The sequence below is a fragment of the Andreprevotia lacus DSM 23236 genome, assembly GCF_900176275.1.
Lineage (GTDB): Bacteria > Pseudomonadota > Gammaproteobacteria > Burkholderiales > Chitinibacteraceae > Andreprevotia > Andreprevotia lacus.
Window position 1 is genome coordinate 55,445 of the sequence record NZ_FWXD01000013.1, and the last position, 57,004, is coordinate 112,448.

A 57,004-nucleotide genomic window follows, 5' to 3' on the forward strand; every position below is an offset into this window, starting at 1 on the left:
GAAGGCGGACACATTGCCTCGCTGTTCCAGCTGACCGCCTTCATCATCGTGATGGGCGGCACCATCGGCGCGGTCATGCTGCAAAGCCGGCTGGATGACTTCATGGCCGGCGTGAAGATGGCCAAGTGGATTTTCGTCCCGCCCACGCATGATTTCCGCCGCGTGCTCACCACGCTGGTGAACTGGGCCCAGCACGCCCGCCGTGGCGGTCTGCTGTCGCTGGAAGCCTATGTCGGCAGCGAAAAGGATGTCTTCGTCAAACGTGGCCTGACCATGCTGGTGGACGGTGCCGAGCCGGAAACCATACGCCGTGCGCTGGAGCTGGATGTGGATGCCTTCGAGGCCCGCGCCCGCGCTGCGGCCAAAATCTGGGAATCGGCCGGCGGCTATGCCCCCACCATCGGCATTCTGGGCGCGGTGATGGGGCTGATCCACGTGATGGAAAACCTCACCGACCCGTCCAAGCTGGGCGCCGGCATTGCCGTGGCCTTTGTCGCCACCATTTATGGCGTGGGCTCGGCCAACCTGATTTTCCTGCCTATCTCCAACAAGCTGCGCCACCACATCAACATCGAAATCCGCCGCCGCGAAATGATGCTGGAAGGGCTGGTCACCATCGCCAATGGTGAAAATCCACGTTTGCTGGAAAACAAGCTGGCCGGGTTTATCCTGTAAGTATTCCTTCCGCCCGGAGATTGCATGCTCTGGCTGCTGGCACGACTCAAGCAACTGGCCGCATGGCTGGACCTGGTGCTGTTCACGCTGCTGATGATGCTGCTGGCACGGCTGCCGCTGCGCTGGCTTGCCGGCTTCTACCCCGCGCTGTTCCACGCGTGGTGCCGCTGCTTTGTGCGCGCACTGGGGGTCGAGCTGCGGCTGCACCAACATCAAAGCAAACCGCTGCCCGAGCATTTCATCCTGATTGCCAACCACCCGTCTGCCTTCGAGGATGTCGGCATTCCCGCGCTGTTTCCGGTGGTCAGCCTGGCCAAAGAGGAAGTGCGCGACTGGTGGTTCGTCGGCCGCATTGCCGAGGCTGCCGGCACACTGTTCGTGCAGCGCGAGAGCAAGGATTCGCGCCAGGCCGCGCTGCAGGCGATGATAGAGGGCGTCAAGGGCGGCCGGAACATCGCACTCTACCCCGAGGGCGGCTGCAAGGGCCGCCGGCTGTGGGAGAAATTCCTCTACGGCGCCTTCACCGTGTCACTGGAAACCGGCGTACCCATCGTGCCGGTATTCCTGCACTACGAGGCACAAGAGGCCTTCGAGTGGGCGCCGGGCGAGACCCTGCTGCAGAAAATCCGCGCCATCATCACCGCGCCCAATCACACCGCCAACTACCACGTATTCGACCCGCTCTACCCGGCCGATTTTGCCGACCGGGAAAGCTACTCGGCGCACGCCTACCAGCAGTTCCTCAACTGGCAGGCGCGTTTTCTGGACTAGCTCGGCCTCACAGCACTTCCGTGAGCAAGGGCGCACCATCCGCCCACGCACGCAGATTGGCAAAGGTCAGCTCGCCCATCGCGTTGCGGGTTTCCTCGGTAGCGCTGCCGATATGTGGCAGCAACACCACATTGTCCATGCCGAGCAAGGCGGCCGGCACGTCCGGTTCATCCTCGAACACGTCCAGCCCGGCGCCGGCAATCATGCCATCCTGCAGCGCCTGCACTAGCGCGACTTCATCCACCACCGAGCCACGCGCCACGTTGATCAGCACGCCTTGCGGCCCCAACGCGGCCAGCACCGCCGCATTCACGGTGTGCACGGTATCGGCGCCGCCCGGCAATGCCAGCACCAGATAATCGGACACCGCAGCCAGCGCGACCAGATCGGCGTAATAGGGATAGGCCACATCATCCTTGCGGCGCGGCCCGTGATACGCAATGCGCATACCGAAGGCCTCGGCACGCTTGGCCACCGCGCGGCCGATGCCGCCCATGCCGACGATGCCACAGGTCTTGCCGGCCGGAGAGCGCCCGAGGCCGAAAGTGCCCTGCGGCCAGCGGCCGGCGCGCACAAAGCGGTCGGCCTCGCAGATACGGTGCGACACGGCCAGCAGCAAGGCCAGCGCACAGTCGGCCACGCCTTCGCACAACACCCCCGGCGTATTGGTCACCCGCACGCCGCGGGCTTTTGCGGCGGCGATATCGATCGAGTCATAACCCACGCCAAAACTGGTGATGATTTCCAGATTCGGCAGCGCGGCAATCAGATTGGCATCGGCACCGACAAAACTGGTCGTGACGATGGCGCGCACGTCGGATGCATGCAGGGCCAGCACGGCGGCGCGGTCAGCCGCCTGCCACAGCGGCACGGTGGTGAAATCACGTTCAACGGCAACCTGCAGCGACGGCAACAAGGGGGTGGTCAGCAAGACTACGGGGCGGGAAGTATTCATGGGGGCGGGATCGACAGCAAAACAACATGCTGCCAAAGCCGGGCGGGTGTGCGCAACCGGATGACGGTTGACCTCAACTCGCAACGCTGCGGCAGGCGTGGTGTGGCTATAATCGCTCATCAACGAAACAAGCTGTCCGCCAATGGCCGTATTCCGCAAGAAGAACGTCGCGAACGCCTCCACCCGCACGGCGCTGCCCGCGCCGCTGGCCAATCTGCTGCGCGAATCGTGGTGGCTGCTGCTGGTGGCCGTGGTGCTGTATCTGGTGCTGGCACTGGCCACCTATCACCCGTCCGACCCTGGCTGGTCGCACAGCGCCACGCAGGCCGAGATCAGGAACCGTGGTGGCTGGCTGGGCGCACGCGTGGCGGATATTTTCCTGTCACTGTTCGGCCTGTCTGCCTGGTGGTGGGTGCCGTTCTGCCTGGCTGCCATCCTGTGGGGCTATCGCCGCATAGACCGCGTGAATACCGAATCATCGCGCCCGGTCATTTTCTTTGCCTGCACCGGCTTTGCCTTCATGCTGCTGGCCAGTTGCAGTCTGGAAACACTGCGCCTGCACTCGCTGAAAATCCCCCTGCCCGATGCGCCGGGCGGCATTCTTGGCTACGCGCTGGGCGGCTGGTTGCTGCACGGCATGGGCTTTGCTGGCGCCACGCTGACCCTGGTGGCGGTCTTCGGCATCGGCTTCTCGCTGTTCACCGGTGTGTCGTGGCTGGATGTAATGGAACGCACCGGCAGCGTGCTGGAGTGGATGTACGCCAGCGTGCGTGACCGCTGGGCCGCCGCGCAGGATCGCAAGATCGGCCGCCAAGCCGCCGAGGACCGCAAGATCAAGGTCACCGAAGAGAAAAAGCGCCAGGAAGAACACGCACCGATCAAGATTGAAGCCGCGCAGCTCGAAGTACCAGTGGCGCCCGCCGCCGAGCGCAAGCTGGAAAAGGAGAAGAAGGCGCAGGAAAAACAGCAGATCGAAGCCGAACGGCAAGCCGCACAACCCAGCCTGTTCGAGCTGGACGAGTTGCCCGCTGCCCGCCCGGCCCCCAAGCAGGGCAACGATGCCCTGCCGCCGCTGTCGCTGCTGGCCCCCGCGCCGGTGGCGCAGGAAACCATCAGCACCGAAACGCTGGAGTTCACCTCCAACCTGATCGAGCGCAAGCTGGCCGACTTCAACGTACAGGTGAAAGTGATCGCGGCCTACCCCGGCCCGGTGATCACCCGCTACGAGATCGAGCCCGCCGTTGGCGTGAAGGGCGCGCAGATCGTCAACCTGATGAAGGATCTGGCGCGCGCGCTGGGGCTGGTATCGATCCGCGTGGTGGAAACCATCCCCGGCAAGACCTGCATGGGGCTGGAGCTGCCCAATCCGTCGCGCCAGACCATACGCCTGTCCGAAATCATCGCATCCGAGCCCTATCACCATATGAGCTCCAGGCTCACCATGGCGCTGGGCAAGGACATTACCGGCAAACCCATCGTCACCGATCTGGGCAAGGCACCGCATTTGCTGGTGGCCGGCACCACCGGCTCGGGCAAGTCGGTGGGGGTGAATGCGATGATCCTCAGCCTGCTGTACAAGGCCACGCCGGAGGAAGTTCGCTTCATCATGGTTGACCCGAAGATGCTGGAACTGTCGGTGTACGACGGCATCCCGCATCTGCTGGCCCCGGTGGTCACCGACATGAAGCTGGCCGCCAATGCGCTCAACTGGTGCGTGGCCGAGATGGAAAAACGCTACCGGCTGATGAGCAGCCTGGGCGTGCGCAACCTGGCTGGCTACAACCAGAAGATCAAGGATGCCGAAAAAGCCGGCCAGAGGCTGACCAACCCGTTCACCCTCACGCCGGACAACCCCGAGCCGCTGGAACACCTACCCTTCATCGTGGTGGTGGTGGATGAATTTGCCGACCTGATGATGGTGGCCGGCAAGAAGATTGAAGAACTGATCGCGCGGCTGGCACAGAAGGCGCGCGCCGCCGGCATCCACTTGATCCTCGCCACGCAACGCCCGTCGGTGGACGTGATTACCGGCCTGATCAAGGCCAATATCCCGACGCGCATTGCCTTCCAGGTCTCGAGCAAGGTCGATTCGCGCACCATCCTCGACCAGATGGGCGCCGAGGCGCTGCTGGGCCAGGGCGACATGCTCTACCTGCCGCCGGGCACCGGCTATCCGCAGCGCGTGCATGGCGCCTTCTGCGCCGATGATGAAGTACACGCCGTGGTCGAGCACCTCAAGCAGACCGGCGAGCCGGATTACATCGACGGCATCCTCAACGGCGGCTTTGAAGCCGAGGCTGCAGGCGGCGGCGCGCCATGGGAAAGCGGCGGCACCGAAGGGACCGAAGGCGACGCCTTGTACGATGAAGCCGTGGCATTTGTGCTGAAAAGCCGCAAGGCATCGATTTCTTCCGTGCAGAGGCAGCTGCGAATCGGCTACAATCGCGCCGCACGCCTCATCGAACAGATGGAGCAGGCCGGCCTGGTCAGCCCGATGGAAACCAACGGCAACCGTACTGTGCTGGCCCCCGCACACGAATGAACACCCCGCCCGATGCAGTGCATTGTTGCGTCGGTGTCACCTTCGCCCACAATTGGGCTTGAACCCGAACAGCGGATCATGTTATAAATCCGCTTTTTCCGAAGTCAGGAATTTTTATCATGGCACGAGTATGTAAGGTCACCGGCAAGCGTCCGATGTCCGGGAACAATGTTTCCCACGCCAACAACAAGACCAAGCGTCGTTTCCTCCCGAACCTGCAATCCCGCCGTTTCTGGGTTGAAAGCGAAAACCGTTGGGTGCGCCTGCGCGTTTCCAACGCTGCCCTGCGCACCATCGACAAGAACGGCATCGACGTCGTTCTGGCCGACCTGCGCGCCCGCGGCGAACTGTAAGGTAGGAAAGAATCATGCGTGAAAAGATCAAGCTCGAGTCGTCCGCTGGTACTGGTCACTTCTACACCACGACCAAGAACAAGCGCACCATGCCGGAAAAGCTGGAGATCAAGAAGTTCGATCCGGTTGCCCGCAAGCATGTGCTGTACAAGGAAACCAAGCTTAAATAAGCTTGTTGCTCCGGTGCCGCATACTCGAAAACCCCGCTTCGGCGGGGTTTTTATTTAGTACGCTGTGGCATCGCCACTCAGGAAAACCACCATGCCGATCAACCATTTTGACCTGCAGCGCCTTGCCGCCGTGCGCATCAAGGAAAACATCCGCAAGAAAGGCTCGCCCGACCGCTTTGGCAAGGATTCGTCCGACCTGAAGGGTGACGAGGGCGCCACCAGCAAATCGCTGGTAGGCCGGCTGATCAAGCAGCACGTCGATACCAAGAAATAGGCCGCCTGGCGCACCAGCGCCATGTGGTCGCAGCAGCCTTGGTGATCAAGCCGCATGCCAGCGGCCGCCGATGCGCCATTGCGCAAGCAAGCGCCGCGCTTATTCGCCGCTGGGCTGCCAGACCTCCAGCAGTGTTTCGCGCAGCATGGCCAGCAGCGGGTCTTCCTCGCGCTCGGCCGAGTAGATGAACTGCAGCGGCGCGGAGATCACCGTCTCGCCGCCGCGCCACAGCGCAATCGAACCATCCGCCGCAAAGCGGTGCGCGGTGCGCTCGGCCAGTAGCGCCACACCCAGGCCGGATTTCACCAGCTCGACCAGTACGGCCTCTTCATCCGATTCGCCCACCTTGCGCGGGGCGATGTTCTGCATGCGCCATACTTCCTGCGTGATGGCGGATATGCTGGAAAACTGCGACACCCCCAGCCATGGCGCCCGGCCCAGCTCGCGCCAATCCGCATTCTCCAGCTCCTCGCGCCGCTGTGGCGGCAAGGCCACACAGAAGCGGATTTCGGTCAGCGGCAGCGTGTTCACGTTCTGGTAGGGGTTGCGGCCCAGATAAAAACCGCCATCCAGCGTTTTCTTGCGCACCTCGTTCAGCACGCTGCCCGAGATGCCGTGCGCAGTCTGCACCGTCAGCAGCGGATAGCGTGTTTTCAGGCAGGCCAGCCATGGCCCGAGCTTGAGCCGTGCCGGTACGCCTATGGTGCCGATGCGCACCTTGCCCTTGGGCTCGGCCACCAGCGACTTGGCGCGATTGAGCATGCTGCGCGACAACGCCAGCATTTGCTCCGCATCGGGCAGCAGGGTCTTGCCGGCCTCGGTGAGCTGCACCCCCCCCGGATAGCGCTCGAACAGCGACACGCCCAGCTCTTCCTCCAGCGCCTTGATCTGCGCCGTAACAGCCGGTTGCGACAGGTGCAGCAGCTCGGCAGCCTGGGTCAGGTGTCCCTGCTGCGCGACCGCAACAAAGGTGCGTAGTTGGTAAAGTTCCATCGGCCTCGGTCTTCAAAATCCCGCTTTCTGACTAGGGATTATCCCCTAAAGCACGCAAGCGGTGCATCCGCACCCGAATGGTATATGTAGTCGTAAAATGAGGATTACACACAGTTTGGTAAGGATGGGGCAACGCAACATCAAAAATCCTGATTTCTGCTATCAATAATTCCAATTGGATGGGAGAAAGCCCCCACTCCTAAAGTAAGGCAGCAATCCTGCCCGCACGGCGGATTTCGCTCACCGGTATTGCGCTGTCGCGACACCGGCATCGCAAGCACCAAAACCGGGCAGCTGCGGACGCAGCCTTCCGGCCATACATTGAGGAGCAGGGCATGGATGAAGCATTGATCCAGCGGATACAGAACAATCCCAAATTCGCGGAACTGGTACACAAGAAAGGCAGGCTGTCGTGGTGCCTGTCGGTGGTGATGCTCGTGATTTATTACGGGTTCATCCTGACCATCGCATTCTCGCCCGAGACACTGGGCAAGCCACTGTCGGCAGGTGGCGTCACCACTGTCGGCATCCCGGTCGGTCTGTTCGTCATCGTGTCAGCCTTCGTGCTGACCGGCATCTATGTGCGCCGCGCCAACACCGAATTCGACCAACTGACCAAGGAACTGGTCGAGGAGTCCCGCCAATGATGCGTTCATTGCAAACCCGCCTTGGTCTGCTGGCCACCGGCCTGCTGGTCAACGCCTCCGTCTGGGCATCAGGCAGCATCGATGGCCCGGTGGAAAAACAAGGCGTGAACCTTCATGCCATCGCCATGTTCATCGTGTTCGTGGCGCTGACCTTGGGCATCACCTACTGGGCTGCCCAGCGCACCCGTTCTGCCAAGGATTTCTATGCCGCCGGGGGCGGCATCAGCGGCTTCCAGAACGGTCTGGCGATTGCCGGCGACTATATGTCGGCAGCCTCCTTTCTCGGCATTTCCGCACTGGTGTTCGACAAGGGCTATGACGGCCTGATCTACTCGATCGGTTTCCTGGTCGGCTGGCCGCTGATCACCTTCCTGGTCGCCGAACGCCTGCGCAACCTCGGCAAGTTCACCTTTGCCGACGTCGCCTCGTATCGCCTGGCACAAACCCCGCTGCGCACCTTTGCTGCCACCGGCACGCTGTTCACCGTCGCGCTCTACCTGATCGCGCAAATGGTGGGCGCCGGCAAGCTGATCCAGTTGCTGTTCGGCTTGAACTACACCTTGGCCGTGGTGCTGGTGGGTGTGCTGATGGTGATTTATGTGACCTTCGGCGGCATGCTGGCCACCACTTGGGTGCAGATCATCAAGGCCGTACTGCTGCTGTCCGGCGCCACCTTCATGGCGCTGATGGTGCTGAGTCATGTCGGCTTCAGCGTGGAAAGCATGTTTGCCACGGCAGTCGAAGTGAAGCACGCCGCAGCGCAGGCATTGTCGGCCAAGGCTGGCGCCGCATCGGAAGCCGCCGCCAAGGCACTGGCCACGCACGCGGCCGACGCATCCGAAGTGGCCGCCAAGGCCAAGACGCTGACTGCCGATGCCGCAAAGGCCGCCAAGGCCAACGTGATGGCGCCGGGGGGACTGGTATCGAATCCGATTGATGCCATTTCGCTGGGCCTGGCACTGATGTTCGGTACCGCCGGCCTGCCGCACATCCTGATGCGTTTCTTCACCGTGAAGGACGCCAAGGAAGCGCGCAAATCGGTGTTCGTAGCCACTGGCTTCATCGGCTACTTCTACATCCTGACCTTCATCATCGGTTTCGGCGCCATCATGCTGGTTTCGACCAATCCGGCCTTCAAGGATGCCGCCGGCAAGCTGGTGGGTGGTTCCAACATGGCGGCGGTGCATCTGGCGCATGCCGTGGGTGGTGAATACTTCTTCGGCTTCATCTCGGCCGTGGCCTTTGCCACCATCCTGGCGGTGGTATCGGGCCTGACGCTGTCGGGCGCCTCGGCGGTATCGCACGATCTGTACGCCAACGTGATCGCCCGTGGCCGCACCAACGAAGCACAGGAAATCCGCGTCTCGAAGTACGCCACCGTGGGTCTGGGCATCGTCGCCATCCTGCTCGGCATCCTGTTCGAGAAGCAGAACATCGCCTTCATGGTGGGCCTGGCGTTCTCGATTGCCGCTTCGGCCAACTTCCCGGTGCTGTTCCTGTCGATGTTCTGGCGCGGGCTGACCACCCGTGGTGCGGTGATTGGCGGCGCCATCGGGCTGATCTCGGCCGTGGTGCTCATCATTCTCGGCCCACCGGTATGGGAAGCCACGTTGGGCAACCCGGCCAAGAGCGCGCCGTTCCCGTACAGCAACCCGGCCATCTTCTCGATGACCCTGGCCTTCTTCTTCACCTGGCTGTTCTCGGTGACGGACAAGAGCCCGCGCGCCGAGAGCGAACAGGCGGCCTTCCTGCCGCAGTTCATCCGTTCGATGACCGGCATCGGGGCCGAAGGCGCCAGCAAGCATTAAGATCCATGGCGCAATGCAACGCCCCGCCCTGCGGGGCGTTGTCATTTGCAAGCACAGGGAATGCCATATGGCCCAGCTATTCGACTTTCGCCACCCGCCCTTCGACAGCCTGAGCGATGTGGACCACCGCCGCGTCGAATCTGCCGCCGACCTGGCCTACTTCCCCGCTGGTAGCACCGTCATGGCGGCCGGCAGCCCGGTGGACAGCCTGTTCGTGATCGCCAAGGGGCAGATGGCGGAATTCGAGGGCAGCGAATGCCGCACGGTATACGGCGCGCAGGACAGCGTAGACCCGCGCGCACTGATCAGCGGCAGCACCGGGCTTGATTATCGTGCGCTGGACGACACGCTGGCCTGGCAGATACCACGGTCACTGCTGCTGGAGCTGACCCAGCGCAACGTGCAGTTTGCCGCCTATTTTTACCAGAGCGTGGCGCAGAAACTGGCTGCCCTGGCCGACCGCCCCATGCAGCGCGAGCTGCGCCCGGCACTGGTGGCCAAGGTGCAGCAAACCTATATCACCCCGCCGATCTGGCTGACCGATGACGACACGGTGCTGATCGCCGCCGAGCAGATGCGCGCCCGGCACTGCAGCACGGTGCTGGTACGTGGCCCGCTGGGGCCGGGCGTTTTCACGCTGAGCGACCTGCGCAACGTGGTCATCGATGGGCGCAACCCGGCCGAAACGCCACTGGGCGATTATGCGCAGCGCACGCTGCACACCGTGGACGAAGACGCCCATGTATTCGAGGCCATGCTGACCATGGCCCGCCACACCGTACAACGCGTGCTGGTGACGCGCGCAGGCGCCATCGTCGGCGTGCTGGAGCAGGTCAACCTGCTGTCCTATCTGAGCAATAACTCGCAGATCGTCGCCACGCAGATCGAGCGCGCCGGCAGCGTAGCCGAGCTGAAAAGTGCCGCCGACAGCATGACGCGGCTGGTCGAGCTGTTGCACGGCAGCGGCGTCAAGGTCACGCTGATTGCCGGCCTGGTCAGCGAGCTGCACCGGAAAATGCTGGCGCGGCTGTTTGCCCTGCTGGCCCCGGCAGACATGCTTGATCACGTCTGCCTGCTGATGCTCGGCTCCGAAGGGCGCGGCGAGCAGATCCTGCCCACCGATCAGGACAACGCGCTGATCATTGCCGACGGCTATGACCACCCGCAACTGGCCGAGGTATGCGAGCAGTTCAACGCTGCGCTGATCACGCTGGGCTATCCGCCCTGCCCCGGCGACATCATGGCGCGCAACCCGTTCTGGCGGCGCAGCGTGCACGGTTTCCGTCACGCGCTCGACGAATGGGTGGACAGCGCCAGCGGGGAAAACGTCATGCACCTGGCCATCTGGAGCGACGCGGTCGCGGTAGCCGGCCAGGTGCAGCTGCTGACCACACTGCAGCAGCACCTGGGCCGCCGCGTGCAGGGCAACGATGCGTATCTGGGCCGCTTTGCCTTCGTGATCGAGCAGTTCGATCAGCAACCCGGCCTGCTCAGTCAGTGGCTGGGACACCACGACACCGATATCGACCTGAAGAAAGCCGGCATTTTCCCCATCGTGCATGGGGTGCGCACCCTTGCCCTGGCACACGGTGTGCCAGCCAGCAATAGTTACCAGCGGCTGGATCAGCTGGCCAGCCAGGGTCATCTGTCCACCACGCTGGCGCAAGACCTGGCCGAATCGCTGGCCTTGCTGCAGGGCCTGTACCTGAAAACCGGCCTGCAGCGCCGCCAGCGGGGCGAAGCGGTCAGCTACCGGATCAGCCCGGCCCAGCTGGGCACGCTGGAGCGCGACCTGCTCAAGGATGCGCTCAAGGTGGTGCGGCAATTCCGCGCGCTGCTGCGGCAGCGTTATCACCTGCAGGCCCTCTGATCATGTGGACGGCCCTGCTCGAACGCTGGCGGCTGCGCCGCCTGCAGCGCAAGCTGCGCAACCCGGCCTACGCGCACCTGCTTGCCCCATACGCCGGGGACGAAGCAGTCTGCATCGATTGCGAAACATCGAGCCTCGACCCCTCGCGGGCGGAAATCCTCTCCATCGCGGCAGTGCGCATCAAGGGCAACCGGCTGTGCGTCAGCGACCATCTGCTGCTGACGGTGCGGCCACAGCGGCGCATCGACCCCGCCACGGTGCCCATCCACGGCCTGCGCGAGCAGGATGTCGCCGATGGCCTGCCGGTGGCCGATGCACTGGCGAAATTGCTGGCCTATATCGGCAATCGCCCGCTGGTGGGCTATTACCTGGAGTTTGATGTCGCCATCATCAACCGCCATTTGCGGCCGCTGATCGGCATCGGCCTGCCCAACCGGCGCATCGAGGTGTCCGCGTTGTACTACGACCGCCATGTTTCGGCCTACCGACCCGAGGTGGACCTGTCGCTGGACGCAATCAGCCATACGCTGCAACTGCCCGCGCTGCCGCGCCATGACCCGCTGTGCGACGCGCTGATGGCCGGTCTGATCTATCTCAAGCTGCAAACGCGGACGCCAAATCCGTAAGTGGGTGCCAGCCGGTTCGTCACATCAGCGTAACTGATCCCCGACATCAAAATTCGCAATTGGATTTCGCTCTGGCGCGGCGATAGATTGACGCTCGAATTCTGCCCGGCATGGCTTGCCGCCGCAGTAGAGCTTTCTGCATTCCCCATCCCCTCCAGGAGCCACCATGAGCGCTATCGATTCCGTCCTCAAGGAAACCCGTCTGTTTCCGCCTTCCGATGAATTCCGCACCAAGGCCAATGTCTCGGGCATGGAGGGCTACAACGCCCTGTGCGAGAAGGCCAACAACGACTATGAAGGCTTCTGGGCTGAACTCGCTCGCGAACTGGTGACCTGGAAGAAGCCGTTCACCAAGACCCTCAACGACAGCAATGCCCCGGCCTACAAGTGGTTTGAAGACGGCGAGCTGAACGTGTCGTACAACTGTATTGACCGTCACCTTGAAGCACGCGGCAACAAGACCGCCATCATTTTCGAAGCCGACGACGGCTCGGTGACCAAGGTCACCTACCGCGAGCTGTACGAGCGCGTCTGTGCCTTCGCCAACGGCCTGAAGAGCCTGGGCGTGAGCAAGGGCGACCGCGTGGTCATCTACATGCCGCATGGCATCGAAGCCGTGGTCGCCATGCAGGCCAGCGCCCGTATCGGCGCCATCCACTCGGTGGTATTCGGTGGTTTCTCGGCCGGCGCACTGCGCGACCGCATTGCCGATGCCCAAGCCAAGGTCGTGATTACCGCCAACCAATCCGTGCGTGGCGGCAAAGCCGTTCCGCTCAAGGCCACCACTGACGAAGCCGTCGCGCTCGGCGGTTGCGAGTCGGTCAGCAAGATCGTGGTTTACCAGCGTACCGATGCAGCGCCGGAACAATGGTCCGACCTCAACATCTGGTGGCACGATCTGGTGGCCGGCCAGCCGGCCGATTGCGAGCCGGAATGGGTTGACGCGGAACACCCGCTGTTCATCCTGTACACCTCCGGCTCCACTGGCAAGCCCAAGGGCATCCAGCACTCCACCGGCGGCTATCTGCTGGGCTCGCAAGTGACCATGCAATGGGTGTTCGACTACAAGGAAAACGACGTTTTCTGGTGCACGGCCGATGTGGGCTGGATTACCGGCCACAGCTACGTCGCCTACGGCCCGCTGGGTATCGGTGCTACGCAAATCGTGTTCGAAGGCGTGCCGACCTTCCCGGATGCCGGCCGTTTCTGGCAGATGATCGAAAAGCACAAGGTCACCACCTTCTATACCGCGCCGACCGCCATCCGCTCGCTGATCAAGCTGGGCGGCGATCTGCCCAAGCAGTACGATCTGTCCAGCCTGCGCGTGCTGGGCACCGTGGGTGAGCCGATCAACCCCGAAGCGTGGATCTGGTATCACGAAGTCGTTGGTGGCGGCCGCTGCCCGATCGTCGATACCTGGTGGCAGACCGAAACCGGCGCCAACATGATCGCCCCGCTGCCGGGTGCCGTGGCGACCAAGCCGGGTTCGTGCACGCTGCCGCTGCCGGGCATTATCGTCGATATCGTTGATGAATCGGGTGCACCGGTCGAGCCGGGCAAGGGTGGTTTCCTCGTCATCAAGAAACCGTGGCCGTCGATGGTTCGCACCATCTGGAATGACCCGGACCGCTTCAAGAAGACCTATTTCCCGGAAGAGTACAACAGCAAGCTGTACCTGGCGGGTGACTCGGCAAACCGTGACGAGAATGGTTACATCTGGATCATGGGCCGTATCGACGACGTGCTGAACGTCTCGGGCCACCGTCTGGGCACGATGGAAATCGAATCGGCGCTGGTGGCCAACCCGCTGGTGGCCGAAGCAGCTGTTGTTGGCAAGCCACACGAGATCAAGGGCGAAGCCGTGGTCGCATTCGTGGTGCTCAAGGGCGAGCGCCCGGAAGGCGAAGACGCGAAAAAGATCGCCAAAGAGCTGCGCGAGTGGGTTGCACACGAAATCGGCAAGATTGCCCAGCCGGACGAAATCCGTTTTGGCGACAACCTGCCCAAGACCCGTTCGGGCAAGATCATGCGCCGTCTGTTGCGTGATATTGCCAAGGGCCAGTCGATCACGCAGGATACGTCGACGCTGGAAAACCCGGCCATTCTCGATCAGCTCGCCAAGAGCGCCATCTGACCGACGGCCCGGCCCGCAAAGATCAACTTTACTGCTTCACGGCAGCACTTTCGCCCCACCGTTCGCGGTGGGGCTTTTTTTTGTCCCGCGCATTTCTGCCTGCGCGTCACACGGGGCTGGCTGCAGCCACCTTCGTCGTCCCTGGCAACAAGATCTCGCCTGCACCAAAGCATTGCGCCTGCCAGGCCAGCAAACGCTTCAGATCGCCATCCGCCTCTGCGACGATGTTGCGCATCACGTCGCTCAACATGTCGTCATGCAAGCGCTGGCGCATGCGCTGCAAGACCGCCGTGGCATCCAGCTCGCGCGCATAGGGTTCCAGCTGTTTAAGCAATGCTTCGGCGGCATCGACAAACGATTGCCGTTCGCCGGTATACGGGTTGACCATCTCACCCGCCAGGCCATAGCGGCAGGCCTGGAAACGGTTATAGGGATAGCTATCGTGCAGCGCGGTCAAGGGCTGGCTATCCAGCATTGCGGCGCACAGCACCTGCACCAGCCCGGCCATGTCGGCCGCCAGATCGACCGACAACGGTGTATCGAAAATGCGGAACTCGATGGTGCCGAACTCGGGTTTGGGGCGTACGTCCCAATAGAAATCCTTGATGCTGCCGACGATGCCCAGCTCGATCAGCCCGTTGATATAGCGCTCGCACTCGCCCCAGTCGGCAAAGTCCGGCATGGCCCCGGCGTAGGGAAACGGCGTGAGGCTGTGCAGGCGCGAGCAGGCAAAGCCGGTATCCACGCCCTCCTGATACGGCGAAGCAGCCGACAGCGCGATCAGCAACGGCACCCACGGCGTCACGGCACGGATCAGCGCGATGGCGGTTTCGGCATCGCCCGCGCCGATATGCACATGCATGCCGAAGATGGTGAACTTCTTGCTCAGATAGCCGAACTTCTCGCCCAGCCATTCGTAGCGCTCGGCGGGGAAAACCTCGCGGTCTTTCCAGTCCTGCAGTGCATGCGTGCCGCCGCCGGCAATCAAAATGCCGCATTCGGCCGCCAGCGCGCCCAGAAAGCCGCGCATGCCGGTCAACTCGTCGCGCAGACTGTGCCAGCGCGGGTGTACCGCACTGTTGAATTCAACCATGCCCTGGGTGATTTCCGGGCAGAACACGAAACGTGTGTCCTGCCGCACGCGCATCAGATCAAGCAGCGTGAGCGCAGCAGGCGCCATGGTGTAGTCTTGCGGGTCCAGCAGCATCAGTTCCAGCTCGATGCCCATGGTCAGCAGACTGCCCGACTTGAAAGGAGGCAGACTCATCCTGATCTCAACTCCTGCCTGGCAAGATCACATTCATGCAGGCTAACCCTGTGCCGCTGCCCGGCGCGAGGTAAAATTCCCCTTTTGCCGTTTCCCACCCGGTCAGGAGCACCAGATGTTCGTCGAATTTCCCGGCTCGCCGTACAAGCTGTTCCAGCCCTTCCCGCCCGCCGGAGACCAGCCCACGGCCATAGCCGGCCTGATCGAGGGGATAGACGACGGCCTGAAATACCAGACCCTGCTGGGCGTCACCGGCTCGGGCAAGACCTATACCATGGCCAACGTGATCGCCCGCACCGGGCGACCGGCCATCGTGATGGCGCCCAACAAGACGCTGGCCGCACAGCTCTATGCCGAGTTCCGTGAGTTCTTTCCGGAAAACGCGGTCGAGTACTTCGTGTCCTACTACGACTACTACCAGCCCGAAGCCTATGTGCCGAGCCGCGACCTGTTCATCGAGAAGGATTCGGCCATCAACGAGCACATCGAGCAGATGCGTTTGTCGGCCACCAAGGCGATGCTGGAACGGCCCGACTGCATCATCGTGGCCACCGTATCGGCCATTTACGGTATTGGTGATCCGTCCGAATACCACAAGATGATCCTGCATTTGCGCGAGGGCGAAAAACTGGCGCAGCGCGACATCATCAAGCGGCTGACCTCGATGCAGTACGACCGCAACGAGCTGGATTTCTCGCGCGGCCACTTCCGCGTGCGCGGCGACGTGATCGACATCTTCCCGGCCGAAAGCGCCGAGCTGGCGCTGCGCGTGGAGATGTTCGACGACGACGTGGAAAAACTCAGCCTGTTCGATCCGCTCACCGGCCATATCAGGCAGCGCGTCGGCCGCTATACCGTGTTCCCGTCCAGCCATTATGTAACGCCGCGCGACACCGTGCTGCGCGCGGTGGAAACCATCAAGGAAGAGCTGCGCGAGCGGCTGGAGTTCTTCTATCGCGAGCAGAAGCTGGTCGAGGCACAGCGGCTGGAACAGCGCACGCGCTTCGATCTGGAAATGCTCAATGAGCTGGGCTTCTGCAAGGGCATCGAAAACTACTCGCGCCATTTCTCCGGCAAGAAAGCCGGCGAGGCCCCCCCCACACTGATCAACTACCTGCCACCGGGCGCGTTGATGTTCCTCGACGAAAGCCACGTGATGATCGGCCAGGTCGGCGCCATGTACAAAGGCGACCGCGCACGCAAGGAAAACCTGGTCGATTATGGCTTCCGCCTGCCGTCGGCACTGGATAACCGCCCGCTCAAGTTCGAGGAATTCGAGCACATGATGCCGCAGACGGTGTTCGTCTCGGCCACGCCAGCGACCTATGAGGCCGAGCACCAGGGGCAGGTGGTCGAACAGGTGGTACGCCCTACCGGCTTGGTCGATCCGCAAATCGAGGTGCGCCCGGTCGGCACGCAAGTGGACGACCTGCTGTCAGAAGCCAACAAGCGCATCGCCATCGGCGAGCGCGTGCTGGTGACGACACTGACCAAGAAAATGTCCGAGCAGCTCACCGAATATCTGGCCGAGCACGGCGTGAAGGTGCGCTATCTGCACTCGGACATCGACACCGTCGAGCGTGTGGAAATCCTGCGTGACCTGCGGCTGGGCGTATTCGACGTGCTGATCGGCATCAACCTGCTGCGTGAGGGGCTGGATATCCCCGAGGTATCGCTGGTTGCCATTCTGGATGCCGACAAGGAAGGTTTCCTGCGCAGCGAGCGCAGCCTGATCCAGACCATAGGCCGTGCCGCACGTAACCTGAACGGCACGGCCATCCTCTATGCCGACCGCATCACCGACTCGATGCGCAAGGCCATCGACGAAACCGAGCGCCGCCGCGCCAAGCAGGTGGCCTTCAATACCGCCAACGGCATCGTGCCCAAGTCGGTAAACAAGCGCATCAAGGACATCATCGACGGCGTCTACAACGCTGAAGATGCAGCGGCAGCGCGGCTGGAAGCCAAGCGACAACGTTCGGTCGAGGACATGGACGAAAAGATGCTGGCCAAGGAATTGAAGCGCATCGAGAAGGAAATGATGGAAGCGGCCAAGAATCTCGAATTCGAGCGCGCGGCGGCACTGCGCGACGAATTGAAGCAACTGCGCGAGCGTGCTTTCGGCCATCAGTAATCCCGACCGGGCTCAGCGCACACCCGGCGTGCAGCCTCTGCGCTGTTGGCCGGCCGCAACGCATGGCGGCCGGCAGCTCCTGCCGTTCGTCGCCGCAATGTTACGTACTGTAACGAATAACATCAGGAAACCCTGATTAATTGTGGCCGCATCGGGACAAAGTGATACGCAAGCCTTTGATTATAAATAAGCGATTACGACAAATCAGAATTCTTGCATATTATTACAAGCGCATGAATTGACCCGCGCAACAACGTAAGCATTTGCCAATATACATCCTGCAGCGTACGCAAGTGTTGCATTGACATGACATTTCCATCCGCCGCTAATGGGCAGCGGGAACCCAATGGCATACCCAAAAAGTACGCCCGTTCCCGCCGCGATAACACCAGTCCATAACGCGGAAATCTTACAAATCAGAGAAGGAAATGTCGCAATGTCCATGCTTCGCTACAGCCTGGCAGTACTGCCCATGGCGCTTGCCGCCGTGTTTGCACACGCTGCCTATCCTGCCTGGCAGGAAGGAAATACCTACACCACCGGCACTTACGTGAGCTACAACGGCCACGACTACAAGTGCCTCGTGACCCATACCGCCTATGTCGGCGCCGGCTGGACCCCGTCCACCACGCCGACGTTGTGGCAAGACCTGGGCGTGAGCAGTGGCAGCACGCCGACCGCCACCCCGACCCCCACCGCAGCGCCGACTGCCGCACCGACCGCGACACCGGTTCCGACTGCTGCACCGACTGCTGCACCGACTGCTGCACCGACCGCCACACCGAAGCCCACCGCAACCCCGGCGCCGACTTCGGCCCCAACGGCTACCCCGGCACCCTCTGCCGGCTGCTACGCCGCCTGGGATACCAACACCGCCTATAACGGCGGCGCACAAGTGACCTACAACGGCCGCAACTACCAGGCCAAGTGGTGGACACAGGGCAACGTGCCGTCGTCCAACACCGGCGACGGCCTGCCGTGGACTGATCTGGGCGCTTGCGGTAGCGCAACCCCGACTGCCACACCGACCGCAGCACCGACAGCAACCCCGAAGCCGACGGCTACTCCGGTTCCGACCGCGACACCGACAGCAACGCCTACAGCCACCCCGACGGCCACACCGAAGCCGACCGCTACACCGGTTCCGACCAGCGCACCAACCGCCACACCGGTGCCGACAGCAACCCCGACGGCCACGCCGAAGCCCACCGCGACACCAGTGCCGACCAGCGCACCGACCGCCACCCCGGCGCCGACTGCAGCCCCGACCGCCACACCGGTGCCGAACACCAATGCCAAGCAAGTCGGCGCCTACTTCGCACAGTGGGGCATTTATGATCGTGCCTACTTTCTGAAGCAGACCGACACCAGCGGTGCGGCAGCCAAGCTGACCTTCATCAACTACTCGTTCGGCAACATCTACAAGCAGGCCGATGGCACCTTCAAGTGCGATTCGGTCACCAAGCTCGAACCGGGCTCGACCGATGCCAACGCACCGGAAGCCGGCACCGGCGGCGACGCCTATGCTGACTACGGCATGGGCTATGCCGCCAAGGATTCGGTGGATGGCAAGGCAGATGCCTGGGGTACCGATGGCAAGCAGATCTACCTGAAGGGCAACTTCAACCAGCTCAAGAAGCTGAAGGCCAAGTACCCGAACCTGAAGGTGGTCATCTCGCTGGGCGGCTGGACATGGTCACGCTACTTCTCGCAAGCGGCAGCCACCGACGCACAGCGCAAGGCCGTGGTGTCGTCGTGCATTGACTACTACATCAAGGGCAACCTGCCATTTGATGCGGGCGACAATGCCGGCGGCCCGGGCGTGGCTGCAGGCGTGTTCGACGGTATCGACATCGACTGGGAATACCCGGGCGGTGGCGGTCAGCCGTACAACACCTTCAGCGCTGCCGACAAGCAGAACTACACGCTGTTCTTCAAGGAGCTGCGCACCCAGCTTGACGCCTATGGCGCCACCACCGGCAAGCACTATCTGCTGACGGCAGCCATCGGCGCGGGTTCGGACAAGATCGCCAATACCGAACCGGGCCTCTACAGCCAGTATCTGGACTGGGTCAACCTGATGTCGTACGACTACCACGGCGCGTGGGAACTCGGCACGACCATCGGCGCCGGCACGGTGACGGACTTCCACTCCAACCTGTACAAGGACCCGGCCAGCCCGAACGTCCAGGCAGGCGGCACGCTGGCCACCTACAACACCGATGACGCGATCAACGCGTTGATTGCAGCCGGCATGCCGGCCAGCAAGATCAACCTCGGCATTCCGTTCTACGGCCGTGGCTGGGCAGGTGTTGCAGCGGGTCCGAACGGCAACGGTCTGTATCAGGCTGCACCCAAGGCAGGCGCTTGCACCGGCAGCGGTTGCGAAGCGGGTTACGAGGACTACCGCAATCTGGTGAACGCTGCCGGCAACGTGTATTACAACGCGGCCACCAAGCAGATGTGGAAGTTCAACACCGCCACCGGCACCTTCTACAGCTACGACGATCCGACCGTGATCCAGACCAAGATCGACTACGCCAAGGCCAAGGGTCTGGCAGGTCTGTTCAGCTGGTCGCTCGACGGTGACGACGCCAACGCCACCCTGACCAAGGCTACCGCGCTGATCAATCAGTAAGCGCAAGCATGGTCCGAAGAGCCCCGGCCACAAGCCGGGGCTTTTTCATGGCGCGCAGCAACCGCCGGGATGCTTTCCTCTTTTTTTCAAATATTGAATCAAAGCTTTCAATGTTGCTTGCATGCAACGGCCTTGCCAACTTTTTTACGGCAAAAGCACATCAGAATATGCCGATAATCGCATGCCGCCAAAAGACAAAAACAAACATAACTCATTGATTTTTATTGATCGATAGAAACAAACAAAAATACCGGTATTTATTTGCACGTACCGACACAAAACACCCCTCCGTAGTAAGGCATTTTCCCCGATCAGCCCTCGTCAGTTTGTGCGCTGCCAATTGACGCCACCCGGGACAAAGCAGTTAATCACGCCTAGCGCCCAGACCCGCGTCCACAAGACGGGTCAAGCCGCTGCCGCCAGTCCGATCCAAAACACGCGGCATTCATACAACCAAAGAAGGAAATGTCGAGATGTCCATGCTTCGCTACAGCATGGCAGCACTGCCGTTGGCGCTCGCCGCCGTATTCGCGCATGCTGCCTATCCTGCCTGGCAGGAAGGTACTACCTACACCGCTGGCACTTACGTCAGCTACAACGGCCATGATTACCAGGCCCTCGTGACTCATACCGCTTATGTCGGCGCTGGCTGGACCCCGTCCTCCACCCCGACCCTGTGGAAGGATCTGGGCGTGAGCAGCGGTTCCACACCGACTGCGACCCCGGCACCGACTGCAGCACCGACCGCCACCCCGGTTCCGGTCACCAGCGCACCGACCGCAACCCCGAAGCCGACCGCCACACCGGCTCCGACTGCCACCCCGGCACCGTCGGCTGGTTGTTATCAAGCATGGAACAGCGGCACCGCCTACAACGGCGGCGCACAAGTGACCTACAACGGTCGCAACTACACCGCCAAGTGGTGGACACAAGGCAATGTGCCGTCCAGCAGCACCGGCGAAGGCCAGCCGTGGACCGACAATGGCCCGTGCGGCGCAACCACACCGACTGCAACGCCGACTGCTACCCCGGCACCGACCGCAACACCGAAGCCGACCGCTACCCCGGTTCCGGTTACCGGCACCCCGGCACCGACAGCAACTCCTGCTCCGACTGCTACCCCGGCACCGACAGCCACGCCGAAGCCCACCGCAACTCCGGCTCCGACAGCGACTCCGGCTCCGACCGCAACGCCGAAGCCGACTGCCGGCCCGACACCGACCAGCGTGCCGAACACCGGTGCCAAGCAAGTGGGCTCCTACTTCACCCAGTGGGGCGTGTATGACCGCGCTTACTTCGTGAAGGAAATCGACACCAGCGGCGCAGCAGCCAAGCTGACCTTCCTGAACTACGCGTTCGGCAACATCTACAAGCAAGCTGATGGCACCTACAAGTGCGACAGCGGCATCAACAAGGCTGAGCCGGGCTCGACCAACGAGACCGCACCGGATGCCGGTACCGGCGGCGACGCATGGGCCGACTACCAGATGGACTACGCCGCCAAGGATGCAGTCGATGGCGTGGCCGACGTGTGGGAAGACAAGCTCAAGGGCAACTTCAACCAGCTCAAGAAGCTGAAGGCCAAGTACCCGAACCTGAAGATCGTCATCTCGCTGGGCGGCTGGACATGGTCCAAGTACTTCTCGGCTGCTGCGGCAAGCGATTCGCTGCGCAAGACACTGGTGTCGTCGTGCGTTGACGTGTACATCAAGGGCAACCTGAAGAAGTCGGGCGGTGATCCGGCCGGTGGCACCGGTGCTGCGGCAGGCATCTTTGACGGTATCGACATCGACTGGGAATACCCGGGCGGTGGCGGCCAGCCGTACAACATCAGCAACGCGGCTGACAAGCAGAACTACACCCTGTTCATGCAGGAACTGCGCAGCCAGCTGGATGCCTACGGCGCAGCCAACGGCGGCAAGCACTATCTGCTGACTGCAGCCATCGGCGCAGGTGTGGACAAGATCGTCAACACCGATCCGGCCGCGTACAGCCAGTACATGGATTGGGTCAACGTCATGAACTATGACTACCATGGTTCGTGGGAAACCGGCACCACCATCGGCGCCGGCACCGTGACCGACTTCCACTCCAACCTGTACCGCGATCCGGCCAGCCCGAACGTGGCAGCAGGCGGCAACGCAGCCAGCTACAACACCGACGACGCGATCAACAAGCTGGTTTCGCTCGGCATGCCGGCCAACAAGATCGTGATGGGTATCCCCTACTACGGTCGCGGCTGGGCAGGCGTTGCAGCCGGCCCGAACGGTGATGGCCTGTATCAGGCAGCACCGAAGGCAGGTGCGTGCACCGGCACCGGTTGCGAAGCAGGTTACGAGGACTACCGTAATCTGGTGAACGCAGCCGGTACCACGTACTACCACCCGGTGACCAAGCAGCTGTATAAGTACGCGTCGGGCACCGGCACGTTCTACAGCTACGACGATCCGACCGTGATCCAGACCAAGATCGACTACGCCAAGGCCAAGGGCTTGGGCGGCATGTTCAGCTGGTCGCTCGACGGTGACGACGCCACTGCAACGCTGACCAAGGCCATGTCCAAGGTTGCGCAGTAAGCGGCTTCCGCCCCATTAAAACCCCGGCTTCGGCCGGGGTTTTTTTATCCGTGCTTTCGTCTAGATGGTTATATAAGCCAGCAATTATTAATACCGTCGTCATATAAAGCGCAAAAAAACTTTGTATGTATGCAATACAGCCTCACTACCCTGCACGCGGTCTTTGTCCAACCTGGCTTATCCAAAAATGAAACTCAAACCCCTCGTGATTGCCTGCGCATGTGCGCTGGCCCTTCCCACCCAAGCTGGCGTCGTCATCAGCCAGATTTATGGCGGCGGCGGTAATAGCGGCGCGCAATGGCGCAACGACTACATCGAATTGTTCAATGCTGGAGACAGCGCAGCCGTGCTGGACGGCCTGAGCGTGCAATACGCCAGCAGCACCGGCACCAGCTGGGCGCTGACCAAGCTGGCCGGCACCCTGCAGCCGGGCCAGTACTATCTGGTGCAAGAAGCTGCCGGCGCCAACACCGCCGCCGCCGCCCTGCCCACAGCCGACACCGTCGGCACGCTGGCACTGAGCGGCACCACCGGCAAGGTGGCTCTGGTCAACGGCAGCACCGCCCTCACCTGCGGCGCCACTTGCGCCAGCAACGCTGCCGTGCTCGACTTCGTTGGCTTCGGTACCGCCAATGACAGCGAAACCGCTGCGGCACCGGTGCTCTCGAACACCACCGCCGCCCTGCGCGCGCAGAATGGCTGCAGCGACACCAACAACAACGCGGCAGACTTCACTGCTGGCGTGCCGCAACCGCGCAATACCGCCGCCCAGCCGGCAGCTTGCGGCGGCAGCACCACACCGACGCCGGTTCCGACCCCGACACCGTCGCCGACCCCCACACCATCGCCCACACCGGCACCGACCCCGACGCCGGGCAACACCCGCATCCATGACATCCAGGGCAGCAAGCACGTTTCGCCGCTGAACGGCCAGAACGTCAGCAACGTGCCGGGTATCGTGACCCTGGTGCTGAGCAACGGCTTCTACTTCCAGGACGACCAGCCGGACAACGACCCGCGCACCTCGGAAGGTGTGTTCGTCTTCACCAGCAGCAAGCCGGCCGTGGCCGTTGGCGACAAGGTACTGGTCAGCGCCAAGGTAACCGAATACCGCCCGGGCGGCAGCAGCGGCACCAATAACCTGAGCACCACCGAGCTGGCCAGCCCCAAGGTCTACACCGTATCCAGCGGCAACGCGCTGCCGCCGGCCGTGGTGCTGGGTAGCCAGCCGAACAAGGTAATCTGGGGTGGCGCAGCGGGTGATGTGGAAACCGCTGCCGCGCTCGACCTGAACAACGGCATCGACTACTACGAGTCGCTCGAAGGCATGCGCATCGAGATCGACAACGCCGTAGCCGTCGGCCCGACCAACAGCTACGGCGAAACCGCCGTGGTGGCCAATGCCGGCATCGGCAGCGACACGCGCACCCCGCGCGGCGGCGTCATCATCCGCGCCGACAACTACAACCCGCAGCGCCTGATCATCACCGATGGCAGCGTGACCCCGGCCAAGATGAACGTGGGCGACGGTGTTGCCCGCGTGGTGGGCGTGCTGGACTACAACTTCAGCAACTTCATGCTGCGCACCAGCGAAGTCACCCCGCTGGTCAGCGGCGGCCTGCAGCAGAAAACCACCCGCAAGCAGCGCAAGGAAGAACTGGCCGTTGCTTCGTTCAACGTCGAGAACCTGGCACCGGGCAACGACCCGGCCAAGTTTGCCCGTCTGGCACAGCAGATCGTCAGCAACCTGCAGACACCGGACATCGTTGGCGTGATGGAAGTGCAGGACAACAACGGCGCCACCGATGACGGCACCGTCAGCGCCAGCGACACCGTGGCCAAGCTGATCGCCGCCATCACCGCCGCCGGCGGCCCGAACTACGTCTGGCGCTCGATCGACCCGGTGAACGATCAGGACGGCGGCGAGCCGGGCGGCAACATCCGCGTCGGCTTCCTGTACAACCCGGCCCGCGTCGAATTCGTTGACCGCGCTGGTGGCACCTCCACCACCGCGGTTGGCCTGGCTACCTGCGGCACCGCAGTTTGCCTGACCACCAGCCCGGGCCGCATCCAGCCGACCGACGCTGCCTTCAACAGCAGCCGCAAGCCGCTGGTGGGCGAGTTCCGCTTTGCCGGCCAGACCGTGTTCGTGATCGCAAACCACTGGAATTCGAAGGGCGGTGACCAGCCGCTGTTCGGCCGCTTCCAGCCGCCGGCACGCAGCTCGGAAGTACAGCGCAACCAGCAAGCCACCATCGTGGCCGGCTTCGTGCGCGATCTGCTGGCACGTGACCCGAAGGCCAACGTGATCACCTTGGGCGACCTGAACGACTTCCAGTTCTCCGACGCGGTGAGCAAGCTCAAGGCCGCCGGTCTGAACGACCTGATCGAAACGCTGCCGGAAAACGAGCGCTACACCTATGTGTACGAAGGCAACAGCCAGGTGCTCGACCATATTCTGGCCAGCAGCAACCTCGCCAGCCGCGCCGAATACGACGCCGTGCACACAAACAGTGAGTTTGCCGACCAGACCAGCGACCACGATCCGGAAGTCGCCCGCTTCGCCATCGGCCCGGTGATCCCGGCGTGCTACGGCGCATGGAGCGCCAAGGTGGCCTATACCGCCGGCCAGCGCACCAGCGTGGGCACGGTGAGCTACGAAGCCAAGTGGTGGACGCAAGCCGAGAACCCGCAACAGAAGTCGGGCCAGTGGGACGTGTGGAAGAAGCTGGGCACCTGCAGCGCTGACGCAACGCAAGACCAGGTTCCGCCCCCGCAACCGTCGGCAACCGTCACCGACTGGACCATAGCCAAGGCCTATGCACTGGGCGACCGCGTGAGCTTCGAGGGCAAGACCTATGTCTGCACCGTGGCCCACATCTCGCAGGGTGACTGGCTGCCGGGCGTGGCCCCGTCGCTGTGGAAGCTGCAGTAAGCAGTCCTTGTAGTTAGCGTGCGGTGAAAAACGGGGCAGATGATCTGCCCCGTTTTTTTATCCATACCAACGTGCACATGCGCCGTCTGCATTCCCGGCATGCAGGCAAGGGGCTGCCGGCTTGCCTACACTGCCTTGGCTCGCGGCCACATGCTGCGTTTTCGATCATTGCTCACGGAGCCCCCGCAATGCGCCTCAGCCTTCCCGTCCTGTTGCTTGCCCTGTGTATCCCACCCTTGGCGACTGCGGCCTGCAAGAGCGGCGCACGCTGCAAGCAGCCGCCGGCCAAGCCAGCTGCGGCAACGCCCGCAGCACCGTCAGTGCCGCTCACCCCGCTGGGTACCGCCGGCATCTACGATGTGCGCTACGGCCAGTTCTCCGGGGTCTATACCTTGCTCGACGACGGGCATTTCTCGGGCGTGCACTTCATAGCCGGGCGGCTGGTTGGCCACCCGCACGGGCAGCTCAGCACCGCCAATTCGGTTGATCACCTGGAACCGATTGCCTGGGCCAACTTCATCGATGACTACGCGCAAGTCGGCGCGCAGGAAACCAACCCCAGCTTCGGCCGCAGCTTTGATGCCACCGAACTGAAAGTCACCATCAAGGGCGGCTTTGGCACCTTCTCCACCAGCCAGCAGGAACAAAAAACCTACGCCATGGACGACAACCGCAGCCTGTATGCGCAGGCTGCCCCGCTGGCCACGCTGGCAGGCAACTACAGCGGTTATCTGCGCACGGTCGGCATCGGCAAGCCGGCGGAGGACTTCAAGTCCTTCCAGCTTGGCAGCGATGGGCATTTCACCGTGCAGGCCGTGGATTGCAGCTTTGACGGCCAGCTCACGCCATACAAGAACACCGGCGTATTCGAGGTAAAGGTGAACACCGCAGGCACACAATGCAAGCTGGCCGGGCAACTGGCCGGCCTGGTCACGCCGCTGCAGATTCAGGCATCCGGCACGCGACTGGCGGTGCAGCTGGACGACGCCAGCAATGCGCAGACGGCGGTATTCATCCTCGCCAGGAAGTAACTGGCAGGCGCAGGGGCAGCCTCAGCGGGAATCGGTCACTTCGGCCAGGATGTCTGGAATATCCGCATCCGTAACACCAGACCACAGATCGCCCCCCACTTCCTTCACATTCGGCCCGATCTCGCACAAGCCCATGCACGGAATACGCATGATGGTGATGTCGAGCCCACGCGCGGCAATGGCGGCTTCGAAGGCATCGGCCAGCGCGTGGCTGCCGCGTGCGGCACACGAGGGCTGGTGATCGAAGCGGCGGTTGATGCAGATGGCGATGCGTTTCATTCTGTCAGTGTAAACCCGGGCGATCCGGCCGGCAGTGGTCGAAAAAAAACCGCTCGAACGAGCGGTTTTTTCCGGAACAAAGCAACGCTCAAGCGCGCTTCTTGAATTCCATGGTGCGGGTGTCGATTTCGATCTTGTCACCGATTTCGATGAATGCAGCCACCGGCAGTTCGAAGTTCGAGCCCTTCAGCTTGCCCGGCTTCATGACCTTGCCCGAAGTGTCGCCACGCACGGCCGGCTCGGTGTATTCCACTTCGCGCACGATGGTGGTCGGCAGTTCAACCGAGATGGCCTTGCCGTCGTAGAAGGTCACTTCGCATTGGTCTTCCATGCCGTCAACGATGAAGTTGACTGCGTCGCCGACGTTTTCAGCTTCGACTTCGTACTGGTTGAACTCGGTGTCCATGAACACGAACATCGGGTCAGCGAAGTAGGAGTAGGTGCACTCTTTCTTTTCGAGCACAACCACGTCGAACTTTTCGTCGGCCTTGTATACGGCTTCCGAGGCGGAGCCCGACAGCAGGCTCTTCATCTTCATTTTCACAACAGCGGCGTTACGGCCGGACTTGTTGTATTCAGTCTTTTGGACGACGAGCGGTTGGCCGTCGACCAGGATCACGTTGCCGGAACGGACTTCTTGTGCGGTTTTCATGCGAAAAAATTCCTGATTGCTGCTAGGGCTGGAAAAGGTAACTCGCTATTTTAACAGGGTCTTTACGAACCTGACCAGATTGCCGGCGAGATCACCGTGCGATTCCAGCCCGGCGGCCCAATCCCGCGCATGCCGTTGCCATGCCGGAAGCGCTGCCGATGCGGCCTGCCAGCGTGGCTGCATGTCTTGTTCGTGGTTCCACGTCTGCATCAGTGCGTCGCAGGCACTCCCGCCGGCATAGCGGGCCAGAAAGGCATCGAGCTTGAGCAGATGCGCGTCTTCTTCCTGCCGGTAGATGTGCCAGACGAACGGCTTGCCGGCCCACTGCGCACGCACGAAGCTATCCTCGCCGCGCACGAAATTGAGGTCGCAACTCCACAGCAAGCGGTCGTAGCCATCCTGCTCGAGCATGGGCAGCACCTGCACAGTAAGCACGCCGCGCGTCATGGCAGCCCGCGCCTGCAGCGGCATGCCAGCCCAGTCTGCCACCTGCGGCAGCAAACGCCCCACCGGGAGATAGCAATGCACAGGCTGCGGCCCCGCTGCCCAGGCATCCAGCAAGCTGGCGGCAGCGGCGTTCTCGTAGGCAAACAGCGATACACGCAGGCTACCCGCCACCGGCGCAGCCCCCAATCCGGCCAGCCATGCGTCCGCATTCTGCCCCGACCATGCGGCGCGGGCGCGGCGCATGGCCTGTTCGCCCAGTACGCCGCCGGTTTTGGCGGTAAAGCCGGGGAAGAAGAAGTATTTTTTCAGGCCACCCGGCTGTGGGCTGGCAAGCTGGTGACAGCCCTCCACCCAGTCCTCGGCGCTCAGGTATTCCAGGTTCAACCACACCGGTGCCACCGGGCGGACGCGCATCGCGGTAATGGCGCTGGCTGGTAGCTCGCAGGCGAAGGCTTCGATCACCACCTCACCCACGTCATCTACTTGCACGTCGGGCAGCCAGTGCCGCACCGTCACCTGCCCCAGTTGCTGCACAGCCTGTGCCGCATCGATACCGGAGCAGATATGCGCAAAGCTGGCGAGGTCGTCCACCCAGAGCGTGACGGCGATGCCGTATTCTGCCGCCAGCTGCCGCGCCAGGCGCCAGCACACGCCAATGTCACCGTAGTTATCGACCACGCGGCAGAATACATCCCAGCGTGGCAAGGCCATGGTCACGAGGCGACGTGCTTGTTCATCAACCGCACATAGTGCGCGGCCGAGTAGTTGAAGTGGTTCAGTTCATCATCGGTCAGCGGGCGCACCGCCTTGGCCGGGCGGCCCACATACAGATAGCCCGATTCGAGCACCTTGCCCGGCGGCACGAGGCTACCGGCACCGATCATCACGCGGTCCTGGATCACCACGCGGTCGAGCACGATGGTGCCCATGCCCACCAGCACCTCGTTGCCTATGGTGCAGCCGTGCAGCATCACGCCGTGGCCGATGGTGACCCGATCACCGATGATGAGCGGCGCACCGTCCGGGTCATCCGCGCGCTTGTGGGTGACGTGCAGCACGCTGCAGTCCTGCACATTGCTGTCGACACCAATGCGGATGTGGTTCACGTCGCCACGCACCACCGCGCCGGGCCAGATCGACGCGTTGTCGCCCAGCACCACGTCGCCGATCACCTGTGCCGAATCATGCACCCACGCACCCTGCCCCAATTGCGGCACAATGCCATCAAACTTGCTGATTGCCATGCTGTCCCTTCCTTGAAATTGCCGCGCTGGCGCGCATCTTCAATACAGATTCTACCCGAGACCTGCCATGTCCCAGACCAATCCCCTGCTCGACCTCTCCGGCCTGCCGCGTTACGACGCCATCCGCCCCGAACACGTCAACCCGGCGCTGGATGTGCTGCTGGAAGATGCCCGCAAGGCCGTTGCCGCTGCCGAAACGGTAGAGAACCCGACCTGGGACAACTTCGTTGCCCCATCCGAAGATGCCATGGAGCGCCTGGGCAGTGCCTGGGGCGCGGTGGCGCACCTGCAATCTGTCGTGATGACGCCCGAGCTGCGCGAAGTCTACAACGCCAACATCGGCCGCATTTCCAACTTCTATGCCGAGCTGGGCCAGAACGAAAACCTGTACGCACGCTGGAAGGCGCTGGCGGCCAGCGCCGACTTCGCCGGCTATAGCGAAACACGCAAGACCATCGTCGAACACGCGATCCGCGATTTCAAACTGTCCGGCGCCGAGCTGCCGGACGAGCAGAAAGAGCGCTTCATGCAGATTGAAGAGCGCTCGTCCGAGCTGACCAGCAAGTTCTCGCAAAACGTGCTGGATGCCACCGATGCGTTTGCACTCTACATCGACGACGAAAGCCAGCTGGCCGGCCTGCCGGATGACTGGAAGGCCGCCACGCGCGCCGCTGCCGAGGCAGAAGGCAAGGCCGGCTGGAAAATCACGCTGAAAATGCCAAGCTACCTGCCGGTGATGCAGTTTGCCGAAAACCGCGCGCTGCGCGAGCAGCTTTACCGAGCCTATGTGACGCGCGCATCCGAATTCGGCCCGGCAGAAAACGACAACACCCCGCTGATCAACGAAATCCACGCGCTGCGCCAGGAAGGCGCACAGCTGCTGGGCTTCAACAATTTCAGCGAAGAATCGCTGGCTACCAAGATGGCCGAATCGCCGGCCCAGGTGCTGGGCTTTTTGCGCGATCTGGCACAACGCGCCAAACCGCACATGCAATCCGACCGCGCCGAAATGGAAAGCTGGGCCAAGGCCAATCTGGGCTATGCCACGCTGGAAGCATGGGATGTGGCCTTTGTGTCCGAGCGCATCCGCGAACAGAAATACGCGTTCAGCGAGCAGGAAGTAAAACAGTACTTCACCGAGCCGACCGTGCTGTCCGGCCTGTTCCACCTGATCGAAACGCTGTACGGCCTGCAGTTCGTGCCGGCCGAGGCATCGGTATGGCACAAGGATGTGCGCTTTTACCGCCTGCAGAACAAGGACGGCAGCGAAGTGGGCGGCCTGTTCGTCGACCTGTATGCGCGTGAGGGCAAGCAGGGTGGCGCGTGGATGAACGACGTGCGCGGCCGCCGCAAGCTGGCCGATGGCTGCATCCAGACCCCGGTGGCGCTGATCGTGTGCAACTTCGCGCAGGGCGTAGACGGCAAGCCGGCGCTGCTGCCGCACGATGACGTGATCACCTTGTTCCACGAAATGGGCCATGCGCTGCACCACCTGCTGACCGAGGTGGATGAGCTGTCGGTCGCCGGTATCTCGGGCGTGGAGTGGGATGCGGTCGAACTGCCCAGCCAGTTCATGGAGAACTTCTGCTGGGAATGGCAGGTACTGCCCAAGCTCACCCACCATATTGACAGCGGCGAGTCGCTGCCGCGCGCGCTGTACGACAAGATGCTGGCGGCCAAGAACTTCCAATCCGGCTCAATCATGCAGCGCCAGCTGTATTTCTCGATCTTCGACATGGCGCTGCACGGCGACACCAGCCAGGTAAACGCACAGGCACAGGCCACCGCCATCCAGCAGGAGCTGGGCATTCCGCTGCCACCAGACTACAACCGCTTCCCGCAGTCGTTCAGCCATATCTTTGCCGGCGGCTACGCAGCAGGCTATTACAGCTACAAGTGGGCGGAAGTGCTGTCGGCCGATGCCTATGCGGCGTTCGAGGAAGAAGCCGAGCAAAGCGGCAGCGTGGTCGATCCGGCCGTGGGCGCCCGCTTCCGCGCCGAAATCCTCGCCCGCGGCGGCAGCCGCCCGGCGCTGGAATCGTTCAAGGCCTTCCGCGGCCGCGCGCCAGAGATTGATGCGCTATTGCGGCATAATGGCCTGGCTGGCTAAGCGAGCCACATCAAAAAAGGGCGCCCAATGGCGCCCTTTTTTGCTTTCCAGGGCAATCAAAGCCTGACCCAGTGCCCATCCACAAGTCCTTCAATCGGGTGGTATTGCGTCTTGTATTCCATCTTGCGGCAGCCGTTGATCCAGTAGCCCAGATACACATACGGCAGGCCGAGCTGACGGGCGAGGCCGACTTGCCACAGGATGTTGAACACGCCAAAGCTGGCGCCTTCCACATCCGGGTCGTAAAAGGTGTAGACGGAAGAGAGCCCGTCGTCGAGCTGGTCGATCAGGCTGACCATGCGCACGATGCCGCTTTCGCGGAATTCGGCCATGAAGCTGGCGACGTTGCTTTTGAGGATGAAGCTTTCGTACTGCTCGCGGCCGTCCTTGTCCATGCCGCCGCCGGTATGGCGCACGGCCTGGTAGCGCTGGTAGAGCTGAAAGTGCGCTTCATCGTAATTAAGACCCAGCAAGCGGGTCTTGAGCGGCGCATGGCGTTTTTGCACCCGGCGCTGCGTGCGATTGGGTTCGAACTCGTCCACCGGCACACGCACCGGCACGCAGGCCTTGCAGGCATCGCAATGCGGTCGGTAGACAAACTGCCCGCTGCGGCGGAAGCCCAGTTGCACCAGCTGGCTGTAGGCACGCGTATCGATCAGCTCGGACGGCACGGCCACCTGCGAGCGCGCCAGTTCGTCCGGCAAGTAGCTACAGGGGTATGGCGCGGTGGCGTAGAACTGCAGCGGTATGGCGTGACCACGCGGGTTCATGCAAGCGGCTCCTGTCCGTTGTCTTTGCGGTATATCCATGGGCCTGGCTGATCCGGCTCGGTGATCAAGGTCTGCAAGCGCGCGGTGAAATCGTCGCGCGGAATCTCGCTGGCGCCAAAGCGCGCCAGATGCGCGGTATGCATCTGGCAGTCGATCAGGCCAAAGCCCTGCCCGGCCAGCCACTGCACCAGATGCACGAAGGCAATCTTGGAAGCATCGGGTTGTAAGGCGAACATGGATTCACCGTAGAACATTTTGCCGATGGCGACACCATACAAGCCACCGGCCAGTTTGCCGTCGATCCAGCACTCGGCCGAATGCGCATAGCCCAGCAGGTGCAAACGCGTATAGCCGGCAATGATGTCGTCGCTGATCCAGGTAGCCGGGTCGCCATCGCGCGGTGATGCGCAGCCACGCATCACGTGGGTAAAGGCGGTATCGAAAGTGACGGTATAGGGACGGTGGCGTATCACCTTGGCCAGCGAGCGCGGCACATGGATGGTGGCGGGTTCCAGCACCATGCGCGGGTTGGGGCTCCACCACAGGATGGGCTCGCCCGGCATGTACCACGGAAAAATACCCAGGCGGTAGGCCGCCAGCAGGCGGCCGGGCGACAGGTCACCACCTGCGGCCAGCAGGCCATTGGGCTCGGCTAGCGCGTGGCTCATCGGGGGGAACGGGGCGCTGCCCTCCAGCCACGCGATCATGGGGCGATCAGCGGCCCGCCTTGCACTCGGCACACACGCCGTACAGATACATTTCGTGATCCTGGATTTCAAAGCCGTGCTGCTCGGCAATCACGTCCTGGCGGCGCTCGATTTCCGGGTCGTAGAATTCTTCGACCTTGCCGCACTTCACGCACACCAGGTGATCGTGGTGCGTACCTTCGTTCAGCTCGAACACGGCCTTGCCGGTTTCGAAGTGGTGGCGCGTCAGAATGCCGGCCTGCTCGAACTGGGTCAGCACGCGATAAACCGTTGCCAGGCCGATATCGGTGTTCTCGGCGAGCAGCAAACGATAGACGTCTTCAGCCGTCATGTGGCGCTGTGCGCTGGTTTCAAACAGGTTGAGTATCTTCAGGCGCGGGCCGGTTGCCTTCAGGCCCATGTCTTTCAGATCGGATGCTTTGCTCATGTTGCTCTCTGCCCCGGTGGCGGTTCTGGCTGTGGTACCGGTATCATATCGTTTCCACTCCGCAGCCACCAAACGACACCCAGCATGGTCAAACACGCGCTCGCACTGCTTTCCGCTGCAATGCTGCTTTCCGCATGCAATGCAATCACTCCCTACAAGCTCGACATCCCGCAAGGCAATGAGGTTACTGCCGATCAGGTTACGCTGCTCAAGGTCGGCATGACGCGCACGCAAGCACGCTTCGTGCTGGGTACGCCCTTGCTCACCGATCCCTTCCACGCCAACCGTTGGGACTACATCCTGTCCAACGCCAAGGGCGGCAAGCTGATCGAGAAGAAAACCTTCACGGTGTTCTTTGAAGGCGACACCGTCAGCCGCTGGGAAGGCGAAACACTGCCCGCACCGGCCAAAGTGGACGGCAACGAGTTTGTCGTTACTCCCGAATTGCAAAAGTAAACCGGACTCACCTCTGCCATGACCATCAAGATTGCCATTGCCGGCAGCAGCGGCCGCATGGGCCGCATGCTGATCGAAGCCACCGCCAACGCAGATGATTGCGTATTGCACGCTGCGCTGGATCGCGCTGGCAGCGCAGCCGTCGGCAGCGACGCCACCGCCTTTCTGGGCAAGGACTGCGGGGTGAAAATCACCGATCAGCTCGACGCGCTGGCCGGCGCCGACGTGCTGATCGACTTCACCCGTCCCGAGGGCACGCTGGAGCACCTGGCCAAGTGCCGTGCGCTGGGCGTGAACATGATCATCGGCACCACCGGCTTCGATGAAGCCGGCAGCGCCGCGATCGAGGCGGCCAGCAAGGACATCGCCATCGTGCACGCCTACAACATGAGCGTGGGCGTAAACCTGCTGGTGAAATTGCTGGAGGTGGCCGCCAAGGCGCTGTCTACCGGCTACGACATCGAAGTACTGGAAATGCACCACCGCATGAAGGTCGATGCACCGTCCGGCACCGCGCTGATGCTGGGCAAGGCCGTGGCCGATGCGCTGGGGCGCGATCTGAAGGACTGTGGTGTGTTCGCGCGTGAAGGCATTACCGGCGAGCGCGATCCATCGTCGATCGGTTTTGCCGCCCTGCGTGGCGGCGACGTGATCGGCGACCACACGGTGATCTTTGCCGGCATGGGCGAGCGCATCGAAATCAGCCACAAGGCGAGCAACCGCAACATCTACGCCAGCGGCTCGCTGCGTGCGGCGCGTTTCCTCGCCGACAAGAAGGTTGGCTTCTTCGACATGCAAAACGTGCTGGGCGTGAACTAAGCTCGAGAGCAAGAAAAAAGCCGGCGCAATGCCAGCTTTTTTTGCCCCGCGCGGGGCGGAAAAGAGAACGGGGCGCCGGACTGGGCACCCCGTGGGTCTTCGGGTTTGTTCAAGCAATTGCGGATTACCTGCCGGAACCCTGAACGGGTTCTGTGCTGCGGATCACTCGGATCCGTGGAAACATCAAGCGCCTGTACCTAGGAGAAAGAACAAGTTACCTTCCATTCATCAACAACGGCCAATCCGCAACCCGTCGACAGTTCCAAATTAGCACCGCCCGCCCCGCAGCGCTAGGCATTCAGGCCCGCCACATGGCCGGACGACCAGGCCCACTGGAAGTTGTACCCCCCCAGCCAGCCGGTGACATCCACCACTTCTCCGACGAAATACAGCCCGGGGACGGCTTTTGCCATCATCGTCTTCGAATCGAGCGCCTGCGTATCCACCCCGCCACGCGTCACTTCGGCCTTTTTGTAGCCGGCACTGCCCGACGGACGGAGCACCCAGCGGCGCAGCTTTTCCTTGAGTGCGCTCACCTGCTTGGGCGACAGCTGCTTGAGTGGCCGCGTACGCATCTCTTCGTCCAGCCAGGCGTCGATGAAGCGCCGCGGCAGCAGTTCGCCCAGCACATTGCCCACATGGGCATCGCGGCTGGCTGTGGCAAAGAATTCGTCCAGATCGCACTCGGGTGCCAGGTCGAGCACGATCTCGCCACCCGGCTGCCAGAAGCTGGAAATCTGCAAAATGGCCGGCCCGGACAAGCCGCGATGCGTCACCAGGCTGGCCTCGCGAAAGCGCGTCTTGCCACTGCTGGCAATGGTGTCCTCCAGCGCGACGCCGGAAATCTCGGCCAACAGGCTTTCCGGCGGCAGTTGCAGCGGCACCAGTGCGGGCGCGGTTTCGATCAGGTTCAAGCCGAACTGGCGTGCAATGTCATAGCCAATGCCGGTGGCACCGATCTGCGGAATCGACAGCCCGCCGGTGGCTACGATCAATGCCTCGGCCTGCCAGACCTCCTCACCCGCCTCGACGATGAACTGACCGCCTTCATGGCGGACGCCCGCCACGGCGGTCCCCATGCGCCACGTCACCAGACCGCGCTCGCACTCGGCCTTGAGCATGTCGATGATGGCGCCGGAATGCTGGTCGCAAAACAGCTGGCCCAGTGTTTTCTCGTGCCAGCCCAGGCCATATGATTCGACCAGCGCGATGAAGTCATGCTGCGTGTATTGCCTGAGTGCGGATTTGCAGAAATGCGGGTTCTGCGACAGGTAGCACTCGGGCCGCACATTGAGATTGGTGAAATTGCAGCGCCCCCCACCCGAGATGCGGATTTTCTCCGCCAGCTTGGTGGCATGGTCGATCAGCACCACGCGGCGGCCACGCTGGCCAGCCGTTGCCGCCGCCATCATGCCGGCCGCACCGGCCCCCAGCACGATGACATCGCAAGTCTTGTTCAAGTCATGCACTCCGTGTTCAAGCGTGCATTGTACCGGCAGCGCAAGCCGCGCTGATGCGTTTAAACTGCGGTTTTCCGCCTGCCGGAGCCGTTCATGCGCCACCTGCTGCTTTGCCTGCTGTTTGCCACCCCGCTGGCCTGGGCCGACGGACTGGTGCTGTCCAGCGCCAACACCGCACCAGCACTGGCACCGCTGCAGACGCTGCCGGCACAGCAAAGCGTGACCGTGAGCATTGGCAAGCTGCTGGTGGCCGACCTGCAAGGCAATCGCTGGCTCAAATTCGGCCCGGGCTGCAGCGCCAGCCTGGCACAATCCGGCTGCGCGGCCAGCCAGCCACTACCGGCCAATCTGCGCGCGGTGCTGACCCGGCTGCCGGAAACGCTGGCCGCCATCGCCGCCTTTGACGACAGCCTGCCCAGCCGCACCATCAGCCCGCTACTGACCCGCGCCGCACAACAGGGCGCCCAGCTGCGCAAGACGCTGGGCGACGAAGCCGCGCTGCTGTATTTGCTCGATGCACAGGTCAGGCTGCAGGATGGCCAGGGCGTGCAGCAATCGCTGAACCAGCTGGCGCTGCTGTGGCCGGACAACAAGCAGATCGGCGCCTTGCTGGCCCACGTGCGCCGGCTGGGGCTGGCCGTGGCCGCACCACCGGTCGGCGCGCAAGTCGTTGTCAAACCACTGGAGTTGCAATGACCCGTCTAATCAAGCGCAGCAGCCCCGAGGGCAAGGTGAAATCGGGCCGCACACCACCGGGCAAGGCGCTCGCCAGCCCGGCCGACGTGCTGGATTTCTGGTTCGGCCCCGCGCCGCTGCAGGCACGCAATGCATGGTTCAGCAAGGATGATGCGTTTGATGCGCAGATCGCCCAGCGCTTTGGCGCCACCTTGCAGGCCGCCGCCGAAGGGCGTTGCGACCACTGGGCCAGCGATGCAGCCGGCGCACTGGCGCTGGTAATCGTGCTCGATCAATTTCCGCGCAATCTGCACCGTGGCAGTGCCGCAGCCTTTGCCTGCGATGCCAAAGCCAGAACGGTAGCCAACGCCGCCGTGGAGGCCGGCTGGGCAGCGCAGCTGGCGCCGCTGCAGCAACTTTTCGTCTATCTGCCTTTTGAGCACTCGGAGCAACTGGCCGACCAGCAACGCGCCGTTGCGCTGATGGCGGCATGGCAGGACGACCCGGCGCTGGCCGGCTTTCATCACTATGCAGTGCTGCACCACGACGTGATCGCACGCTTTGGCCGTTTTCCGCACCGCAATGCGGTGCTGGGTCGCAGCAACACGCCCGAGGAAGCAGCGTATCTTGCCCAACCCGGGGCTGGCTTCTAGCCTTGTCTAGTGCATATCCCCGATGCAGGGCTGTGCGTGTAAGGAATACAATCATTCCTTCTGCCCAAAAGGTCTGCCCATGCCCAAGGTGATTGCCTCCGACCTCGATGGTACGCTGCTCGACGCCAATCACGCCGTCGATGCTTATACCGCCGAAACGCTGCAGACGCTGGAAGCGCAGGGCCTGCGCTTCATCATTGCGACCGGTCGCCATTATCTGGACGTGCGCGGTATCCGTGAGGTGCTGGGCATCCGTGCCTATCTGATCACCTCCAATGGCGCGCGCGTGCATGACCCGGACAATCAGCTGGTCCATGCCGAGAATCTGGAACCGGAATTCGCCCGCGCGCTTTGCCAGCCCGAATTTGCCGCCGGCACACGCCTGAATATCTACACCGACGATGACTGGCTGATCGACGCCGAGGATGAATGGCTGGCTGGCCTGCATCAGGATTCGGGCTTCACCTACCAGGTCAGCGACGTAGCGGGGCATAGCGGCGAAGGCGTGGCCAAGGTGCTTTACATTGCCGATCACGAATACCTGCTGGGGCTGGAAGAACGCATCCGCGAGCGCTTTGGTGACGAGCTGTATATCACTTTCTCGATGCCCGATTGCCTGGAAGTGATGGCGCCCACCGTGTCCAAGGGACATGCGTTGACCGTGGTACTGGGCGAGCTGGGCATCGCGGCCGACGATTGCGTGGCCTTTGGCGACGGGCTGAACGACCTGGAAATGCTGCAGACCGCCGGCCACCCGCGCCTGATGGGCAACGCCAACGCCAAGCTGGTGGCGCAGTTGCCCGACGTACTGCAGATCGGCGCCAATACCGAGGAAGGCGTGGCACGCCACCTGCGCGCGCTGTTCGACCTAAAGTAAGCGAACGGGCGGCATGCCGCCCGTCGTGCCACCGCCCTGTTGCGCCCCCTGCCGGGCCACGCTGCCGCCAAGATGAAGCAGATGCCCCGCAGGAGAGCAGCATGAAGATGCAATGGATGATGGCAGCGCTGCTGGCGCTAAGCGCCGGCGCCTGGGCTTCCGGCGGTGGCGGTGGCGGTGGCGGTGGCGGTGGCGGTGGCGGTGGCGTCAGTACTCAAGGCGGGCAAGCTGCACAAGTCAAGCAACAACTTGATGCCAAGCGCTGGGATGCCGCGCTGGCCAACCTGGCCAAGCTGCGCGCCAAGGAACCGGACAATGCCGAATGGTGGAACCTGACCGGCTACGCCGAGCGCAAGCGCGGCAACTTGGCCGCCGCCTTCCCGGCTTACCAGCAGGCGCTGAAGCTCGACCCCAACCATCTGGGCGCGCATGAGTATCTGGGCGAGGCCTATCTGCAGAACAATCAGCCGGCAGAGGCGGAACAACAACTGGCGCAGCTGAAAACACTGTGCGGCAATTGCGAGCAATATCAGGACCTGGCCGAAGCGCTGCAGGACTATCGCGCCAAGCACCCGCAGTAGACACAACGGCCCGCACAGCAAGGCCACAAAAAAACGGCGCCCTTGGCGCCGTTTTTTATTTCGCAGTCTCACTCACACGCGATAGCGCGAAATCGTCTCCTGCAACTGGCGCGAAATCTGCCGCAGTTGCTCGGCCGAGGTGGCCGTGCGCGATGCATTGGCATTGCTCTCTTCGCTCATGTGCGCCACGCGCTCGATCTGCTGCGCAATGCTGGTGCTGGCCGCGCTCTGTTCGCGCATGGCGGCAGAAATCTCGCTGACCTGATTCACCACCTGATCGCTGCCGGCACGAATCTGCCGGATGGCACCGCTGGCCTGCTGCGCCTGTGCCACGCCAGCCGTTACTTGCGCCACGGCAGATTGCATCGACGTCACCGTCTGGCTGGCTTCGGACTGGATCGCGCCCACGGTGCCGGCAATCTCCTGCGTGGACAGTGCGGTACGCTCGGCCAGCTTGCGTACCTCGTCGGCCACCACGGCAAAGCCGCGGCCCGATTCCCCGGCACGCGCGGCCTCGATGGCGGCATTCAGCGCCAGCAGATTGGTCTGGTCGGCAATTTCCTTGATCACGCTCACCACCGCATTGATGCTGGCGGTACGCTCTTTCAGGCTTTCGATCTGGCCGGCGGCGCTTTGCACCGTTTCGGCAATGCCGTTGATCTTGGCGATGGTGTTCTCGATCACCTCGCCGCCGCTGCCGGCCAGCTTGCCTGCCTCGCGCGCCTGATCGTCGGCACTGCCGGCACGATCGGCCACGTGGGTGACGCTGACGGTCATTTCCTCGACGGCGGCAGCCATGCCCGAGGTCGATTCACTCACATTGCGCGAGGCCGACGACATGCGGCTGGAGGCATCGGCCAGCTCGTTGGCCGACTGGCCCAGGCTGCTGCCCACCTGATGCAACTGGCGGAAACTGCCCTGCATCGCATCCAGCAAGCGGTTGAATGCATGCAGGGTCTGGTTTACTTCGTCGTCGCCCTGTGCATTCAGGCGGCGGGTGAAGTCATAGTCGCTGGACAGGCGCACCACCGCATCACGCAATTGCTGCAAAGGGCCGGTGACGCCGCGCACGATCAGCGTGCCGACCAGGAACACCGCGATGGCAGCCAGAATCGGCAGCACGATGCCAAAGGTCTGGCCAGTACTGATGGCAGAGCGCACGCTTGTGCGCGAATCAGCCAGCAGTTTGACGTTGTAATCGGATGCAATCTTGAGCGCAGCCAGCGCCAGATCGGCCTGCGGCCCGACCTTGCTGCTGATGGCCGTCTGCGCATCGCCGTAGTTGCCGTCCTTGGAGAGCTTGATGATCTCCGGCACCAGGGTGAAATACTTGTCGACCTCGTCACGCGCTTTTTTGATGTTGCCTTCGTCGGTCGGATCGCTCACATACTGCTTGAGATAGGTATCGAACTGCTTGCCGATCTCGCCATGCAGGTTGTTGAGGCTGGCCTCGGTCTTGTCCTTTTCGGCCATGTCACTTTGCAGCAGGTGCTGGTAGACGCTCATGCGCGATTGCATGAACTGCTGCTGCACCAGCGCCAGCGACTGCACCGAGGGCACGGTGTCATCCAGCATCTCGGTCGAATCGCTGCGTATGCGTGCCAGCATGATGCCGGACACCAGGGCCAGCACGATTACCGCCCCGACACCCAGGCCGCAAAGTGCATACAAACGAGTAGAGATTTTCACTGTGCTATTCTCTGTTTTTATTTATCAGCAAATGCTACTTCAGTCGGTGCGCCCAAGCGCCCTCGTGAGGCTTCAGCGTTGTATTTGCGCTACCAGCGGCACAAAACGGTGACTGCCACGATTGAATTCGTAGAGCGCACCTTCCTGAATGTCAAAGTACCAGCCGATCAACGAAAGCGTACCGGCTTCGACACGTTCGACGATGAAGGGGAAGCTCATCAGGTTGTCGAGCGAGACAATGATGGATGCCATTTCACAAGCGCGCAGTTGCTGCGCCGGCGTCTTGTGTGCCAGCTCGCTCAGCACTTGTTCGCGCGCCGGCAGCGCAATCTGCACCCATTTGCCAACAAAATTGGCCTCGGTCTTGGCGGTATAGCCGCGCATCAGGCCGCCGATGCCACCGCAACCGGAGTGACCGAGAATGATGATCTGCCGTACTTCGAGATCGCACACGGCGTATTCAATGGCTGCCGATACACCATGGTAAGTACCGTCGCGCTCGTAGGGCGGCACGAGGTTGGCCACGTTGCGCAGCACGAACAGATCGCCCGGATCACAATCGGTGAGCAGGGCCGGATCGACACGCGAATCCGAACAGCCGATCACCAGCGAGCTCGGATTCTGCCCGGTCTTGAGGCTGTCGAACAAGGAATGATGTTCGCCGAAATACTTGTGCTGGAAGCGACGGAAACCGCCGATGAACTTTTCGATATCCTGCAATTGCATCCCCGAGATGGCCTTTATGGCGTGGCGGCTGCCAACCAGTGATTCTACCGCGAATGACGCCGCAGCGACGATCCCGCACTCGCGCTCCGCGACTGTCGGCAAATCGTTCTAATTGAACTATTTTCAACACACAAATATCTGAGACTGGAAAAGCATGGCACGCGACCGATTTTTACCCCTGCTGCGCGAGCTGGCGCGCTGTTATCAGGCTTTCGAGCTGTGTTCGAGCCGGCACCTGCGCACGCTGGGGCTCACGCCAGCCCAGTTCGACATCATTGCCACGCTGGGTAATACGCCGGGCATGAGCTGCGGCGAGCTGGGAGACAAAACGCTGATTACCAAGGGCACGTTGACCGGCGTGATCGACCGTCTGGCATCGCGCGGGCTGCTGGAGCGCGAAGTCAGCCCGGTGGACCGGCGCAGCGTCATCGTCAAGCTCACGACGGCCGGCCACGCCTTGTTCGACGAGATATTCCCGGCCCACCTGGCGCATCTGCGCCGGTTTTTTGCACTACTGAACGACGACGACATGGCGCAGATGCAGTCGCAGTTCCTGAAACTGCGCCAGACCTTCGAGCAGGACCCGGACAAGCAATAAGATTCATATTTTTTGAACGTATTCTGCGGATTATTTCGCTATCAGGCAGAAAAGCCCGCTTTTATCATTACGGCAAGCATTCAGTCTGACTGAACAGCGACAACAAAAACTGGAGCGATTCATGAAGCGCTACTCCCTGATCCAGATCAGCCTGCACTGGTTGATCGCACTGTTGATCTTCGCCGCCTTCGGCTTGATCTGGTATTACGGCGACATGCAGATCACCTCGCCCGCCACCTTCAAGGCCAAGGCCGCCGGCATTGCCTGGCACAAGTGGGCCGGCATGTCGGTGTTGATCCTGTTTTTGCTGCGCCTTGTGGTACGCGTCAAGCAGGGCTCACCGGCACCGCTGGCGGGCCAGCCCAAGCTGCAGCTGCTACTGGCAGCCGGCGCGCATCACTTGCTGTATCTGTTGATGGCCATCGTGCCGCTGATGGGCTGGCTGATGAGCTCGGCCAAAGGCTACCCGGTCAAGCTGTTCAATCTGGTGCAACTGCCTGATCTGGTTGCCAAGAGCGACACCCTGGCCGAGCAACTGGAAGGGGCGCACGTATTCCTTGCCTACACGCTGCTGGTCATCGTTGGCCTGCATGCAGCGGCGGCACTGAAGCATCATTTCATTGATCGAGACGCCACCCTGCTGCGCATGCTGCCGGGCGGCAACAAAGGAGAAAACCAGGCATGAAAACCCTGATTACCCTGGCTGTCGCCAGCTTGCTCACCCTGCCGGCCTACGCAGCACAAACGCTGAACACAGGTAAAAGCAGCCTGACCTTCAACTTCAAGCAGATGGGCGTGCCGACCGATGGCCGCTTCAAGGCCTTTGGCGCCAATGTCGCCTTCGACGCCGCCAAGCCGGAAGCCACCAAGGCCGAGTTCACCGTCGATCTGGCCAGCGTGGACGTAGGCAGCAGCGACGGCAACAACGCCGCCAAGGGCAAGGCCTTCTTCAACACCATCGCCGGCCCGGCCAAGGCCACCTTCGTGGCCAAGTCGGTGAAGGCGCTGGGCGGCGGCAAGTTCGAAGCGCGCGGCCCGCTGACCATCAAGGGCATCACCAAGGACATCGTGTCGCAATTCACCGCCAAGACGGCTGGTGATGAAACCACGCTGGAAGGCAGCTTCCCGGTACTGCGCCTGCAATACAAGGTGGGCGATGGCGACTGGGACGATACCGAAGCACTGGCCGATGCGGTCACCGTGAAATACAAGTTCGTACTGAACGGCAAATAAGCCGTATTAACTTCCTCACTCGGAGCACACCATGAAAAAACTGCTTGCTGCTGCACTGCTGGGCGCCTTTGTTACCGCTGCCCAAGCCGCCCCGGTCACCTACGCGATCGATGGCTCGCACACCTATTCGAGCTTTGCCATCAACCACTTCGGTTTCTCGACCGTGGTTGGCCGCTTCGACAAGACCAGCGGCACCGTGACCCTGGATGCCGAAAAGAAGACCGGCGCAGCCGACATCACCATCGACGCTGCCAGCCTGAACAGCGGCTGGCCGGCACGCGACAAGCACGTAAAGAGCGCCGACTTCCTCGACGTGGAGAAATTCCCGTCCATCACCTTCAAGTCGGACAAGTTCACTTTTGACGGCGACAAGCTGAGCAAGGTCGACGGCAACCTGACCATCCACGGCGTGACCAAGCCGGTGACCCTGACCGTGGGCACCTTCAAGTGCGTGGACAGCCACCCGATGATGAAGAAACCGTGGTGCGGCGCAGATGCCACCGCCACCATCAAGCGCAGCGACTTCGGCGTATCGGCCTATGTGCCGAACGTCGGCGACGAGCTGAAGCTGACCATCGAAATCGAAGCCGGCAAGCAATAACCGCCACCAGCAAAGCCCTGCTGGCTGCGCTCGCTGGCCGTACGGTTTTGTGCTGTCTGCGTTTCGCGCGCCTTGCCAGCACCGTTGCACTGGGCTTTGCTAGCGGCTTGACGCCCTTTGAATGAAGAAAAAACCCGCTTGCTAGCGGGTTTTTTCTTATCATGGCTGCGTGCGACACCCCATCCGGCCCAAGCCCATCACCCGGCAGTTGATCGCCGCGCTCCGCAGGCGCTGGCAGCGCTTTGCCGCTACTTTCTCTAACCACATCAGCTTCGTCCCCGCGCATTATCAAGCACGCCCCTGCCAGGGCCGTGCATGGCGGCGTGCCTTTCCCGTCGCCGGCAAGCAGCACATCCGTCGCTTTTTGCAGCTGTTCACCGATGCTTTTGGTTTCCCTCAAAGCAGCGTACTGCGCTTCCGGCCAGACGACCCGGTGATGGAGGTCTATCGCGCGCTGTATCCGCGCAACGGAATGGATGCGATGGAGCTGGAACACTGGGCGCTGTCCCTGCAACGGCATTACGCGCTGGGCGCACAGGCAATCTGGCGTGACAACCTCACCCTTGGCGAGCTATTTGCCATGACGGAACGACAACAATGATCGCCCCCGAACCCTATCGCAGTGCCTATCTGGCCGTGGTGCACCAGGCCATCCTCACTTCGCGCTGGCTGGCCTTTCGCAACCAGCGCCTGCCGCAACGCCTGTTTGCGCGGCAGCACATCGCTCACATTGCCGCACTGCAGGATGCAATCCATGTCATCGTCGAACTGCTTAACCAATGGGAGCGCTGCGACGAACCCGCACTGCGCCGCAATCATCTCGCGGCCTATGACAGCCGCTGGGTGGGCAAGCATGCCGACGCGGTCAGCCTGATGGCGCTGCTGGAATCCCGCCTGAACACCCCCGCAACGGAAGCACCTGCCGCATGAGCACCTTCAGCCTGCCCGAGCCCCCCGCCACGCTGCCACCGCACTACCTGCCGGCACTGGAACACGCCATCGCCCACATCGACGCTACGTTCGACCCGCTGGCCATTGTCGTTTCCGGTTCCATCCTGCGCGGCAATCCCGACCCCGGCAGCGATTTCGATATCCATGTGCTGTGGTCACTCCCGCAGCGCCGCCGCATCCAGTTGCGCTTTGACGGCGTGCCGGCCGAGATTTTCCTCAACCCGCCAGCCTGGCTGGCGCGCTACCTGCAGGATGAGGCACAACAAGGCCGCCCGCTCACGGCGGACATGCTGGCCAGCGGCTGGCTGATCCGCGATCGGGATGGCCAGATGCAGACCTTTATCGAGATGGCGCGCCACCAGCTGGCCGCCGGCTGGCAAGTCTCTGCCGACACGCTGCAGCGCATGCGCTATGAGGCTGCGCTGCTGTTTGAAGATGCCGCCGAAGTTTTCGTCCGCGAGCCGTACACCGCACGCCTGCTGCAAGCCAGCGCCATCGAGGCCGGGCTACGTTGCTGGTTTGCCGGCCAGCAGCGCTTTCTGCCCCGCCCCAAGCAACGCCTGGCAATGCTGGCCGATGCGGCGCCTAAACTGCACGCGTTGCTGATTGAAGCCATGCAGGCATCCACCGACCATGCCCCGGCAGCTACACTGGCCTTGGCACGTGCGCTGATCGGCGCGGAAGGCTTTTTCTGCTGGGATAGCGGCGACCAGCCCTGATACACCGATCTACCCCGCCAGCCACGCATTGATGGTCTCATCCTGCACCAGCCGGTCCAGCCACCAGCGCAGTGCCTTGCCGGTGCCGCTGGTGCGCCAGGCGGCATGCATGCGCGGTTCGGGGCGGGCTTCCTGGATGACTTTCTCGACCAGCCGGCCATCGGCCAGATACGGCGCGGCGGCCGAGCGCAGCAGATAGCCGCAGCCCAGCCCGGCGATCTGGGCCGAGAGTTTGGCAGCCGCATCCGGTACGGTCAGCGTGGGCTGGCCGGCAAGGATGCCGACCGTGCGCGGCAACAGGGTGCGAGCGGAATCGGCAATCGCCACCACACGGTGTTCGCGGATCAGGCTGGCCGGCAGCGGCTCGGGCTGGCTGGCCAGTGGGTGGTGCGGCGCCACGGCAAAGACAAAGTTCATTTCACCGAATACGTGCGTGGCATAGCCACCGCCGGCCGGCGCCTCGTTGGCGGCGCCGATGACCAGATCGGCGCGGTTGTCGGCCAGTGCATCCCAAGCGCCGGCCAATGCCTCGCGCGACAGGCGGATGCGCGTGCCCGATTCCAGCGTATCGAACTCGGCCAGCATGGGCCAGAGCAACTCGACCGGCAGCAACACATCCAGCGCGATGCGCAGCTCGGTTTCCCAACCGGTGGCCACGCGCTTGACGCGACATTCGATGTCGTTGGCAGCGCGCAGCAGCAGGCGGCCATCTTCCAGCAGCGCCTGCCCTGCCTCGGTCAGCCGGGCGCGGTGCCCGCTGCGGTCGAACAACTGCACACCCAGATCGTCTTCCAGCTTCTTGATGGTGTAGGTCACCGCCGACGGCACGCGGTAGGTCTCTTCTGCCGCTGCGGCAAAGCTGCCCTTGCGGGCAATCGCGTCGATGATTTGCAGGGCTTCCAGGCTCAGGCGCAGCATGCGACTACCTCATCAATAATTTTGAATGAATATGTCTGAATTCTCCGCTATCAGCAGCATGAACCCAAGAATAATATGACTCCATCGCATCAATATTTTGCAAGGAGGCTCAAATGATCGTGCAACGCAAAGCCCATGAACGTGGTCACGCCAACCATGGCTGGCTGGACTCCTGGCACAGTTTCTCGTTTGCCGGGTATTACGACCCGGCGCACGTGCACTTCGGCCCGCTGCGGGTGATCAATGACGACCGTATCGCCCCTGGCATGGGTTTTGGTACCCACCCGCACCGCGATATGGAAATCATCACCTACATGCTGGCGGGCGAACTGGCGCACAAGGACAGCATGGGCAATGGTTCGGTGATCAAGACCGGCAGCGTGCAGCAGATGAGCGCAGGCACGGGCGTGCAGCACTCGGAATACAACGCGTCGAACACCACAGAAGCGCATTTGCTGCAGATCTGGATCATTCCGAACAAGGAAGGCGTCACGCCGTCCTATGCCGAGACCCAGTTCACCGCCGCCGACAAGCGCGGCCAGCTGCGGCTGATCGTGTCGGAAGACGGCCGCGAAGGCTCGATCCAGATCCACCAGAATGCGCGCATCCATGCCGGGCTGTTCGACGGTGACGAAGCCCAGCAGTGGGACGTCCCGGCCGGCCGGCGCGTGTATGTGCACCTGGCCAAGGGCAGGCTGCAGGTGAACGGGCTGGCGCTGTCGGCCGGTGACGCGCTGATGCTGACCGACGAAACCCGGCTCAGCCTGGACAACGGCCACGATGCCGATGTGCTGGTGTTTGAGCTGGATTGATGATCCTGTGCTTGCCCGCTAGAAAACCGGCCGCTGATGCTGCCGGTTTTTCATTCACGGCGGAACGGCGCATCCACCCAGTCTCGCTTGTCCCAGAACTGCTGCGGGTGGCGCGGGCGCGCCGCATTGTGGTCGGTCAGCGGATAGGCTGGCCAGCGCAGCAACGGCGCATCAGGACGGCCCTGGCGTTTTTTCAGGGCGGCCAGCGCCAGCCAGCTGGTGAGTAATGCAGCAACAACGGTATAGAAACGGATCACGGCAGCACCTCGTGGATGTAGTTTTGTCCGCAGCGCATTTTATCAACACGCCACACAACTACATTTAGCAAGAGCCATGCCCGGCAACGAATAGAAATAAATCAATTAAAAACAGAAAGTTAAAAACAAACCGCACTTTCTGAATCTGTTCGAACACGTACCAAAATGGCGCATGAACCGCCAAAAAACTACAAACTGGTGCGATAACCCTACAGCGGGCTAGAGCGTCTTCACCACCCACTTCAAGCCGTCATCTTCCGGGTGTGGCTGGATGGCGAAGCCCAGGTGGCGCATGAAGGCCAGCATGGTCTTGTTGCTGGTCAGCACTTCGCCCTCAACCGCGCTCAAGCCCTTGTCTCGCGCGGCGTTGAACAGCGCCTCCATCAGCTTTACCCCCAGCCCCTTGCCCTGCCACTGGTCGTTGATGACGATGGCGAATTCGCAACTGGTGTAATCCGGGTTCACCACGAAGCGCGCCACAGCAACGATCATTTCACCCTGCGCCCCCTCTACGCTGGCCACCAGCGCCATTTCGCGCGCGTAATCAAGCTGAGTGAAGCGCGCCAGCATCACCTGCGGCAAGGACTTCAGCGTGCTCATATAGCGGTTGTAGCGCGTCTCGTCCGACAGGTTGGCGACGAAGCTGTTGATCAGCTGCGCGTCCTCGGGGCGGATGGGGCGAATGGTCAGCGGCATGCCATTCTTGAGTTGCGTGACCTGCGCCAGATGCGACGGATACGGGTGGATGGCCATATGGCCGTAACGGCGGCGGTTCTCGGGCGGTGGTGCGACAATCACGCGCGCATCGACGGCAACTACGCCGCGCTCATCGGCAATCAGCGGGTTGATGTCGAGCTGCTGGATATGCGGCAGCTCGCACACCATTTCCGAGACGCGCAGCAGCACGGCCTTGACGGCATCCAGGTCGACTGCCGGCTGGTTGCGGAAGGTAGCCAGCATCTTCTTGACCTTGGTACGGCGTATCAGGTGATCGGCCAGCACTTCGTTCAGTGGCGGCAGCGCCACGGCCACGTCGTTGAATACTTCAACCGCAATACCACCGGAACCGAAGCTGATCGCCGGGCCAAAAGCACGGTCGGATGCGACGCCCACCATCAGCTCGCGGCCAAACTTGCGGCCGTGCATGGGCTGCACGGTCAAGCCGTGCAGCTTGTCGCCAAAGCGCTCCCGCGCGCGCGCCAGCATCTTGTTGGCTTCCGACGCCACCTGCACCAGGCTGGTCAGGTTGAGCGCCACGCCATCGACATCGGTCTTGTGCGCCAGCCCGTCGACATCGACCTTGAGCACCACCGGCAAGCCCATGCCCATGGCCGCGTTTACGGCATCATCGGCACTCTGCGCGCGCATGGTGAGCGTGACCGGAATATGGAAGGAGCGCAGCAGCGCCTTGGATTCGATTTCATCCAGCACGCTGCGCCCTTCGGCCAGTGCGCCGTCGATGATGGTCATGGCGGTTTCAAGATCAGGCGCCTCCCACTCGCCCAGCGGGCCCGGCGTCTGCAGCAGCAGCTGCTGGTTGTATTGCCAGGCCGCCAGCGAATAGAACACCTCCACCGCCTGCTCGGGCGCGTGGAAGTAGGCACAGTTGTGCTTGCCCAGCAGCTTGCGGCTGGCATCGACCTTCTTGCCGCCGATCCACGCCAGCAGCAGCGGTTTGTCGCTGCGCTTGCGCAAGGCAATCATCGCCTCGGCCGTGGCCATATGATCGGTGCCGGCTTGCGGGGTGAACACCACCAGCACGCCATCGACATTCGGATCATCCAGCACGGCTTCGGTCGTGGCATGAAAGCGCTCGGGCGGAGCATTGCCCAGGATGTCGATCGGGTTGGTGTGGCTCGATTGCGCCGGCAGCAGCAAATCGAGCTTGGCCGTGGTTTCGGCCGACAGTTGCGGCAGCTCGACATGCAGATCGCGCGCGCGATCCACTGCCATCAGTCCGGCACCAATGCCGTTGGTGATGATGGCAAGGCGGCGGCCACGGGTCTTGTACGAACCGCCCAGCACGCGCGCAGCGGTAAACAGCTGGTTGATCGAGCGCAGCCGCAGCACACCGGCACGGCGCAAGGCGCTGTCGAATACATCATCACGGCCGATCAGCCGCTCGGAGTGCGTGCGCGCCAGCTTCACCGGCTCGTCATAGCGGCCGACCTTGAGCACCATCACCGGCTTGGAGCGTGCCGCTGCCCGCAGTGCGGACATCAGGATGCGCGCATCGTGGACGTCTTCGATATACAGCAGGATGCTGTGCGTTTTCGGATCGGCCACCAGATAGTCGAGCGTTTCGCCCACATCGACATCCGCCGCACTACCCAGCGATACCACACTGGAAAAGCCGATATCGTGCGATTCCGCCCAGTCCAGAATGGCCGACGTCACCGACGACGATTGCGACAGCAGCGCCATGCTGCCGGGCTTGATCTTGCCCTGGTAATTGCCGGTGGCCAGCTTGCTGGCCGGCCGCGCCATGCCGAATACGGTGGGGCCGAGGATGCGGATATTGTATTGCCGGGCGCGGGCACGAATGCGATCGAGCAGGCGGCGCGATTTGGCATCGGTACCGACAAAGTCGAGCGACATGATGACCACCGCCTGAATGCCGGCCTTGCCGCAATCATCGATCAGGCCGGGCAGCGTTCTGGATGGCGTGGTGATGACCGCCAGATCGACCGGCTGCTTGATCTTGCGCACATCCTTGAAGGCGGGGATGCCCAGCACGGTGACGCGATTGAGGTTGACCGGAAACAGCTTGCCGCCCGGAAAGCCCGCCTCGACCAGATTGGCAAACACCGTAGTGCCGACCGCACCGGGGGTCTCCGACGCACCAATCACCGCCACGCTGCTGGGGTCGAACAAAGGTGTCAGGTAGTGTTGTTTCATCCGGCAGCCCGACGGAAAGACGTGATGTTCTTATTGTAAGTTACCAACGTGATGGTTTGGCTTGTGCAGTGCGGTATTTTTTCGCGGGTTTGCAACTGGCACAATCTGGCCTTTTTGGAGGGCTGCCATGCGCTACCTCGTCATCGTCACCCTGATCTGGGCACTGTCGTTCAGCCTGATCGGCGAATATCTGGCCGGCCGGGTCGACAGCGATTTTGCGGTGCTCACCCGCGTGCTGATTGCCGGCGCGGTCTTTCTGCCCTTTACCCGTTGGCGTGGCCTGCCCTGGCAGCGCATCGCCGGCACCATGGCAGCCGGGGCGCTGCAGTTCGGCATTACCTATCTGCTGCTCTACCGCGCCTTCCACCACCTGACGGTGGCCGAGGTGCTGCTGTTCACCATCTTCACGCCGATTTTCATCACGCTGCTGGACGACGCGTTTGCGCGCCGCTTCAACGCACTGGCCAGTGTTGCAGCGCTGCTGGCCATCGCAGGTTCGCTGGTGATCCGTTACAACGGCATCGCCGGCGATTTCCTCAACGGTTTCTTGCTGTTGCAACTGGCCAATTTCTCGTTCGCACTGGGCCAGGTGGGCTACAAGCATCTGGTACAGCGTTACCCCACTGCGCAGCCCGCTACCGCCAGTTTTGGCTGGTTCTTTGCCGGCGCCTTGCTGATTGCGCTGCCATCCTTCCTGCTGTTCGGCAATCCGGCCAAGCTGCCCGCCACCACACTGCAATGGAGCGTGCTGGCCTATATGGGTCTTGCCTCTTCGGCGCTGGGCTTTTACTGGTGGAACAAGGGCGCCACGCTGCTCGATGCCGGCACGCTGGGCGCCATGAACAATATGCACATCCCCACCGGCATCGCGCTCAACATGCTGATCTGGCAGCACCATGCCGACGTGCCGCGCCTGTTGCTGGGTGGCGGGCTGATGCTGCTGGCGGTGTGGCTGAACCAGCGCTGGCAACGCCAACATAAGGGGCGCTGATGCGCCTACCGATTGGCGGCGATGGCAAGCCACACGCCAGCAGACTGTTTGCTTTATAATCGCCGCCGTTTGAAACCCGTTTCCCCGATCAGGATATTCCATGGACATCAGCAAGATCCCCGCCGGCAAGGACCTGCCGAACGACTTCAACGTCATCATCGAAATCCCGGCCAATGCTGCGCCGATCAAGTATGAATTCGACAAGGAAGCGGGCTGCATCATCGTCGACCGCTTCGTCGGCACCTCGATGTCGTACCCGATGAACTACGGCTTCGTGCCGCACACCCTGTCGCTGGATGGTGATCCGACCGACGTGCTGGTCTACACCCCGTTCCCGCTGCAACCGAGCATGGTCATCAAGTGCCGCGCGCTGGGCGTGCTGAACATGGAAGATGAATCGGGTGTCGATGCCAAGGTCATCGCCGTGCCGGTGGAAAAGGTCTGTGCCATGTACGCGCACATCCAGAAGCTGGAAGACCTGCCGGAACTGCTGCTGGCCCAGATCAAGCATTACTTCGAGCACTACAAGGATCTGGAGAAGGGCAAGTGGGTCAAGGTGACCGGCTGGGCCGACAAGGCTGCCGCACAGGCCGAGATCGTGGCCAGCTTCGAGCGCGCCAAGCAGTAATCCGCCAGAACTTGCGCAAGCGCAACAAAGAAGCCGGCCCAGCGCCGGCTTTTTTGCGCCCCCGCGCTGTGAAAACGCCGAATGCAGCCGATACTGCTACTAGTCAGGACAGTTTGTAAGATGGCGGGTGGCAACCATGAGTTTGAAACTGAAAATACGCTGGGTGTTGATACTGGTCGCCACACTCAATATCGTGGCACTGACCCTGTTCAGCTATTTCGATGCACGCCGGGTGGCACTCAAGGATATCGACGACCGCCTGATCACGGCAGCGTCGAGCTACCGCTATATGGCCCCGCCCGGCTTTGCTGCGCCGCTGCTGCCGCGTGAGCAGGCCGACCTCAAGCAGATGCGGCAACTCTCCGAAGCGCTCACCCGCTACAGCAAGGATGCCGGCATACCGTACGTGTATGCCTTCGTGCTGCGCGACAACAAGCCCTATTACCTGCTGACCGCATTGTCCGACGAGGAAATGGCCAAGCCGGATGCCGACTACTACCTCAAGCCCTACGAGAACTATAACGACGGCTTGCGCGCAGCATTTGCCACCAAACAGCGGCAGTTTTTCGAATATGCCGACAGCTATGGCTCGTTCCGTTCGGTTTACCTGCCTGTTGCCGGCGCCAATGGCGAAGTCATTGTCGAAGTTGCGGATGCGAAGCTCGATGACGTCAAAGCCGCGCTCAATGCGCTGTTGCTGCGCGCATGCGGCCTAGGGGCGCTACTGCTGCTGATCGCCACTGCAGCATCGTTCTGGCTATCCAATCTGGTGGCGCGGCCGCTGGAGCAACTGCTGGGCGCGGTACAGAAACTGAGCAGCGGCGAGGCAGACCTGACCGTACGCCTGCCTGCCAACGAAACCGATGAAACCGGCCGTATCGCAGGCGCGTTCAACCAGTTCATCACTGAGCTGCAGCGCCTGCTGCGCGTGGTCAACGAGCAGGCCGCCCAGCTCGCCGGCGGCGTGAGCAATCTGGGCAGCATCACCGCACAGCTGGCCGATGAATCCCGTGCACAGACCGACCTGGCAGCCAGCTCGGCTGCGACGATAGAGCAGGTGACCGTCAGCATTGCCAGCATCGCCGAGCACGCCCATCAGGTGGAAAGCACGGTGGGCGATGCCGATGCCGGGGCACGCGCCAGCAGCAATGCCGTGCGCGACATGGACGACGCCAACCAGCAGATGGCCGGCACCATGCAAGAGCTGGCCGAAGCCATGAATAGTCTGGCCGATGAATCACGCCAGATTACCGGCATTCTCACCTCCATCAAGGAAATTGCTGGCCAGACCAATCTGCTGGCGCTCAATGCCGCGATTGAAGCGGCCAGAGCGGGCGAACAGGGGCGCGGCTTTGCCGTGGTGGCCGATGAAGTACGCAAGCTGGCGGAGCGCACCGCCCATGCCACGGTGGAAATCGAGGCCTTGCTTGGCAAGATCAGCCACGGCACCGATGCCGCGATCCATCGCATGGGTTCGGCCAGCAAGACCGTAGCGCAGAATGGCGAGCTGGTGGGCGAAGCGCTGACGCGCTTCACGGCCACGCAAGCGCAGATGGGTAGCGCAGCCCGTCAGGTGCGCGAGATTTCCGCCGCAACCGCCGAGCAGCGCACCGCCACCGAGCAAATTGCGCAGGTGGCCGAACACATCAATCGCCAGGCAAGCCAGGCCGATGCAGCACTGGCACGGGCACGCAGCGCGCTGGACGATCTCGACCGTCTGGGCGGCACCTTGCGCGATGTGGTGCGCCGCTTCCGACTCTAGCGGTCGGCCCGCAAAAAGCGCACCACAAACAGACGCGCCACACCACAACGCACCATTTCGATACACAGCAATACCGCGCGCACGTACAAAAGCACAGAAATGGTGCGCAAAACAACCCGGACCACGCCAAGAAAAAGACTAAAAACTAGATAAATCAGCCAATTAACAACACCGGCATACAGATTGCTTTTTGGTGCACCTTTGCTCTGCAGCCGCCATGCAAGGCGCCATAACTGCACAGCACCTCTTGCAACAGGCACCAAACTGGAGTCCGCCATGCCGCAGTCCTTTACCAGCAGCGACGTTTTATTCGTCCTGCTCGGCGCCATCATGATCCTGGCCATGCACGCCGGCTTCGCTTTTCTTGAGCTGGGCACCGTGCGCAAGAAGAACCAGGTCAACGCGCTGGTGAAAATCCTCACCGACTTTGCCGTCTCCACCATTGCCTATTTCTTCATTGGCTACGGCGTGGCCTATGGCGTGCACTTCTTTGCACCGGCCAGCGTGCTGGCGGCCCAGCATGGCTACGGGCTGGTGAAGTTCTTCTTTCTACTGACCTTTGCCGCCGCCATTCCGGCCATCATTTCCGGCGGCATTGCCGAACGCGCAAAGTTTCACCCGCAGTCGGCCGCCACCTTTGCGCTGGTTGGTCTCGTCTACCCTTTCTTTGAAGGCATGATGTGGAACAACAATTACGGGGTGCAGACCGGCTTTCAGCACCTGTTTGGTGCACAGTTCCATGACTTTGCCGGCTCGGTGGTCGTACATGCGGTCGGGGGCTGGATTGCGCTGGCAGCTGTGCTGCTGCTGGGCGCGCGCCACGGTCGCTACCGCAAGGATGGCGGCATTTCGGCCCACCCGCCGTCGAACATTCCGTTCCTGGCGCTGGGCGCCTGGATACTGATCGTCGGCTGGTTCGGCTTCAATGTGATGAGCGCGCAAAAGGTCGAGGGCATTTCCGGCCTGGTCGCCATCAATTCGCTGATGGCCATGGTGGGCGGCACGCTCACCGCCATGTGGCTGGGCAAGAACGACCCCGGTTTCATCCACAACGGCCCGCTGGCTGGTCTGGTGGCCGTCTGTGCCGGCTCGGACATCATGCACCCGCTGGGCAGCCTGATCGTCGGCGGCATTGCCGGTGCGGGCTTTGTCTGGCTGTTCACCATCACGCAAAACCGCTGGAAGATCGACGACGTGCTGGGTGTATGGCCGCTGCACGGCCTGTGCGGCGCGTGGGGTGGCATTGCCGCCGGCATCTTCGGCCAGACCGCGCTGGGCGGCACCGGTGGCGTGAGCTTCTGGGCGCAGCTTGCCGGCACCGTGCTTGGCATCGTCATCGCCTTTGCCGGTGGCTGGATCGTCTATGGCGTTCTGAAGAAAACCGTCGGCATCCGCCTGGATGAGGAAGAGGAATTCAATGGCGCCGACCTGTCGATTCACCGGATTTCCGCCACGCCAGAGCGCGAAACCAACTGGTGATCCTGCCCGTGCAATACGCATCGGCAACCGTGTATCGACCGCCTGTCAGTTCGCCTTACAGCAGTTGACCCAGATCAAGCCGGCCGAGAGGTCGGCTTGTATTGTGTAAGGAGGGGCAATGCAGCAGGCGGAGGAAAGATGGAGCAGCAACAGCAAGCGCTGCTGATCAGTGCGCTGACCGACGCAGCCAATGCCATCCTGATTACCGATATTGCCGGACGCATCGTCTGGGTGAACCGTGCCTTCTGCGCGCTGAGCGGCTATGCCGAGCGCGAGCTGCTGGGGCAAACACCGGGCATTCTGCGCTCGGGCGAGCAGACCGCTCACTTCTACCAGACGCTGTGGCAAACCATACTGGGCGGGCAGCCCTGGCAGGGGGAGCTGATCGAGCGGGCCAAGGATGGTCACCACTACAGCGTCCATCAGATCATCACGCCGCTGCTTGATGAGTCCGGCACCATCAGCCATTTCATAGCCATACAGCACGATATGAGCGAGCAGCATGCCGAACAGTTGCGCATGCAGCAGCTCGCCTATCACGACAGCCTGACCGGACTGCCCAATCGCCGCCAGTTCCTTGGGCTGCTGAGCCGGGCCATCGATAATGCAGCCAGGCAACATACGGCGCTGGCCGTGATGTTCATCGACCTGGATGGTTTCAAGAACGTCAACGACACCCTCGGCCATGCCATAGGCGACGCACTGCTGATCGCGGTGGGCGAGCGCCTGTGCGGCGCGGTGCGCAAAACCGATCTGGTCGCCCGGCTGGGAGGTGACGAGTTCACGGTATTGGTCAGCCATTTCAGCGATGCATCGGCGGTCGATGTGGTGGCAAACCAGCTGGTCAGCGTGATCGACGAACCGTTCGCGCTGGAGCAACACATCGTGCAGACCCATGCCAGCATCGGCATCAGCCTGTATCCGCGCGATAGCGACAATGTCCATGATCTGCTGGCCAAGGCCGATGCGGCGATGTATCGCACCAAGGCGCGCGGTGGCCACGGATTCATGCATGCCAATGCCAACTGAAATACGGCCAACACGCACGTGGAGGGCACCATGAGCAACGGAATACCGCAAATCGAACCCGGACTGACCGGGCTGGATGGACACGAGGCAGCCCGCCGGCTGGCACGCGACGGGGCCAACGAACTGGCCGACTCGCGCTCGCGCGAGGGCTGGCGGCTGCTGCGCGAGGTGCTGGTCGAGCCGATGTTCCTGCTGCTGCTGGCCGCCGGCGGCATCTACCTGCTGCTGGGCGATGTACGCGAAGCAGTCATGCTGCTGGGTTTCGTGGTGCTGATCATCGTCATCACCATCCTGCAGCAATACCGCACCGCCAAGGTGCTGAGCAAGCTGCGGGACCTGTCCAGCCCGCGCGCGCTGGTATTGCGGGATGGCGCGGTAAGGCGCATACCCGGCCGCGAGCTGGTGGTGGGCGATACGGTCTTGCTGGCCGAGGGTGATCGTGTTCCCGCCGACGGCAAATTGCTGACCTGCAACGAACTGGCCATCGACGAATCGCTGCTCACCGGCGAATCGCGCCCGGTACGCAAACAACTCGGCCAGGCCGAGCGCGAACTGACCCATGCCTGGGCCGGCACGCTGGTGGTGCAGGGGCAAGGCTGGGCCAGCGTGACCGCCACCGGGGCGCGCAGCGAGCTGGGACGGATCGGCGCGCTGGTCGACGACATCAAGCCGCCATCGTCGCCGCTGCAGCAGGAAACGCAGCGGCTGGTGCAGCGCATCGCGCTGGTCGCACTGGTGCTCAGCCTGCTGGCGATCGCGCTCTATGGGCTGAGCCGCGGCAACTGGCTGGGCGCGCTGCTGGCCGGCATCACGCTGGCAATGAGCCTGCTGCCGCAGGAGCTGCCGGTCATCATGACGGTGCTGCTGGCCCTGGGCGCGCGCCGCATCGCCCGGCACGGTGTGCTGACACGCAGGCTGGATGCCATCGAATCCCTGGGCGAAACCACGGTGCTATGCGTGGACAAGACCGGCACGCTGACCCAGAACCGACTCTCGGTGCGCGCACTGGCCACCCCGGACACACTGGGCTGGGTCAATGCCGGTGACCCGCTGCCCGAGGAGCTCCACACCCTGCTCGAATACGGTGTGCTGGCCAGCGAAATCGCCCCCAGCGACCCGCTGGAACAGGCGTTTCACGCCTTTGCAGACTCGGCGCT

General features: G+C 62.4%; 54 protein-coding genes (2 of these 54 cut by a window edge). 37 read left to right on the top strand and 17 right to left on the bottom strand.

The window, feature by feature from the left end:
* Positions 1–675, top strand: partial view of a flagellar motor protein gene (locus B9A19_RS12070; protein WP_084091050.1) — the 3' portion only. 66 nt of this gene lie to the left of the window's left edge; the window shows 675 of its 741 coding nt (coding positions 67–741); the start codon falls outside the window, past its left edge; it ends in the stop codon at positions 673–675.
* A gap of 24 nt (positions 676–699) precedes the next feature.
* Positions 700–1,446, top strand: coding sequence for a lysophospholipid acyltransferase family protein (locus B9A19_RS12075; RefSeq protein WP_084091051.1), 747 nt, complete (start codon positions 700–702; stop codon positions 1,444–1,446).
* A 7-nt stretch (positions 1,447–1,453) separates the two neighbouring features.
* Here the strand turns inward: B9A19_RS12075 and B9A19_RS12080 are convergent, their stop codons facing one another.
* Entirely contained in the window at positions 1,454–2,401 is a 948-nt protein-coding gene (locus tag B9A19_RS12080; RefSeq protein ID WP_084091052.1) for a 2-hydroxyacid dehydrogenase, read from the bottom strand.
* Between the two features lie 142 nt (positions 2,402–2,543).
* Here B9A19_RS12080 and B9A19_RS12085 point away from each other — a divergent pair, with 142 nt between their 5' ends.
* The 4 genes from B9A19_RS12085 to B9A19_RS12100 all read left to right on the top strand — a co-directional run bounded on the left by B9A19_RS12085 (position 2,544) and on the right by B9A19_RS12100 (position 5,740).
* A complete protein-coding gene (locus tag B9A19_RS12085) occupies positions 2,544–4,943 on the top strand; it encodes a DNA translocase FtsK (protein ID WP_084091053.1) in 2,400 nt (799 codons plus the stop codon).
* A gap of 119 nt (positions 4,944–5,062) precedes the next feature.
* On the top strand, positions 5,063–5,296 hold the full coding sequence (rpmB, locus tag B9A19_RS12090; protein ID WP_084091054.1) for a 50S ribosomal protein L28: 234 nt from the start codon (positions 5,063–5,065) through the stop codon (positions 5,294–5,296).
* A gap of 14 nt (positions 5,297–5,310) precedes the next feature.
* Entirely contained in the window at positions 5,311–5,466 is a 156-nt protein-coding gene (rpmG, locus tag B9A19_RS12095) for a 50S ribosomal protein L33 (RefSeq protein ID WP_084091055.1), read from the top strand.
* Positions 5,467–5,557: 91 nt separating this feature from the next.
* Positions 5,558–5,740, top strand: coding sequence for a hypothetical protein (locus tag B9A19_RS12100; RefSeq protein ID WP_084091056.1), 183 nt, complete (start codon positions 5,558–5,560; stop codon positions 5,738–5,740).
* A 99-nt stretch (positions 5,741–5,839) separates the two neighbouring features.
* Here the strand turns inward: B9A19_RS12100 and B9A19_RS12105 are convergent, their stop codons facing one another.
* The gene (locus B9A19_RS12105; RefSeq protein ID WP_084091057.1) at positions 5,840–6,733 is read right to left on the bottom strand and encodes a LysR family transcriptional regulator; all 894 of its coding nucleotides are present in this window, start codon (positions 6,731–6,733) and stop codon (positions 5,840–5,842) included.
* Positions 6,734–7,068: 335 nt separating this feature from the next.
* Here B9A19_RS12105 and B9A19_RS12110 point away from each other — a divergent pair, with 335 nt between their 5' ends.
* The 5 genes from B9A19_RS12110 (at position 7,069) to acs (ending at position 13,818) form a co-directional block, all read left to right on the top strand.
* Positions 7,069–7,380 carry a DUF485 domain-containing protein gene (locus B9A19_RS12110; protein WP_084091058.1) on the top strand — a complete coding sequence of 104 codons (312 nt, stop codon included), beginning with the start codon at positions 7,069–7,071 and terminating at the stop codon, positions 7,378–7,380.
* Positions 7,380–9,188: a cation acetate symporter gene (locus tag B9A19_RS12115; RefSeq protein ID WP_139798812.1), complete on the top strand. Its 1,809-nt coding sequence runs from the start codon at positions 7,380–7,382 to the stop codon at positions 9,186–9,188. The genes B9A19_RS12110 and B9A19_RS12115 overlap by 1 nt, the downstream gene beginning before the upstream one ends.
* 67 nt (positions 9,189–9,255) lie before the next feature.
* Positions 9,256–11,058, top strand: a complete 1,803-nt coding sequence (locus B9A19_RS12120) for a DUF294 nucleotidyltransferase-like domain-containing protein (RefSeq protein ID WP_176216906.1) — start codon at positions 9,256–9,258, stop codon at positions 11,056–11,058.
* Between the two features lie 2 nt (positions 11,059–11,060).
* The gene (locus B9A19_RS12125) at positions 11,061–11,684 is read left to right on the top strand and encodes a 3'-5' exonuclease (RefSeq protein WP_084091061.1); all 624 of its coding nucleotides are present in this window, start codon (positions 11,061–11,063) and stop codon (positions 11,682–11,684) included.
* Between the two features lie 166 nt (positions 11,685–11,850).
* Complete coding sequence (gene acs, locus B9A19_RS12130; protein ID WP_084091062.1) at positions 11,851–13,818, top strand: acetate--CoA ligase; 1,968 nt, start codon at positions 11,851–11,853, stop codon at positions 13,816–13,818.
* A gap of 106 nt (positions 13,819–13,924) precedes the next feature.
* Here the strand turns inward: acs and B9A19_RS12135 are convergent, their stop codons facing one another.
* A complete protein-coding gene (locus B9A19_RS12135) occupies positions 13,925–15,085 on the bottom strand; it encodes a YbdK family carboxylate-amine ligase (RefSeq protein ID WP_084091063.1) in 1,161 nt (386 codons plus the stop codon).
* Positions 15,086–15,200: 115 nt separating this feature from the next.
* Here B9A19_RS12135 and uvrB point away from each other — a divergent pair, with 115 nt between their 5' ends.
* From uvrB to B9A19_RS12160, 5 genes are all read left to right on the top strand, one after another.
* Positions 15,201–17,219 carry an excinuclease ABC subunit UvrB gene (uvrB, locus tag B9A19_RS12140; protein ID WP_084091064.1) on the top strand — a complete coding sequence of 673 codons (2,019 nt, stop codon included), beginning with the start codon at positions 15,201–15,203 and terminating at the stop codon, positions 17,217–17,219.
* A gap of 436 nt (positions 17,220–17,655) precedes the next feature.
* Entirely contained in the window at positions 17,656–19,857 is a 2,202-nt protein-coding gene (locus tag B9A19_RS12145) for a glycosyl hydrolase family 18 protein (protein ID WP_373278010.1), read from the top strand.
* Positions 19,858–20,330: 473 nt separating this feature from the next.
* On the top strand, positions 20,331–22,433 hold the full coding sequence (locus B9A19_RS12150; RefSeq protein WP_084091065.1) for a glycosyl hydrolase family 18 protein: 2,103 nt from the start codon (positions 20,331–20,333) through the stop codon (positions 22,431–22,433).
* 187 nt (positions 22,434–22,620) lie between these two features.
* A complete protein-coding gene (locus B9A19_RS12155) occupies positions 22,621–25,368 on the top strand; it encodes a DUF8508 domain-containing protein (RefSeq protein WP_139798804.1) in 2,748 nt (915 codons plus the stop codon).
* Between the two features lie 188 nt (positions 25,369–25,556).
* On the top strand, positions 25,557–26,399 hold the full coding sequence (locus B9A19_RS12160; RefSeq protein ID WP_084091066.1) for a hypothetical protein: 843 nt from the start codon (positions 25,557–25,559) through the stop codon (positions 26,397–26,399).
* 21 nt (positions 26,400–26,420) lie between these two features.
* On the opposite strand, the gene B9A19_RS12165 is transcribed toward B9A19_RS12160, so the two are convergent.
* The 4 genes from B9A19_RS12165 to B9A19_RS12180 form a co-directional block, all read right to left on the bottom strand.
* On the bottom strand, positions 26,421–26,678 hold the full coding sequence (locus tag B9A19_RS12165; RefSeq protein WP_084091067.1) for a (2Fe-2S) ferredoxin domain-containing protein: 258 nt from the start codon (positions 26,676–26,678) through the stop codon (positions 26,421–26,423).
* Between the two features lie 88 nt (positions 26,679–26,766).
* The gene (gene efp / locus B9A19_RS12170) at positions 26,767–27,330 is read right to left on the bottom strand and encodes an elongation factor P (RefSeq protein WP_084091068.1); all 564 of its coding nucleotides are present in this window, start codon (positions 27,328–27,330) and stop codon (positions 26,767–26,769) included.
* Positions 27,331–27,375: 45 nt separating this feature from the next.
* Complete coding sequence (gene earP / locus B9A19_RS12175; protein WP_084091069.1) at positions 27,376–28,488, bottom strand: elongation factor P maturation arginine rhamnosyltransferase EarP; 1,113 nt, start codon at positions 28,486–28,488, stop codon at positions 27,376–27,378.
* Between the two features lie 2 nt (positions 28,489–28,490).
* Positions 28,491–29,021 carry a gamma carbonic anhydrase family protein gene (locus B9A19_RS12180; protein WP_084091070.1) on the bottom strand — a complete coding sequence of 177 codons (531 nt, stop codon included), beginning with the start codon at positions 29,019–29,021 and terminating at the stop codon, positions 28,491–28,493.
* Positions 29,022–29,088: 67 nt separating this feature from the next.
* Here B9A19_RS12180 and B9A19_RS12185 point away from each other — a divergent pair, with 67 nt between their 5' ends.
* Positions 29,089–31,131, top strand: coding sequence for a M3 family metallopeptidase (locus B9A19_RS12185; RefSeq protein ID WP_084091071.1), 2,043 nt, complete (start codon positions 29,089–29,091; stop codon positions 31,129–31,131).
* Between the two features lie 56 nt (positions 31,132–31,187).
* Here the strand turns inward: B9A19_RS12185 and B9A19_RS12190 are convergent, their stop codons facing one another.
* From B9A19_RS12190 to fur, 3 genes are read right to left on the bottom strand one after another with little or no spacing between them, the layout of a single operon-like run.
* Entirely contained in the window at positions 31,188–31,901 is a 714-nt protein-coding gene (locus B9A19_RS12190; RefSeq protein WP_084091072.1) for an arginyltransferase, read from the bottom strand.
* Positions 31,898–32,608, bottom strand: coding sequence for a leucyl/phenylalanyl-tRNA--protein transferase (aat, locus tag B9A19_RS12195; RefSeq protein ID WP_084091073.1), 711 nt, complete (start codon positions 32,606–32,608; stop codon positions 31,898–31,900). Before aat ends, B9A19_RS12190 begins: the two co-directional genes overlap by 4 nt.
* A gap of 7 nt (positions 32,609–32,615) precedes the next feature.
* A complete protein-coding gene (gene fur, locus B9A19_RS12200) occupies positions 32,616–33,035 on the bottom strand; it encodes a ferric iron uptake transcriptional regulator (protein WP_084091074.1) in 420 nt (139 codons plus the stop codon).
* Between the two features lie 84 nt (positions 33,036–33,119).
* On the opposite strand from fur, the gene B9A19_RS12205 reads away from it, so the two are divergent.
* A complete protein-coding gene (locus tag B9A19_RS12205) occupies positions 33,120–33,491 on the top strand; it encodes an outer membrane protein assembly factor BamE (RefSeq protein ID WP_084091075.1) in 372 nt (123 codons plus the stop codon).
* A gap of 18 nt (positions 33,492–33,509) precedes the next feature.
* Entirely contained in the window at positions 33,510–34,310 is an 801-nt protein-coding gene (gene dapB / locus B9A19_RS12210; protein ID WP_084091076.1) for a 4-hydroxy-tetrahydrodipicolinate reductase, read from the top strand.
* 290 nt (positions 34,311–34,600) lie between these two features.
* Here dapB and B9A19_RS12215 read toward each other — a convergent pair whose 3' ends face one another.
* Complete coding sequence (locus tag B9A19_RS12215; protein ID WP_281249568.1) at positions 34,601–35,872, bottom strand: BaiN/RdsA family NAD(P)/FAD-dependent oxidoreductase; 1,272 nt, start codon at positions 35,870–35,872, stop codon at positions 34,601–34,603.
* On the opposite strand from B9A19_RS12215, the gene B9A19_RS12220 reads away from it, so the two are divergent.
* The 4 genes from B9A19_RS12220 (at position 35,864) to B9A19_RS12235 (ending at position 38,556) form a co-directional block, all read left to right on the top strand.
* Positions 35,864–36,466 carry a hypothetical protein gene (locus B9A19_RS12220; protein ID WP_084091077.1) on the top strand — a complete coding sequence of 201 codons (603 nt, stop codon included), beginning with the start codon at positions 35,864–35,866 and terminating at the stop codon, positions 36,464–36,466. The genes B9A19_RS12215 and B9A19_RS12220 overlap by 9 nt on opposite strands.
* Complete coding sequence (locus B9A19_RS12225; protein WP_084091078.1) at positions 36,463–37,098, top strand: DUF924 family protein; 636 nt, start codon at positions 36,463–36,465, stop codon at positions 37,096–37,098. Before B9A19_RS12220 ends, B9A19_RS12225 begins: the two co-directional genes overlap by 4 nt.
* Before the next feature lie 79 nt (positions 37,099–37,177).
* The gene (locus B9A19_RS12230) at positions 37,178–37,975 is read left to right on the top strand and encodes a Cof-type HAD-IIB family hydrolase (RefSeq protein WP_084091079.1); all 798 of its coding nucleotides are present in this window, start codon (positions 37,178–37,180) and stop codon (positions 37,973–37,975) included.
* 101 nt (positions 37,976–38,076) lie between these two features.
* Positions 38,077–38,556: a tetratricopeptide repeat protein gene (locus B9A19_RS12235; RefSeq protein ID WP_084091080.1), complete on the top strand. Its 480-nt coding sequence runs from the start codon at positions 38,077–38,079 to the stop codon at positions 38,554–38,556.
* A 72-nt stretch (positions 38,557–38,628) separates the two neighbouring features.
* Here B9A19_RS12235 and B9A19_RS12240 read toward each other — a convergent pair whose 3' ends face one another.
* A complete protein-coding gene (locus B9A19_RS12240; protein ID WP_084091081.1) occupies positions 38,629–40,245 on the bottom strand; it encodes a methyl-accepting chemotaxis protein in 1,617 nt (538 codons plus the stop codon).
* A gap of 72 nt (positions 40,246–40,317) precedes the next feature.
* Positions 40,318–40,971, bottom strand: a complete 654-nt coding sequence (locus B9A19_RS12245) for a carbonic anhydrase (protein ID WP_245804335.1) — start codon at positions 40,969–40,971, stop codon at positions 40,318–40,320.
* 154 nt (positions 40,972–41,125) lie between these two features.
* On the opposite strand from B9A19_RS12245, the gene B9A19_RS12250 reads away from it, so the two are divergent.
* The 7 genes from B9A19_RS12250 to B9A19_RS12280 all read left to right on the top strand — a co-directional run bounded on the left by B9A19_RS12250 (position 41,126) and on the right by B9A19_RS12280 (position 45,073).
* Positions 41,126–41,569: a MarR family winged helix-turn-helix transcriptional regulator gene (locus tag B9A19_RS12250; RefSeq protein WP_084091082.1), complete on the top strand. Its 444-nt coding sequence runs from the start codon at positions 41,126–41,128 to the stop codon at positions 41,567–41,569.
* Between the two features lie 121 nt (positions 41,570–41,690).
* On the top strand, positions 41,691–42,254 hold the full coding sequence (locus B9A19_RS12255; protein ID WP_084091083.1) for a cytochrome b: 564 nt from the start codon (positions 41,691–41,693) through the stop codon (positions 42,252–42,254).
* On the top strand, positions 42,251–42,802 hold the full coding sequence (locus B9A19_RS12260) for a YceI family protein (protein ID WP_084091084.1): 552 nt from the start codon (positions 42,251–42,253) through the stop codon (positions 42,800–42,802). Before B9A19_RS12255 ends, B9A19_RS12260 begins: the two co-directional genes overlap by 4 nt.
* Positions 42,803–42,833: 31 nt before the next feature.
* A complete protein-coding gene (locus tag B9A19_RS12265) occupies positions 42,834–43,403 on the top strand; it encodes a YceI family protein (protein ID WP_084091085.1) in 570 nt (189 codons plus the stop codon).
* A gap of 169 nt (positions 43,404–43,572) precedes the next feature.
* The gene (locus tag B9A19_RS12270) at positions 43,573–44,004 is read left to right on the top strand and encodes a hypothetical protein (RefSeq protein ID WP_139798806.1); all 432 of its coding nucleotides are present in this window, start codon (positions 43,573–43,575) and stop codon (positions 44,002–44,004) included.
* Complete coding sequence (locus B9A19_RS12275) at positions 44,001–44,333, top strand: hypothetical protein (protein ID WP_084091087.1); 333 nt, start codon at positions 44,001–44,003, stop codon at positions 44,331–44,333. Before B9A19_RS12270 ends, B9A19_RS12275 begins: the two co-directional genes overlap by 4 nt.
* Positions 44,330–45,073, top strand: coding sequence for a nucleotidyltransferase domain-containing protein (locus B9A19_RS12280; RefSeq protein ID WP_084091088.1), 744 nt, complete (start codon positions 44,330–44,332; stop codon positions 45,071–45,073). Before B9A19_RS12275 ends, B9A19_RS12280 begins: the two co-directional genes overlap by 4 nt.
* Before the next feature lie 9 nt (positions 45,074–45,082).
* On the opposite strand, the gene B9A19_RS12285 is transcribed toward B9A19_RS12280, so the two are convergent.
* Positions 45,083–45,991 (bottom strand): LysR family transcriptional regulator, encoded by a 909-nt coding sequence (locus B9A19_RS12285; RefSeq protein ID WP_084091089.1) that lies wholly within the window; start codon positions 45,989–45,991, stop codon positions 45,083–45,085.
* 113 nt (positions 45,992–46,104) lie between these two features.
* Between B9A19_RS12285 and B9A19_RS12290 the strand changes: the two genes are divergently transcribed.
* A complete protein-coding gene (locus B9A19_RS12290; RefSeq protein WP_084091090.1) occupies positions 46,105–46,803 on the top strand; it encodes a pirin family protein in 699 nt (232 codons plus the stop codon).
* 50 nt (positions 46,804–46,853) lie between these two features.
* Here B9A19_RS12290 and B9A19_RS12295 read toward each other — a convergent pair whose 3' ends face one another.
* Both B9A19_RS12295 and B9A19_RS12300 read right to left on the bottom strand, forming a co-directional pair.
* Entirely contained in the window at positions 46,854–47,060 is a 207-nt protein-coding gene (locus B9A19_RS12295; RefSeq protein WP_084091091.1) for a hypothetical protein, read from the bottom strand.
* A gap of 219 nt (positions 47,061–47,279) precedes the next feature.
* Positions 47,280–49,958 carry a bifunctional acetate--CoA ligase family protein/GNAT family N-acetyltransferase gene (locus tag B9A19_RS12300; RefSeq protein ID WP_084091092.1) on the bottom strand — a complete coding sequence of 893 codons (2,679 nt, stop codon included), beginning with the start codon at positions 49,956–49,958 and terminating at the stop codon, positions 47,280–47,282.
* Positions 49,959–50,085: 127 nt separating this feature from the next.
* On the opposite strand from B9A19_RS12300, the gene B9A19_RS12305 reads away from it, so the two are divergent.
* The 3 genes from B9A19_RS12305 (at position 50,086) to B9A19_RS12315 (ending at position 53,339) form a co-directional block, all read left to right on the top strand.
* Positions 50,086–50,949: a carboxylate/amino acid/amine transporter gene (locus tag B9A19_RS12305; protein WP_084091093.1), complete on the top strand. Its 864-nt coding sequence runs from the start codon at positions 50,086–50,088 to the stop codon at positions 50,947–50,949.
* A gap of 100 nt (positions 50,950–51,049) precedes the next feature.
* On the top strand, positions 51,050–51,577 hold the full coding sequence (ppa, locus tag B9A19_RS12310) for an inorganic diphosphatase (RefSeq protein WP_084091094.1): 528 nt from the start codon (positions 51,050–51,052) through the stop codon (positions 51,575–51,577).
* A gap of 136 nt (positions 51,578–51,713) precedes the next feature.
* Complete coding sequence (locus B9A19_RS12315; RefSeq protein ID WP_084091095.1) at positions 51,714–53,339, top strand: methyl-accepting chemotaxis protein; 1,626 nt, start codon at positions 51,714–51,716, stop codon at positions 53,337–53,339.
* Here B9A19_RS12315 and B9A19_RS22135 read toward each other — a convergent pair.
* Entirely contained in the window at positions 53,336–53,617 is a 282-nt protein-coding gene (locus tag B9A19_RS22135) for a hypothetical protein (protein ID WP_139798807.1), read from the bottom strand. The two genes, B9A19_RS12315 and B9A19_RS22135, sit on opposite strands and share 4 nt — an antisense overlap.
* On the opposite strand from B9A19_RS22135, the gene B9A19_RS12320 reads away from it, so the two are divergent.
* The 3 genes from B9A19_RS12320 to B9A19_RS12330 form a co-directional block, all read left to right on the top strand.
* Entirely contained in the window at positions 53,616–54,818 is a 1,203-nt protein-coding gene (locus B9A19_RS12320) for an ammonium transporter (protein ID WP_084091096.1), read from the top strand. The two genes, B9A19_RS22135 and B9A19_RS12320, sit on opposite strands and share 2 nt — an antisense overlap.
* Before the next feature lie 138 nt (positions 54,819–54,956).
* Positions 54,957–55,847: a GGDEF domain-containing protein gene (locus B9A19_RS23315; protein ID WP_084091097.1), complete on the top strand. Its 891-nt coding sequence runs from the start codon at positions 54,957–54,959 to the stop codon at positions 55,845–55,847.
* A 30-nt stretch (positions 55,848–55,877) separates the two neighbouring features.
* Positions 55,878–57,004, top strand: partial view of a cation-translocating P-type ATPase gene (locus tag B9A19_RS12330; protein WP_084091121.1) — the start only. 1,375 nt of this gene lie beyond the right edge of the window; the window shows 1,127 of its 2,502 coding nt (coding positions 1–1,127); the start codon lies at positions 55,878–55,880; its stop codon lies beyond the right edge, outside the window.

Bases quoted from the DNA above. Each gene is read 5' to 3' on its own strand.
- B9A19_RS12075 (WP_084091051.1), top strand. From the start codon at position 700: ATGCTCTGGCTGCTGGCACGACTCAAGCAACTGGCCGCATGGCTGGAC.
- B9A19_RS12080 (WP_084091052.1), bottom strand. From the start codon at position 2,401: ATGAATACTTCCCGCCCCGTAGTCTTGCTGACCACCCCCTTGTTGCCG.
- B9A19_RS12085 (WP_084091053.1), top strand. From the start codon at position 2,544: ATGGCCGTATTCCGCAAGAAGAACGTCGCGAACGCCTCCACCCGCACG.
- rpmB (WP_084091054.1), top strand. From the start codon at position 5,063: ATGGCACGAGTATGTAAGGTCACCGGCAAGCGTCCGATGTCCGGGAAC.
- rpmG (WP_084091055.1), top strand. From the start codon at position 5,311: ATGCGTGAAAAGATCAAGCTCGAGTCGTCCGCTGGTACTGGTCACTTC.
- B9A19_RS12100 (WP_084091056.1), top strand. From the start codon at position 5,558: ATGCCGATCAACCATTTTGACCTGCAGCGCCTTGCCGCCGTGCGCATC.
- B9A19_RS12105 (WP_084091057.1), bottom strand. From the start codon at position 6,733: ATGGAACTTTACCAACTACGCACCTTTGTTGCGGTCGCGCAGCAGGGA.
- B9A19_RS12110 (WP_084091058.1), top strand. From the start codon at position 7,069: ATGGATGAAGCATTGATCCAGCGGATACAGAACAATCCCAAATTCGCG.
- B9A19_RS12115 (WP_139798812.1), top strand. From the start codon at position 7,380: ATGCGTTCATTGCAAACCCGCCTTGGTCTGCTGGCCACCGGCCTGCTG.
- B9A19_RS12120 (WP_176216906.1), top strand. From the start codon at position 9,256: ATGGCCCAGCTATTCGACTTTCGCCACCCGCCCTTCGACAGCCTGAGC.
- B9A19_RS12125 (WP_084091061.1), top strand. From the start codon at position 11,061: ATGTGGACGGCCCTGCTCGAACGCTGGCGGCTGCGCCGCCTGCAGCGC.
- acs (WP_084091062.1), top strand. From the start codon at position 11,851: ATGAGCGCTATCGATTCCGTCCTCAAGGAAACCCGTCTGTTTCCGCCT.
- B9A19_RS12135 (WP_084091063.1), bottom strand. From the start codon at position 15,085: ATGAGTCTGCCTCCTTTCAAGTCGGGCAGTCTGCTGACCATGGGCATC.
- uvrB (WP_084091064.1), top strand. From the start codon at position 15,201: ATGTTCGTCGAATTTCCCGGCTCGCCGTACAAGCTGTTCCAGCCCTTC.
- B9A19_RS12145 (WP_373278010.1), top strand. From the start codon at position 17,656: ATGTCCATGCTTCGCTACAGCCTGGCAGTACTGCCCATGGCGCTTGCC.
- B9A19_RS12150 (WP_084091065.1), top strand. From the start codon at position 20,331: ATGTCCATGCTTCGCTACAGCATGGCAGCACTGCCGTTGGCGCTCGCC.
- B9A19_RS12155 (WP_139798804.1), top strand. From the start codon at position 22,621: ATGAAACTCAAACCCCTCGTGATTGCCTGCGCATGTGCGCTGGCCCTT.
- B9A19_RS12160 (WP_084091066.1), top strand. From the start codon at position 25,557: ATGCGCCTCAGCCTTCCCGTCCTGTTGCTTGCCCTGTGTATCCCACCC.
- B9A19_RS12165 (WP_084091067.1), bottom strand. From the start codon at position 26,678: ATGAAACGCATCGCCATCTGCATCAACCGCCGCTTCGATCACCAGCCC.
- efp (WP_084091068.1), bottom strand. From the start codon at position 27,330: ATGAAAACCGCACAAGAAGTCCGTTCCGGCAACGTGATCCTGGTCGAC.
- earP (WP_084091069.1), bottom strand. From the start codon at position 28,488: ATGGCCTTGCCACGCTGGGATGTATTCTGCCGCGTGGTCGATAACTAC.
- B9A19_RS12180 (WP_084091070.1), bottom strand. From the start codon at position 29,021: ATGGCAATCAGCAAGTTTGATGGCATTGTGCCGCAATTGGGGCAGGGT.
- B9A19_RS12185 (WP_084091071.1), top strand. From the start codon at position 29,089: ATGTCCCAGACCAATCCCCTGCTCGACCTCTCCGGCCTGCCGCGTTAC.
- B9A19_RS12190 (WP_084091072.1), bottom strand. From the start codon at position 31,901: ATGAACCCGCGTGGTCACGCCATACCGCTGCAGTTCTACGCCACCGCG.
- aat (WP_084091073.1), bottom strand. From the start codon at position 32,608: ATGATCGCGTGGCTGGAGGGCAGCGCCCCGTTCCCCCCGATGAGCCAC.
- fur (WP_084091074.1), bottom strand. From the start codon at position 33,035: ATGAGCAAAGCATCCGATCTGAAAGACATGGGCCTGAAGGCAACCGGC.
- B9A19_RS12205 (WP_084091075.1), top strand. From the start codon at position 33,120: ATGGTCAAACACGCGCTCGCACTGCTTTCCGCTGCAATGCTGCTTTCC.
- dapB (WP_084091076.1), top strand. From the start codon at position 33,510: ATGACCATCAAGATTGCCATTGCCGGCAGCAGCGGCCGCATGGGCCGC.
- B9A19_RS12220 (WP_084091077.1), top strand. From the start codon at position 35,864: ATGCGCCACCTGCTGCTTTGCCTGCTGTTTGCCACCCCGCTGGCCTGG.
- B9A19_RS12225 (WP_084091078.1), top strand. From the start codon at position 36,463: ATGACCCGTCTAATCAAGCGCAGCAGCCCCGAGGGCAAGGTGAAATCG.
- B9A19_RS12230 (WP_084091079.1), top strand. From the start codon at position 37,178: ATGCCCAAGGTGATTGCCTCCGACCTCGATGGTACGCTGCTCGACGCC.
- B9A19_RS12235 (WP_084091080.1), top strand. From the start codon at position 38,077: ATGAAGATGCAATGGATGATGGCAGCGCTGCTGGCGCTAAGCGCCGGC.
- B9A19_RS12245 (WP_245804335.1), bottom strand. From the start codon at position 40,971: ATGCAATTGCAGGATATCGAAAAGTTCATCGGCGGTTTCCGTCGCTTC.
- B9A19_RS12250 (WP_084091082.1), top strand. From the start codon at position 41,126: ATGGCACGCGACCGATTTTTACCCCTGCTGCGCGAGCTGGCGCGCTGT.
- B9A19_RS12255 (WP_084091083.1), top strand. From the start codon at position 41,691: ATGAAGCGCTACTCCCTGATCCAGATCAGCCTGCACTGGTTGATCGCA.
- B9A19_RS12260 (WP_084091084.1), top strand. From the start codon at position 42,251: ATGAAAACCCTGATTACCCTGGCTGTCGCCAGCTTGCTCACCCTGCCG.
- B9A19_RS12265 (WP_084091085.1), top strand. From the start codon at position 42,834: ATGAAAAAACTGCTTGCTGCTGCACTGCTGGGCGCCTTTGTTACCGCT.
- B9A19_RS12275 (WP_084091087.1), top strand. From the start codon at position 44,001: ATGATCGCCCCCGAACCCTATCGCAGTGCCTATCTGGCCGTGGTGCAC.
- B9A19_RS12280 (WP_084091088.1), top strand. From the start codon at position 44,330: ATGAGCACCTTCAGCCTGCCCGAGCCCCCCGCCACGCTGCCACCGCAC.
- B9A19_RS12285 (WP_084091089.1), bottom strand. From the start codon at position 45,991: ATGCTGCGCCTGAGCCTGGAAGCCCTGCAAATCATCGACGCGATTGCC.
- B9A19_RS12290 (WP_084091090.1), top strand. From the start codon at position 46,105: ATGATCGTGCAACGCAAAGCCCATGAACGTGGTCACGCCAACCATGGC.
- B9A19_RS12300 (WP_084091092.1), bottom strand. From the start codon at position 49,958: ATGAAACAACACTACCTGACACCTTTGTTCGACCCCAGCAGCGTGGCG.
- B9A19_RS12305 (WP_084091093.1), top strand. From the start codon at position 50,086: ATGCGCTACCTCGTCATCGTCACCCTGATCTGGGCACTGTCGTTCAGC.
- ppa (WP_084091094.1), top strand. From the start codon at position 51,050: ATGGACATCAGCAAGATCCCCGCCGGCAAGGACCTGCCGAACGACTTC.
- B9A19_RS12315 (WP_084091095.1), top strand. From the start codon at position 51,714: ATGAGTTTGAAACTGAAAATACGCTGGGTGTTGATACTGGTCGCCACA.
- B9A19_RS12320 (WP_084091096.1), top strand. From the start codon at position 53,616: ATGCCGCAGTCCTTTACCAGCAGCGACGTTTTATTCGTCCTGCTCGGC.
- B9A19_RS22135 (WP_139798807.1), bottom strand. From the start codon at position 53,617: ATGGCGGACTCCAGTTTGGTGCCTGTTGCAAGAGGTGCTGTGCAGTTA.
- B9A19_RS23315 (WP_084091097.1), top strand. From the start codon at position 54,957: ATGGAGCAGCAACAGCAAGCGCTGCTGATCAGTGCGCTGACCGACGCA.